The 57,671-nt window shown below is 51.1% G+C and carries 56 protein-coding genes (1 of these 56 running past the window's edge); 45 read left to right on the top strand and 11 right to left on the bottom strand.

All coding sequences use genetic code 11. From position 1 onward, the window contains the following. The 19 genes from E5161_RS04285 to E5161_RS04195 form a co-directional block, all read left to right on the top strand. Positions 1-117, top strand: partial view of a DUF3388 domain-containing protein gene (locus tag E5161_RS04285; RefSeq protein WP_136776488.1) — the final stretch only. It extends 654 nt beyond the left edge of the window; only the last 117 of its 771 coding nucleotides appear in the window; the start codon falls outside the window, past its left edge; it ends in the stop codon at positions 115-117. Positions 118-160: 43 nt separating this feature from the next. After that, complete coding sequence (locus E5161_RS04280) at positions 161-1,042, top strand: helix-turn-helix domain-containing protein (protein WP_136776487.1); 882 nt, start codon at positions 161-163, stop codon at positions 1,040-1,042. Positions 1,043-1,188: 146 nt separating this feature from the next. After that, positions 1,189-1,680, top strand: a complete 492-nt coding sequence (locus E5161_RS04275) for a YajQ family cyclic di-GMP-binding protein (protein WP_136776486.1) — start codon at positions 1,189-1,191, stop codon at positions 1,678-1,680. A gap of 152 nt (positions 1,681-1,832) precedes the next feature. After that, positions 1,833-3,161 carry a 30S ribosomal protein S12 methylthiotransferase RimO gene (gene rimO / locus E5161_RS04270; protein WP_136776485.1) on the top strand — a complete coding sequence of 443 codons (1,329 nt, stop codon included), beginning with the start codon at positions 1,833-1,835 and terminating at the stop codon, positions 3,159-3,161. After that, positions 3,158-3,814, top strand: a complete 657-nt coding sequence (gene pgsA / locus E5161_RS04265) for a CDP-diacylglycerol--glycerol-3-phosphate 3-phosphatidyltransferase (RefSeq protein WP_136776484.1) — start codon at positions 3,158-3,160, stop codon at positions 3,812-3,814. The genes rimO and pgsA overlap by 4 nt, the downstream gene beginning before the upstream one ends. Continuing rightward, positions 3,811-5,067, top strand: coding sequence for a competence/damage-inducible protein A (locus E5161_RS04260; protein ID WP_136776483.1), 1,257 nt, complete (start codon positions 3,811-3,813; stop codon positions 5,065-5,067). Before pgsA ends, E5161_RS04260 begins: the two co-directional genes overlap by 4 nt. Positions 5,068-5,394: 327 nt before the next feature. Beyond that, positions 5,395-6,444, top strand: a complete 1,050-nt coding sequence (recA, locus tag E5161_RS04255) for a recombinase RecA (protein ID WP_136776482.1) — start codon at positions 5,395-5,397, stop codon at positions 6,442-6,444. A gap of 58 nt (positions 6,445-6,502) precedes the next feature. Beyond that, on the top strand, positions 6,503-7,531 hold the full coding sequence (locus E5161_RS04250) for a regulatory protein RecX (protein ID WP_136776481.1): 1,029 nt from the start codon (positions 6,503-6,505) through the stop codon (positions 7,529-7,531). Between the two features lie 282 nt (positions 7,532-7,813). Beyond that, positions 7,814-9,355 carry a ribonuclease Y gene (gene rny, locus E5161_RS04245; protein ID WP_136776480.1) on the top strand — a complete coding sequence of 514 codons (1,542 nt, stop codon included), beginning with the start codon at positions 7,814-7,816 and terminating at the stop codon, positions 9,353-9,355. An 81-nt stretch (positions 9,356-9,436) separates the two neighbouring features. Next, positions 9,437-10,231: a TIGR00282 family metallophosphoesterase gene (locus tag E5161_RS04240; RefSeq protein ID WP_136776479.1), complete on the top strand. Its 795-nt coding sequence runs from the start codon at positions 9,437-9,439 to the stop codon at positions 10,229-10,231. A 170-nt stretch (positions 10,232-10,401) separates the two neighbouring features. Next, positions 10,402-10,665, top strand: coding sequence for a stage V sporulation protein S (locus E5161_RS04235; protein WP_136776478.1), 264 nt, complete (start codon positions 10,402-10,404; stop codon positions 10,663-10,665). Positions 10,666-10,805: 140 nt separating this feature from the next. Then, on the top strand, positions 10,806-11,744 hold the full coding sequence (locus E5161_RS04230) for a dipeptidase (protein WP_136776477.1): 939 nt from the start codon (positions 10,806-10,808) through the stop codon (positions 11,742-11,744). Between the two features lie 187 nt (positions 11,745-11,931). After that, a complete protein-coding gene (locus E5161_RS04225; RefSeq protein ID WP_136776476.1) occupies positions 11,932-13,668 on the top strand; it encodes a 2-oxoacid:acceptor oxidoreductase subunit alpha in 1,737 nt (578 codons plus the stop codon). A 2-nt stretch (positions 13,669-13,670) separates the two neighbouring features. After that, positions 13,671-14,537 carry a 2-oxoacid:ferredoxin oxidoreductase subunit beta gene (locus tag E5161_RS04220; RefSeq protein ID WP_136776475.1) on the top strand — a complete coding sequence of 289 codons (867 nt, stop codon included), beginning with the start codon at positions 13,671-13,673 and terminating at the stop codon, positions 14,535-14,537. A gap of 80 nt (positions 14,538-14,617) precedes the next feature. After that, positions 14,618-15,196 (top strand): phosphate propanoyltransferase, encoded by a 579-nt coding sequence (gene pduL, locus E5161_RS04215; protein ID WP_136776474.1) that lies wholly within the window; start codon positions 14,618-14,620, stop codon positions 15,194-15,196. A 116-nt stretch (positions 15,197-15,312) separates the two neighbouring features. Then, positions 15,313-15,837 carry an ankyrin repeat domain-containing protein gene (locus E5161_RS04210; RefSeq protein ID WP_136776473.1) on the top strand — a complete coding sequence of 175 codons (525 nt, stop codon included), beginning with the start codon at positions 15,313-15,315 and terminating at the stop codon, positions 15,835-15,837. After that, entirely contained in the window at positions 15,834-16,826 is a 993-nt protein-coding gene (locus tag E5161_RS04205) for an ABC transporter ATP-binding protein (RefSeq protein WP_136776472.1), read from the top strand. Before E5161_RS04210 ends, E5161_RS04205 begins: the two co-directional genes overlap by 4 nt. Positions 16,827-16,828: 2 nt before the next feature. Then, positions 16,829-17,626 carry an ABC transporter permease gene (locus E5161_RS04200; protein ID WP_136776471.1) on the top strand — a complete coding sequence of 266 codons (798 nt, stop codon included), beginning with the start codon at positions 16,829-16,831 and terminating at the stop codon, positions 17,624-17,626. A gap of 3 nt (positions 17,627-17,629) precedes the next feature. After that, positions 17,630-18,430: an ABC transporter permease gene (locus E5161_RS04195; protein WP_136776470.1), complete on the top strand. Its 801-nt coding sequence runs from the start codon at positions 17,630-17,632 to the stop codon at positions 18,428-18,430. Positions 18,431-18,445: 15 nt separating this feature from the next. Here E5161_RS04195 and E5161_RS04190 read toward each other — a convergent pair whose 3' ends face one another. Continuing rightward, entirely contained in the window at positions 18,446-18,853 is a 408-nt protein-coding gene (locus tag E5161_RS04190; RefSeq protein ID WP_136776469.1) for a YkgJ family cysteine cluster protein, read from the bottom strand. Positions 18,854-18,948: 95 nt separating this feature from the next. On the opposite strand from E5161_RS04190, the gene E5161_RS04185 reads away from it, so the two are divergent. The 10 genes from E5161_RS04185 to E5161_RS04140 all read left to right on the top strand — a co-directional run bounded on the left by E5161_RS04185 (position 18,949) and on the right by E5161_RS04140 (position 30,964). Next, complete coding sequence (locus tag E5161_RS04185) at positions 18,949-20,754, top strand: acyl-CoA dehydrogenase family protein (protein ID WP_136776468.1); 1,806 nt, start codon at positions 18,949-18,951, stop codon at positions 20,752-20,754. A gap of 134 nt (positions 20,755-20,888) precedes the next feature. Continuing rightward, the gene (locus E5161_RS04180; RefSeq protein ID WP_136776467.1) at positions 20,889-21,971 is read left to right on the top strand and encodes an HD-GYP domain-containing protein; all 1,083 of its coding nucleotides are present in this window, start codon (positions 20,889-20,891) and stop codon (positions 21,969-21,971) included. Between the two features lie 212 nt (positions 21,972-22,183). Then, entirely contained in the window at positions 22,184-23,449 is a 1,266-nt protein-coding gene (locus tag E5161_RS04175) for an FAD-binding protein (RefSeq protein WP_136776466.1), read from the top strand. Between the two features lie 18 nt (positions 23,450-23,467). Continuing rightward, the gene (locus E5161_RS04170; protein WP_136776465.1) at positions 23,468-23,971 is read left to right on the top strand and encodes a GNAT family N-acetyltransferase; all 504 of its coding nucleotides are present in this window, start codon (positions 23,468-23,470) and stop codon (positions 23,969-23,971) included. Positions 23,972-24,218: 247 nt separating this feature from the next. Further along, a complete protein-coding gene (locus E5161_RS04165) occupies positions 24,219-24,968 on the top strand; it encodes a glycosyltransferase family 2 protein (RefSeq protein ID WP_136776464.1) in 750 nt (249 codons plus the stop codon). A 24-nt stretch (positions 24,969-24,992) separates the two neighbouring features. Further along, complete coding sequence (locus E5161_RS04160) at positions 24,993-27,050, top strand: glycosyltransferase (RefSeq protein ID WP_136776463.1); 2,058 nt, start codon at positions 24,993-24,995, stop codon at positions 27,048-27,050. 95 nt (positions 27,051-27,145) lie between these two features. Then, the gene (locus E5161_RS04155) at positions 27,146-27,499 is read left to right on the top strand and encodes a hypothetical protein (protein WP_136776462.1); all 354 of its coding nucleotides are present in this window, start codon (positions 27,146-27,148) and stop codon (positions 27,497-27,499) included. Positions 27,500-27,518: 19 nt separating this feature from the next. After that, the gene (locus tag E5161_RS04150) at positions 27,519-28,994 is read left to right on the top strand and encodes a protein adenylyltransferase SelO (protein WP_136776461.1); all 1,476 of its coding nucleotides are present in this window, start codon (positions 27,519-27,521) and stop codon (positions 28,992-28,994) included. Between the two features lie 84 nt (positions 28,995-29,078). Then, positions 29,079-29,891 (top strand): pentapeptide repeat-containing protein, encoded by an 813-nt coding sequence (locus E5161_RS04145; RefSeq protein WP_136776460.1) that lies wholly within the window; start codon positions 29,079-29,081, stop codon positions 29,889-29,891. Between the two features lie 89 nt (positions 29,892-29,980). Beyond that, positions 29,981-30,964 (top strand): quinone oxidoreductase family protein, encoded by a 984-nt coding sequence (locus tag E5161_RS04140; protein ID WP_136776459.1) that lies wholly within the window; start codon positions 29,981-29,983, stop codon positions 30,962-30,964. Between the two features lie 29 nt (positions 30,965-30,993). Here the strand turns inward: E5161_RS04140 and E5161_RS04135 are convergent, their stop codons facing one another. Then, positions 30,994-31,956 (bottom strand): UDP-glucuronic acid decarboxylase family protein, encoded by a 963-nt coding sequence (locus E5161_RS04135; protein ID WP_136776458.1) that lies wholly within the window; start codon positions 31,954-31,956, stop codon positions 30,994-30,996. 238 nt (positions 31,957-32,194) lie between these two features. Between E5161_RS04135 and E5161_RS04130 the strand changes: the two genes are divergently transcribed. After that, complete coding sequence (locus tag E5161_RS04130) at positions 32,195-33,559, top strand: UDP-glucose dehydrogenase family protein (RefSeq protein WP_136776457.1); 1,365 nt, start codon at positions 32,195-32,197, stop codon at positions 33,557-33,559. Between the two features lie 43 nt (positions 33,560-33,602). On the opposite strand, the gene E5161_RS04125 is transcribed toward E5161_RS04130, so the two are convergent. The 4 genes from E5161_RS04125 to E5161_RS04110 are packed head-to-tail and all read right to left on the bottom strand — an operon-like array spanning position 33,603 to position 37,146. After that, positions 33,603-34,241 (bottom strand): HAD family hydrolase, encoded by a 639-nt coding sequence (locus E5161_RS04125; protein WP_136776456.1) that lies wholly within the window; start codon positions 34,239-34,241, stop codon positions 33,603-33,605. A gap of 1 nt (position 34,242) precedes the next feature. Further along, on the bottom strand, positions 34,243-35,214 hold the full coding sequence (locus tag E5161_RS04120; protein ID WP_136776455.1) for an ATP-grasp domain-containing protein: 972 nt from the start codon (positions 35,212-35,214) through the stop codon (positions 34,243-34,245). After that, positions 35,204-36,178 carry a CgeB family protein gene (locus E5161_RS04115; protein WP_136776454.1) on the bottom strand — a complete coding sequence of 325 codons (975 nt, stop codon included), beginning with the start codon at positions 36,176-36,178 and terminating at the stop codon, positions 35,204-35,206. Before E5161_RS04115 ends, E5161_RS04120 begins: the two co-directional genes overlap by 11 nt. Then, positions 36,175-37,146, bottom strand: coding sequence for an NAD-dependent epimerase/dehydratase family protein (locus tag E5161_RS04110; RefSeq protein ID WP_246042097.1), 972 nt, complete (start codon positions 37,144-37,146; stop codon positions 36,175-36,177). The genes E5161_RS04115 and E5161_RS04110 overlap by 4 nt, the downstream gene beginning before the upstream one ends. A gap of 165 nt (positions 37,147-37,311) precedes the next feature. Between E5161_RS04110 and E5161_RS04105 the strand changes: the two genes are divergently transcribed. Next, complete coding sequence (locus tag E5161_RS04105) at positions 37,312-39,078, top strand: hypothetical protein (protein ID WP_136776453.1); 1,767 nt, start codon at positions 37,312-37,314, stop codon at positions 39,076-39,078. On the opposite strand, the gene E5161_RS04100 is transcribed toward E5161_RS04105, so the two are convergent. From E5161_RS04100 to E5161_RS04090, 3 genes are read right to left on the bottom strand one after another with little or no spacing between them, the layout of a single operon-like run. Next, positions 39,010-40,083: a Gfo/Idh/MocA family protein gene (locus E5161_RS04100; RefSeq protein ID WP_136776452.1), complete on the bottom strand. Its 1,074-nt coding sequence runs from the start codon at positions 40,081-40,083 to the stop codon at positions 39,010-39,012. The two genes, E5161_RS04105 and E5161_RS04100, sit on opposite strands and share 69 nt — an antisense overlap. Continuing rightward, on the bottom strand, positions 40,080-41,189 hold the full coding sequence (locus E5161_RS04095) for a DegT/DnrJ/EryC1/StrS family aminotransferase (RefSeq protein WP_136776451.1): 1,110 nt from the start codon (positions 41,187-41,189) through the stop codon (positions 40,080-40,082). The genes E5161_RS04100 and E5161_RS04095 overlap by 4 nt, the downstream gene beginning before the upstream one ends. A gap of 14 nt (positions 41,190-41,203) precedes the next feature. Next, on the bottom strand, positions 41,204-42,469 hold the full coding sequence (locus tag E5161_RS04090) for a nucleotide sugar dehydrogenase (protein ID WP_342773811.1): 1,266 nt from the start codon (positions 42,467-42,469) through the stop codon (positions 41,204-41,206). 218 nt (positions 42,470-42,687) lie between these two features. Between E5161_RS04090 and miaB the strand changes: the two genes are divergently transcribed. From miaB to E5161_RS04075, 3 genes are all read left to right on the top strand, one after another. Beyond that, a complete protein-coding gene (gene miaB / locus E5161_RS04085; RefSeq protein WP_136776449.1) occupies positions 42,688-44,274 on the top strand; it encodes a tRNA (N6-isopentenyl adenosine(37)-C2)-methylthiotransferase MiaB in 1,587 nt (528 codons plus the stop codon). Positions 44,275-44,306: 32 nt separating this feature from the next. Then, positions 44,307-44,780 carry a YlbF/YmcA family competence regulator gene (locus E5161_RS04080; RefSeq protein ID WP_136776448.1) on the top strand — a complete coding sequence of 158 codons (474 nt, stop codon included), beginning with the start codon at positions 44,307-44,309 and terminating at the stop codon, positions 44,778-44,780. A gap of 126 nt (positions 44,781-44,906) precedes the next feature. Then, positions 44,907-46,073: an iron-containing alcohol dehydrogenase gene (locus tag E5161_RS04075; RefSeq protein WP_136776447.1), complete on the top strand. Its 1,167-nt coding sequence runs from the start codon at positions 44,907-44,909 to the stop codon at positions 46,071-46,073. 54 nt (positions 46,074-46,127) lie between these two features. Here E5161_RS04075 and E5161_RS04070 read toward each other — a convergent pair whose 3' ends face one another. Next, entirely contained in the window at positions 46,128-46,751 is a 624-nt protein-coding gene (locus tag E5161_RS04070) for a biotin transporter BioY (protein ID WP_136776446.1), read from the bottom strand. Between the two features lie 103 nt (positions 46,752-46,854). Between E5161_RS04070 and E5161_RS04065 the strand changes: the two genes are divergently transcribed. Continuing rightward, positions 46,855-47,718: an energy-coupling factor ABC transporter ATP-binding protein gene (locus E5161_RS04065; RefSeq protein ID WP_136776445.1), complete on the top strand. Its 864-nt coding sequence runs from the start codon at positions 46,855-46,857 to the stop codon at positions 47,716-47,718. Continuing rightward, positions 47,711-49,390, top strand: a complete 1,680-nt coding sequence (locus E5161_RS04060) for an ATP-binding cassette domain-containing protein (RefSeq protein ID WP_169306572.1) — start codon at positions 47,711-47,713, stop codon at positions 49,388-49,390. Before E5161_RS04065 ends, E5161_RS04060 begins: the two co-directional genes overlap by 8 nt. On the opposite strand, the gene E5161_RS04055 is transcribed toward E5161_RS04060, so the two are convergent. Next, entirely contained in the window at positions 49,340-50,560 is a 1,221-nt protein-coding gene (locus E5161_RS04055) for an MFS transporter (RefSeq protein WP_136776443.1), read from the bottom strand. The genes E5161_RS04060 and E5161_RS04055 overlap by 51 nt on opposite strands. A 283-nt stretch (positions 50,561-50,843) precedes the next feature. On the opposite strand from E5161_RS04055, the gene E5161_RS21335 reads away from it, so the two are divergent. From E5161_RS21335 to E5161_RS04010, 9 genes are all read left to right on the top strand, one after another. Further along, positions 50,844-51,056, top strand: a complete 213-nt coding sequence (locus E5161_RS21335; RefSeq protein WP_342773842.1) for a DUF6199 family natural product biosynthesis protein — start codon at positions 50,844-50,846, stop codon at positions 51,054-51,056. Positions 51,057-51,254: 198 nt separating this feature from the next. After that, positions 51,255-51,575, top strand: a complete 321-nt coding sequence (locus E5161_RS20680; protein ID WP_169306571.1) for a hypothetical protein — start codon at positions 51,255-51,257, stop codon at positions 51,573-51,575. 327 nt (positions 51,576-51,902) lie between these two features. Then, a complete protein-coding gene (locus tag E5161_RS04040) occupies positions 51,903-52,151 on the top strand; it encodes a tyrosine-type recombinase/integrase (protein WP_136776440.1) in 249 nt (82 codons plus the stop codon). Between the two features lie 187 nt (positions 52,152-52,338). Continuing rightward, positions 52,339-52,587: a DUF7660 family protein gene (locus E5161_RS04035; protein WP_136776439.1), complete on the top strand. Its 249-nt coding sequence runs from the start codon at positions 52,339-52,341 to the stop codon at positions 52,585-52,587. A 290-nt stretch (positions 52,588-52,877) separates the two neighbouring features. Further along, positions 52,878-53,699, top strand: a complete 822-nt coding sequence (locus E5161_RS04030) for a hypothetical protein (RefSeq protein ID WP_136776438.1) — start codon at positions 52,878-52,880, stop codon at positions 53,697-53,699. A 283-nt stretch (positions 53,700-53,982) separates the two neighbouring features. Further along, a complete protein-coding gene (locus tag E5161_RS04025) occupies positions 53,983-55,608 on the top strand; it encodes a reverse transcriptase domain-containing protein (RefSeq protein WP_246042121.1) in 1,626 nt (541 codons plus the stop codon). Between the two features lie 279 nt (positions 55,609-55,887). Then, positions 55,888-56,127, top strand: a complete 240-nt coding sequence (locus E5161_RS21055; protein ID WP_136776938.1) for a hypothetical protein — start codon at positions 55,888-55,890, stop codon at positions 56,125-56,127. 250 nt (positions 56,128-56,377) lie between these two features. Continuing rightward, on the top strand, positions 56,378-56,653 hold the full coding sequence (locus E5161_RS04015) for a hypothetical protein (protein ID WP_136776436.1): 276 nt from the start codon (positions 56,378-56,380) through the stop codon (positions 56,651-56,653). 251 nt (positions 56,654-56,904) lie between these two features. After that, positions 56,905-57,381, top strand: a complete 477-nt coding sequence (locus E5161_RS04010; protein WP_136776435.1) for an HIT family protein — start codon at positions 56,905-56,907, stop codon at positions 57,379-57,381. Positions 57,382-57,671 lie beyond the last annotated feature (290 nt).

Raw genomic sequence — 57,671 nt, 5'->3', positions numbered from 1 at the left:
AGAGAATCCCAGTACGATTACGACTTGTTCGACTGCATCGTCGAGCTTCGCAATAACCCCGACGAGGAAATCAGCTACGAAAATTTCACAACGGCGGGCTTTAACGATGAATTCTGACCTACATAAGGTTAACACCGAGAAATCTCCGGAGGTGACAGGCATGTCCGATTTGGGAGCCCTGCTTCGCAAAGCGCGTGAACAGAAAGGCTATACGCTGGACGACGTTCAAGAGGCCACGAAAATTCGCAAACGGTATCTGGAAGCGATCGAAACCGGCGATTACAGCGTGCTTCCAGGCTCTTTTTATGTCCGCGCCTTCGTCAAAACTTACGCGGAAACGGTCGGTCTTGACGCGGAAGAAGTGCTGCGGCTGTATCAGAAAGAACTTCCCAAGACATCAACGGATGCTCCGCCGCCGGTAGAACCGATGCTCAAGTCGAGCCGGCGAAGCAGCGGACAGCACAGCGATCGCTGGGGCAAAGTATCGGCTACGCTGCTCATGTGGCTGTTTCCGATCTTGATTGTAGCCGTCCTTTATGTGTATTTATCGAACAACAATGCAAGCAAAGGCCCGAAAGAACTCGATCCGAACAAAATTACGAACGAAACGGCGGTGCCGCCGAATTCCGCATCGCCTTCCGCTCCGCCGGCGTCTCCGAGTGGATCCGCGGCAAGTCCGTCCCCGAGCGCTTCCGTGTCGCCAAGCCCGTCTGCGGTGACGCTGACGCTAAGCCGTACCCGGGGAGGCGTCTCCTACTATGATGTGGGTCCCGCCGGCCCGCATCAGGTGCAGCTGGAAGTTACCGGCACCTGCTGGGTCGGTGTCTACGAGAAAGGGCCGAAAGGCAAGCAGCTGTACAGCAAAAGTTATCAAACGGCGGATGTACCTTCCACCATATCGTTCGATATGACAGGGCCGCTGTATATCTCGGTTGGCCGTGCGGACAACGCGAAGGTCATGGTGGACGGAACATTGGTGGATGACGGCGATAAAGCGGGAGCTGCGAGATTTCTGTTTACGCCGGCGGCTGCCGCGCAATAACGGTAAGATAAATGCAAGAACAGCCGGCCCTCTTCGGAGGGCCTTTGTTGTGCCCGCAGGAATCCGGCCAGACTGCAGGTTTTTGGCTGTTTGCCGGCCGTGTTATAATAAGGAAAAAAGCGGAATAAAGAAAGGAAGTCGGTAGCGTGGCGTCGGAATATTCTTTTGACATCGTATCCAAGGTCGATATGCAAGAGGTGAACAACGCGGTTCAGCAAGCGCTTAAGGAAATTGAGACGCGCTTCGATTTCAAGGGCAGCAAAAGCGATCTCAAATTGGAAGACGAGGCGATTGTGGCGCAGTCGGACGACGACTATAAACTGAAAAGCGTCATCGACATTCTGCAATCGAAGCTGATGAAACGCGGAGTTCCGATCCGCAACCTCGACTACGGCAAAATCGAACCTGCCTCAGGAGGAACGGTGCGCCAGACAATCAAACTCAAACAGGGAATTGACCAGGATAATGCGAAAAAGATCAATACGCTGATCCGCGATTCTAAGCTGAAAATCAAGAGTCAGATTCAGGGAGATCAAATCCGTGTAACGGGCAAAAGTAAAGACGATCTGCAGGATGCGATGTCGCTGCTTCGGGGAGCGGAGTTGCCGCTGGAGCTGCAATTTTCGAATTACCGGTAAGGGAACAGGCGGGATGATGACGAATTTTTACCATACGTTCGTCATGGGGATTTCCGGCTTTGTCGACGCGCCCCCGCGTCTTTTGACACTCGTTTAGGGTTGGATTATACTGTTGGAGACTAGAACGGACGAACGTTTGGGGGAAGTCACCGATGCCTGAGAAGGTTAGCGTCGTTACGCTCGGCTGCGAGAAAAATTTGGTCGACTCCGAGATTATGTCCGGCCTTGTTCATCAAAGAGGCTACACTCTCGTCGAGAAACCGGAAGATGCGACAGTCGTGATCGTCAATACATGCGGGTTCATCGATGCCGCCAAGGAAGAATCGGTGAACACCATTTTGAATTTAGCGGAACTGAAAGATACGGCCCGTTTGAAAGCTTTGATCGTATCCGGCTGCCTCACTCAAAGATATAAGAAGGAATTGATGGACGAAATGCCGGAAATCGACGGCATTGTCGGGACCGGTGATTTTCACAAAATTAACGAGATTATTGACGAGGCGTTGAACGGACGTAAACCTGTTTATGTCGGCAACCCCGTTTTTACGTATGAGGAGAAATTGCCGCGGCTGCTGTCCACGCCCCGGCATACCGCCTATGTGAAAATTGCGGAAGGCTGCGACAACGCGTGTACGTTCTGCAGCATTCCGATCATGCGCGGCAAATTCCGCAGCCGTTCGGTCGAATCGATCGTCGCGGAAACGGAAAGCCTCGCCGCACAAGGTGTGAAGGAAATCAGCCTGATCGCGCAGGATTCCACCAATTACGGCACCGATTTGTATGAAGGGTTCAAGCTGCCCGAGCTGCTGAACCGGGTGTCGCAGGTCGACGGAATCGAGTGGGTGAGGCTGCATTACGCTTATCCGGGCTTTTTCACCGACGATTTGATCGAGACGATCGCATCCAACCCGAAAATTTGCAAATATATCGACATGCCGTTGCAGCACAGCGAGGACGCGATTTTGAAGCGAATGCGGCGCCCAGGACGTCAGCGGGACATCCGGGAGCTGATCGGCAAAATTCGCGCAAGCATACCGGATGTGGCGGTGAGGACTTCTATGATTGTCGGGTTTCCGGGCGAGACGGAAGAGGATTTTGCGAAATTGTGCGATTTCGTTCGTGAAATGAAATTCGACCGGTTGGGCGTATTCACCTATTCACAGGAAGAAGACACGCCGGCCAGCCGTCTGCCGGATCAGCTGGCGGATGAAGTGAAACAAGCGAGAGCCGCCATGCTGATGGAAGTTCAGCGGCAGGTATCGCAGGAGAACGCGGCGAAATATGTCGGGCGTACGCTGGATGTTTTGGTCGAAAGATACGACGGCCGGAGCGACGTGTTCGTTGGAAGAAGCCAGTTTGACGCGCCGGAAGTGGACGGGGAAGTTTACATTACCGGCTGCCGCGCGGAAATCGGCGATATTCGCCGGGTGCGCATCACGCATGCGTACGAATATGATTTAACGGGGGAGGCGATCGCATGAATTTGGCGAACCGGATTACCCTCGCGCGTATTTTCATCGTTCCGATCATTACGTTCGTGCTGCTCGTCCGATTGGATTTGGGCGTGCTCACGATCGGCGAGTACTCCATCTCCTACAACCAGGTGGTCGCGGTGCTGCTGTTCATTATCGCGGCGAGCACCGACGGGCTGGACGGCTACATTGCCCGTAAACGCAAAATCGTGACGAATCTCGGCAAACTGCTCGATCCGCTGGCGGATAAGCTGCTGGTGGCAGCCGTTCTGATTTCGCTTGTGGAGATGGGCAAGCTGGGCGCGTGGGTCGCCATCATCATCATCAGCCGCGAGTGGGCCGTCACCGGCCTGCGACAGGTGGCTTTGCTGGAAGGAGCGGTATTGGCCGCCAGCAACTGGGGCAAATGGAAAACGGCGATTCAGATTGCGATGATTATCGTGCTGCTGATCAACAACTTCCCGTTCAACTTCATCGATCTGCGCATCGATTTGATCGCGGTGTGGGCGGCCGTACTGATTACCGTTTACTCCGGTGTCGACTATTTCGTGAAAAATAAAAATTTGATTCCGGTATCGGATCCGGCGCCGGGAACTCCCGGCACACCGAACTCCGGTCCGAAGTCGGACCCGGCTAAGAAAGAGGTGCGCCGGAACGCATGAGTGTAAGAGCGGAAATCGTGTCCGTGGGCACGGAGCTCCTGCTCGGTCAAATCGTAAACACCAATGCCCAGTTTCTGTCGCAAGGTTTGGCGGAATTGGGCATTGATGTTTATTACCAGACTGTAGTGGGCGACAATATGGAGCGGCTTTTGTCCGCCATCGAACTGGCGCGAAGCCGGGCGGACCTGATCGTGTTCACGGGCGGTCTCGGACCGACGCTGGACGATTTGACGCGTGACGCGGTGGCGGCATATTTAGGACGAGGGATCGAGATTCACGAGCCGACGCTGCGGAAGATCGAGGAGATGTTCGCGGGGCGCGGCGCATTCATCGAGAGCAACCGCCGGCAGGCGATGCTGGTGGAAGGCGCCGTTCCGCTGCGCAACACGACGGGATTGGCCGTCGGCAACGCGCTGTCGGCGGACGGCACGCATTATTTGCTGCTGCCGGGGCCGCCGCGCGAGATGAAGCCGATGTTCGACAATGACGCGACGAAGTGGCTTAAAGGATTGATGGGTGAGTCCGCGTCTTTGCATTCGGTGATGCTGAGATTCGCCGGGATCGGAGAGTCGGCGCTGGAAGATTTGCTGATCGATTTGATCCGTGAGCAGACGGATCCCACGATCGCTCCTTACGCCAAGGAAGGCGAAGTGGCGGTAAGAGTGTCCACCAAAGCCGACAGTATCGAAGAGGCGGCTCGGAAAATGGAGGGGACGCTGACGGAAATCCGCAGGCGGACCGACCGGTTCTTATACGCGGAAGAGGATATTTCGCTAGAGACGGCGGTGATGCGGCTGATGATGCAGCAGCGGCGGACGTTTTCGCTGGCCGAGAGCTGTACCGGCGGCATGGTCGCGGAGATGGTGACGAGTGTGCCGGGCAGCGCAGACGTTTTTATGGGCGGCGTCGTGAGTTATACGAACGGCGTGAAAATGGGGCTGCTCGGCGTTCCGCGCGAGCTGCTCGAGGGTGAAGGCGCGCCCGGTGCGGTGAGCGGGGAGACGGCCGCGGCGATGGCGGAAGGCGTGCGGTCGGCGGCCGATTCGGATTTCGGCGTGGCCGTGACCGGCGTTGCGGGTCCCGCGCAGTCGGAGGGCAAGCCGGTCGGCCTCGTCTATGTCGGGCTCGCCGAACGAGACCGTCCGACGACGGTGGAGAAGCTGCAGCTCTCCGGCGACCGGGAGGGCATCCGCATCCGAGCCTCCAAGCGCGCGTTGTATCGCCTGTGGCTGGCGCTTACGGGCCGGGAATAATTCATTTTGGAAGACCTGCCGGGGGCAGGTCTTTTATTTGTGTTAGTCAGTCAGATTGACTATGGGGCGCGGATGGTGGAGAGAGCATGGTAACTTTGATGTACGAAATTCGTCACAATTGCGAGAATAAACTTCCTGGTATAGGGTTGTCAAACCCGTCCGGTATATGATAAAGTTTTTGTTGAAAGTTGCGGAAGAACCGTAGCGAAGAATACTTTGCTGCGGTTCTTTTTTGCGGAAGAATCGAACAAATGTTCTCAAAATGCTTGGCAAACGCTAGAAAAACCGCTATGATGAATATATTAAGAGGATAAGGATGTGGGTGTGTTGTCCGATCGTCGCGCCGCATTAGACATGGCATTGCGCCAGATTGAGAAGCAGTTCGGCAAAGGTTCCATCATGAAGCTTGGAGAGAACGCGCAATTGCAGGTAGAGACCGTGTCCAGCGGCTCTATCGCATTGGATATTGCGCTTGGCATCGGCGGATTCCCGCGCGGAAGAATCATTGAAGTATACGGACCGGAATCGTCCGGTAAGACGACTGTCGCATTGCACGCCATTGCCGAAGTGCAGCGTGCGGGCGGACAAGCGGCCTTCATCGACGCCGAGCATGCGCTCGATCCGTTGTACGCCAGCAAGCTTGGCGTCAATATCGATGAGCTGCTCTTGTCCCAGCCGGATACGGGGGAGCAGGCGCTCGAGATCGCTGAAGCGCTGGTACGAAGCGGCGCGGTAGACATCATCGTCGTCGACTCCGTCGCGGCGCTGGTGCCGAAGGCCGAGATCGAAGGCGATATGGGCGATTCGTTCGTCGGTCTTCAAGCGCGCCTCATGTCTCAAGCGATGCGGAAGCTTTCCGGGGCGATCAGCAAGTCGAAGGCCATCGCGATCTTCATCAACCAGCTGCGCGAGAAGGTCGGCGTCATGTTCGGCAACCCGGAGACGACGCCGGGCGGACGTGCGCTGAAGTTCTACGCCAGTGTGCGTCTGGACGTGCGCCGCATAGAATCGCTGAAGCAGGGCAATGACGTCGTAGGCAACCGCACCCGTATTAAGGTTGTGAAGAATAAGGTCGCTCCCCCGTTCAAGCAAGCGGAAGTGGATATTATGTACGGTGAAGGCATCTCGAAGGCAGGCAGCCTGGTCGATATCGGAGTCGAACACGACATCGTCCAAAAGAGCGGAGCCTGGTTCTCCTATAACGGCGAGCGTCTGGGGCAAGGCCGCGAGAATGCGAAGCAATTCCTGAAGGATAATGCCGAGTTGGCAGGGCAGATCGAGAAACAGATTCGTGAAGCGTCGCTGACTGCGGCAGCCAACGCGAAAGCGGCGACATTCTCCTCGGACGACGATGAGGAAGAACCCGATTTCGAATAAGGTTTAGGAATAGCGGCAGCTGTTGCCGCTATTTTGCTTATAAAGGAGGACGGCATCTGTGGCCAATCTAACCGGAAGCGGAGCGGGCGGACGCCGCAGCGGCTACCGCAAATCAGAGGCCGGGAAAAAGGGCGGCCAACGCCAGGCGGGCGCTGGCCGAGTGTCTGCTGATCGTCAGACAAATCCGACGGACGGCTCCCATTTCATCAAGGTCGTAACCGAGGCAGAAGTGGTGGCGGTTGAAGCGCATCCGAAACATCCTGCCATGTATCGAGTAGCCATTCGGCTTTTTGGGGAGAGCCTTGATGATACCGAAATCGTGCAGACAGAATCCTCTTCCGGCAACACCGATGATGTGCCCGGCGATTGGAACGCGGAGGTGGACGCGTTAATCGCCGGAGCGGCGGGTGCCGCGTCTGCCGGCAGCGCGGAGACGGTGATTACCGTTCATGAGGATACGCTCGTGTCGCTGCGCCTTTTGAAAGGACGCCGCATTTCGGCGGAAGAATGGGAGGCGCTCCGCCACGAAGAAGAGCGCGAGGATGCCTACCGGTCGGCTCTCGCGATTTTGGAGAGAAAAGCGAGAACGAGCCGGGAGCTGTCGGAAGCGCTCAAGCGCAAAGGATATTCGCCGGATATAATTAACAGCTGTCTGGAGCGGCTGCGTGAACGCCGCATGCTGGACGATTCTTCCTACGCCAAGCGTTTTGCCGAGCAGCGGGTGACCGGACAGCGTAAAGGCAGCCGCTTAATCCGGCAAGAGCTGTTGCAGCGAGGCATTACGAAAGCGGATGCCGAGCTCGCACTGGGCGAGTTGGACGAACATGCCGAACGCGAAGCGGCATTTGCCCTGGCACGAAAAAAATGGCCGCAGCTGAAAGGCGAACTTCGGGAACGAAAGCACAAGCTGACCGCTTTCCTGTTAAGGCGAGGCTACCCGAACGGCATCGTGAAACAAGCGCTTGATCACGCATCCACTGGGGCCTCACAATCTGGGGATCCGGATTTCGATGAAGCGCTTGAGTTTGAGGGGATGGACGACGGCAATCCGGGATGGGACGGGACCGACCCGAACGAGTTCGGCTAAACAACTCCGAGGCGTTTACCGAATCCGCACGATACCGAAAACGGCTGCGCCCTTCGTTCGCTTTGCTTGACAATCCATTTTGGCTAAAGCTAAAATGATTCTGTAATCCATCTTCCTATTCCGAACCCTTTTTCCTTCCAAAAAGCGATTCGGAACCCTTTATTTCGACCCTTTTTTTTATGCTTTGCCAACAAGAAAGTAAACGGTTTGGAGACCGGCAAGCAACAATTTCATAAGGTATCCCAGGCGTTGGCCTTGGTGATGCAACGAGGAGGTGAGACCATGGACACCATCTATTGGGTCTTGATCGTTCTCGTTGTTGGCGCGCTATTCTTTGGGATCGGTTATATCGTTCGCAAGTCCATTGCGGAAGCGAAAATTTCCAGTGCCAATGAAGAAGCACGCAGAATTGTCGAAAGCGCCAAGAAAGATTCCGAAGCGATTCGGAAAGAAACGGTGCTGGAAGCCAAAGACGAGGTGCATAAGCTCCGTAACGAAGCGGAACGCGATGTTCGCGAACGCAGAAACGAAATTCAACGCCAGGAAAGACGGCTTCTCCAAAAAGAAGAGTCGCTGGATCGTAAGCTCGAAGCGTTGGAACGCAAAGAGGAGCAGGTTGCCAACAAGGAGAAACGAGTCGAAGAAACCCAAGAAGAAATCGAACAATTGTACAAACGCCAGGTGGCGGAACTCGAACGGATTTCCAACCTGTCGACGGAGGAAGCGAAGCAGCTGATTCTTTCGACGGTCGAGCAAGAAGTCCGGGTCGAAACCGCACAACTGATCAAGGACATTGAGCAAGAAGCGAAACAGGAAGCCGACAAACGTGCGCGCGACATCATCTCTCTGGCGATTCAGCGGTGCGCCGCGGATCACGTGGCCGAAACGACCGTATCGGTCGTCACGCTGCCGAATGAGGAGATGAAAGGCCGTATCATCGGCCGTGAAGGCCGGAACATCCGGGCACTGGAGACGTTGACGGGGATCGACCTCATCATCGACGACACGCCGGAGGCGGTTATCCTGTCGGGCTTCGATCCGATCCGGCGCGAAATTGCGAGGACCTCTCTGGAGAAACTGGTGGCGGACGGAAGGATTCACCCGGCCCGCATCGAAGAGATGGTGGAGAAATCCCGCAAGGAAGTGGACGAGAGGATTCGGGAGTACGGCGAACAGGCAACTTTCGAAGTCGGCGTACACGGTTTGCATCCGGATCTGATCAAAATTTTGGGTCGTTTGAAGTTCCGGACGAGCTATGGCCAAAATGTGCTGAAACATTCGATGGAAGTGGCGTATTTGACCGGGCTGATGGCTGCGGAGCTGGGAGAAGACATTTCGCTCGCCAAACGCGCCGGCTTGCTGCACGACATCGGCAAGGCGCTCGACCACGAAGTGGAAGGCTCGCATGTCGAGATCGGCGTGGAATTGGCGAAGAAGTACAAGGAACACCCGGTCGTCATCAACAGCATCCACTCCCACCACGGAGATGTGGAAGCGACTTCCGTCATCGCGATGCTCGTCGGCGCAGCCGACGCGCTGAGCGCCGCCCGTCCGGGTGCGCGCCGCGAGACGCTCGAGACGTACATCAAACGGCTCGAGAAGCTGGAGGCCATCTCGGAATCGTTCGAAGGCGTCGAGAAGTCTTACGCCATTCAAGCGGGCCGCGAGGTTCGCGTAATGGTCCAGCCCGAGAGAGTGGACGACACCGAAGCGTTCCGTCTGGCACGCGACATCACGAAGAAGATCGAGAGCGAGTTGGATTATCCGGGACACATCAAGGTCACGGTAATTCGCGAAACGCGCGCGGTCGAATACGCGAAATAATTTGGGAAATCTACGGGAATGCTGAAAAGTGGCTGCGGCATAAGCAGCCACTTTTCCTTTTAGAGGAAGGGGTTTTGCAACATGCGTGTCGTATTTATCGGGGATATCGTAGGCAACTTGGGACGGGAAACCGTCAAAAGGCTGTTGCCTTGGCTGCGTGAAAAGTACCGGCCGGACATCGTGATCGCCAATGGCGAAAACGCGGCAGGCGGACGAGGCATTAACGCCGCCATTACCCGTGAACTGTTCGAGTGGGGCGTGCACGGCATCACCATGGGGAACCACACATGGGACAACCGGGAAATTTTCGAATTCATCGACGATGAGCCGCGGCTCGTTCGTCCTGCCAACTTGCCGCCGGGGACACCGGGCAATGGCGCCATGATCGTTAAAGTGGGAAGCAAGGAGCTCGGCGTCGTGAACTTGATCGGCCGTACGTTCCTTCCTCCGACGGATGATCCGTTTCGTGCGGCGGACGAGCTGCTGACGGAGCTCCGCAAACAAACCAAAAACATTTTGGTGGATTTCCACGCCGAAGCGACAAGCGAAAAAATCGCCATGGGCTGGTATTTGGACGGCCGGGCGTCCCTCGTGGTGGGTACGCATACGCATGTGCAAACGAACGATAACCGTATATTACCGGAAGGAACCGCTTATGTGACGGACGCCGGCATGACCGGCCCTCGGGACGGTGTACTGGGCATGGAAAAGGAAAGTGTGATTCGCAGATTTACCACAGGCTTGCCGTCGCGGTTCACCGTAGCGGAAGGCAAGTGGGTGCTGAGCGGCGTGTTTGTGGAAATCGACGATGCGACCGGAAAAGCGCGCAGCGTTCAACTTATTCGGGTTGACGAGGACTCTTGGATCGCAGTTTAATCAAATCTTCAAATTTCTGCAAATTCATTGCCTTACGCCTCCCGGGAAAGAAGGAATTTTCACCCCCCTCACCGAATAAGTATCCGTTAGTGAGCCAATCCTTTGTTTCCCGTTGCAGCCGAGAAGTCATGCGCTCATGACGGCGGTTGTCCCAAGAGGAGGTACTGGTCATGGTTGAAGTATTGAAGGTTTCCGCAAAATCCAATCCAAACTCGGTTGCAGGCGCATTGGCCGGCGTACTTCGCGAACGCGGAGGTGCCGAACTTCAGGCAATTGGAGCCGGCGCCTTGAATCAGGCGATCAAAGCCGTCGCGATAGCACGCGGGTTTGTGGCACCAAGCGGGGTGGATCTGATCTGCATCCCGGCTTTTACGGATATTGTGATAGACGGGGAGGATCGGACGGCGATCAAGCTGATCGTAGAACCCCGATAACGACAGCAATTATGCAAGGTACATTGTTGACCTGTTAGCGATTGAAACGCCTCGGACTGCGGCGAAAGCTGCCTATCCGAGGCTCAAACGCCGGACAGGTTTTTTTGTGTGGTTTTGACAGGCAAAAGGAGGGAATAAAGATGGATGTGGCGGATCTTCATTGTGACGTGATTTATAAAATGATGGAGCACCCTGGACTCAGCCTGCTCAATCCGGACGATCGGCTGCTGGATGTGACGGTTGAAAGGTTGAGGCAAGGCGGCGTTACGCTTCAAGTGTTCGCTTTATTTCTTCCGCAAGCGCTTCCCAGAACGCCGGAAAACATGCTCCGGGCAGTTGAACTCTATTTCAGCGGCGTGCTGGCGCATCCGGATCTGATGCCGGTGCTTCGTTCCCAGGAAGTCGATGCTGCTGGGAAGATGGGGAAAATCGGAGCCCTATTATCGATCGAAGGCGTGGATGGATTGCAGGGGCATTTTTGGATGCTGCGGCTGCTTCATCGGATGGGCGTCCGGCTGCTCGGTCCGACCTGGAACCATGCCAATTGGGCGTGCGACGGAGCCGGAGAGCCGCGGGGAGGCGGATTGACGAAAGCCGGCCGTCAGCTGGTGCAGGAGTGCGAGAGGCTCGGCATCCTGATCGATGTGTCGCATTTGTCGGACAACGGATTTTGGGATGTCGCGGAAACGGCAAACAGACCGTTTTTTGCTTCCCATTCCAATGTCAGAGCCCTTAGGACTCATTCCCGTAATCTGACCGACGATCAGGTCCGGGCATTAATTGCGGTTGGCGGCATCATTGGGGTGACCTTCGTCCCTTGGTTTTTGACCGATCCGGAACCCGCTTCTATTCAACATATTTTGCGTCATGTGGACCATATTTGCGCACTGGGCGGTGAGCGGCATATCGCGTTCGGGTCGGATTTCGACGGTGCCGAGCGGTATGCACAAGGTGTCGAACACCCGGGCCAATATCCCAGGCTGACGGAGGCCCTCCTGAAACGATATCCGGAGAACATGGTTCGCGGATTTATGAGCGGGAACGCCAAACGGTTTTTCGTAAAAAATCTACAAAACTGAACTTTCGGTCTGACATCTATCTCACCACGGCATCAATTCCATCGAAAAGAACTATCTTTCCTTTTACCCCGGAAGTATTGCTATTTAAGAGATTGAATCATAATATTTATATGTCAAATGAAAATTTTTTATAAAACAGGAATTTGTAAAATTTGTCGAACCAAGAGATTAAGAGGAGATGGGCACTGTGATCAGTCAACTGTCATGGAAAATTGGCGGCCAGCAGGGTGAAGGCGTGGAAAGTACCGACCGGATCTTCTCCACGGCGTTGAACCGTCTGGGCTACTACCTGTACGGGTACCGTCATTTTTCCTCGCGGATTAAAGGCGGACACACGAACAACAAAATCCGCATCAGCACTAATCCGATCCGCGCGATTTCTGACGATTTGGATATTTTGGTCGCATTCGACCAGGAAACCATCGACCTGAACGCGGGCGAATTGCGTCCCGGCGGCGTCGTGGTAGCGGACGCCAAGTTCTCGCCTGTGATTCCGGAAGGAATCCAAGCGCGTCTGTTCGCGGTTCCGATTACGGCGATCGCTGAAGAATTGGGCACTTCCCTGATGAAGAACATGGTAGCATCCGGCGCGTCTTGGGCATTGCTTGGGCTGCCGCTCGAAGTGTTCAACAAAGCGGTGGAAGAAGAATTCGGACGCAAAGGTCCCGCGATCGTCGAGAAGAACGTCGAAGCGGTCAAACGCGGAGCGGAATTTGTGCTGGAGCAAGCCGGCGGGCCGCTGGAAGAGTTCAAGCTCGAACCGGCCGACGGCACACAGAAGTTGTTCATGATCGGCAACGAAGCGATGGGCCTCGGCGCCATTGCGGCAGGCTGCCGGCTGATGTCCGCCTATCCGATCACCCCTGCCTCTGAGATTATGGAATATTTGATCAAAAAACTGCCGAAATTCGGCGGTACGGTCGTACAAACCGAGGATGAAATCGCCGCCGTTACGATGGCGATCGGCGCAAACTATGCCGGCGTGCGCACGATGACCGCATCGGCAGGCCCGGGATTGTCGCTGATGATGGAAGCGATCGGACTTTCGGGTATGACCGAAACTCCGCTCGTGATCGTCGACACGCAGCGCGGCGGACCTTCGACCGGTTTGCCGACGAAACAAGAGCAATCGGATATTAACGCGCTCATCTACGGAACGCACGGCGAAATTCCGAAAGTGGTCGTCGCGCCGAGCACCATCGAAGAGTGCTTCTACGATATGGTCGAAGGCTTTAACGTAGCGGAAGAATATCAAGTGCCGGTCATCATCGCGACGGACCTGCAGTTGTCGCTTGGCAAGCAGTCTTGCGAACCGCTTGATATCGAATCGGTCCGTATCAACCGCGGCAAGCTCGTGACCGAAGAGCTGCCACAGTTGGAAGAACACCGCATGTTCAAGCGTTACGAGTTTACGGAAGACGGCGTATCGCCGCGCGTCCTGCCGGGCATGAAGAACGGCATCCACCACGTAACCGGCGTTGAGCACGACCAGGAAGGCCGTCCTTCCGAGAGCTCGATTAACCGGCAAAAAATGATGGATAAGCGTATGCAGAAAATGGACAGCATCCGCGTGAAAGATGCCGTGAAAGTGAATGCCGTGGATCCTTCGGCCGAAGTGCTGATTGTGGCGATGGGCTCCACCGGCGGAACGATCGAAGAAGCGCGCGCCCGTCTGAGCAAAGACGGAATTGCCATTAACCATATCACGGTTCGTCAAATGCATCCGTTCCCGAGCGAATTGATCGAGCCGCATTTGAAAGCGGCGAAGACGGTAGTGGTTCTCGAGAACAACGCAACCGGCCAGCTGGCTAACTTGATCAAGCAAAACGTCGGTTACCATGATAAAATTCGTAACTTCCTGAAATACGATGGAACGCCGTTCCTGCCTTCGGAAGTCTACAAAGCCTGTAAGGAGCTGAACTAACAATGGCGACATTCAAAGAATTTCGCAACAACATCAAGCCGAACTGGTGCCCGGGCTGCGGCGACTTCTCCGTACAGGCGGCGATCCAACGCGCTGCTGCGAACGTTGGTCTTGAACCGGAACAGCTTGCAGTTATTTCAGGTATCGGCTGCTCGGGCCGGATCTCCGGCTATATCAATGCATACGGCCTTCACGGTATCCACGGCCGCGCGCTTCCGATCGCGCAAGGCGTGAAGCTCGCCAACCGCGAGCTCACGGTTATCGCTTCGGGCGGTGACGGCGATGGCTTTGCGATCGGTATGGGACACACCGTGCATGCGATCCGTCGTAACCTGGACGTGACTTACATCGTCATGGACAACCAAATTTACGGCCTGACCAAAGGTCAAACTTCTCCGCGCAGTGCGGAGGGCTTCAAAACGAAGTCGACGCCGGAAGGTTCGATCGAGTCTACGCTTTCGCCGCTTGAAATCGCCTTGTCCGCAGGCGCGACGTTCGTGGCGCAATCGTTCTCGAGTGACTTGAAGCAGCTGACGGCGCTGATCGAGGAAGGCATCAAGCACAAAGGCTTCTCCCTCATCAACGTGTTCAGCCCGTGCGTGACCTTCAATAAAGTGAACACGTACGACTGGTTCAAAGAAAACATCGTGAACCTGGAGCAGTTCCCGGAATACGATCCGTCGAACCGTGTAGCGGCCATGAACAAAATCATGGAAACGCACGGCATGCTTACCGGCTTGATTTATCAGGACAAAGTCCGTAAATCGTATGAAGATTTGGCGGTCGGGTTTAAAGAACAAGGTCTTGCGAATCAGAAGCTGGACCTCAGCCGCGAAGATTTCGACAAGCTGCTGGCGGAATTCAAATAATCGACATGACTTGAGAGGCGTACGGGCTTTGTCCCGTACGCCTCTTGCGCTATACTGGAGAAAAAAGGCGGTGGCGTTACATGGGCGAAACCAAACGAGTGCCGGTCGGCGTATCGGCCAGACACCTTCATTTAACGCAAGAGCATGTTGAAATTTTGTTCGGCGCAGGCGCCAAGCTGACCGAATTCAGGCCGCTGTCGCAGCCCGGACAATTTGCCGCGAACGAGACGGTGGAAGTTCACGGACCGAAAGGTTCTTTCCCGAAAGTGCGCATTCTGGGACCGGTGCGGCGGGCGACGCAGCTGGAAGTGTCGCGTACCGATGCGTTTGCACTGGGCGCGAAGCCGCCGGTGCGGGAGTCCGGCAATATTGCCGGTACACCGGGTTTCCGGATCGTCGGCCCTGCAGGTGAAGTGACAGTGGAGCAGGGGATGATCGTTGCAGCGCGTCATATTCATTTTCATACGTCCGATGCGGGAAAATGGGGAATCTCGGACAAGCAGCTCCTCAAAGTGAGGGTCGGGGGTGAGCGCGGGGTCATGTTCGAAAATGTGATCGCCCGCGTCTCGGACCAGTATGCATTGGACATGCATATCGACACCGATGAAGGCAACGCTGCAGGTGTCAGTACAGGCGAGTATGCCGAGATTGTGGAATGACATAACGAATTACGCGGAAAGAGGAGCACGTTGGTGCGTCCTCTTTTTTTCATTGTTGAATATCCAAATTGTAGTAAAATGAATTTATCTTATACAGAATAGGGGAGGCTGCCTTTATGACCTTAAGCCAACTGATAGGAGATGTATTTAAGCTTGCAGAATCAGGAGATGCGCAGAGGTTGAAAGATATCCTGCACACGAACCCCGCACTCGCAAACCAAGAAAACGAACAGGGATTGACACTGCTGGGATATGCGGCTCATTTTGGTCATCCGGATGTTGTTCAGGTTCTATTAGATTATGGAGCTGAGGTCAACGCAGTCTCACATTCTAAACTCGACTTTATTCCTTCCAATACAGCACTTCATGCCGCAATCGCAGGCGAGCGCAATATCGAGGTCATTCAATTGTTGCTGCAGCATCATGCCGACACGAGCATTTTCGATACGAACGGACACACCAGCCTACATACCGCAGCGTTCCATGAGGATAATGCGGAGATTATTCATTTATTGATCAAGTATGGAGCGAATGTAAACGCCAAGCCGGAAGGCGGCAAGACGGCGCGAACCGTCGCGGAAGAACGGGGAAATCACAAAGTTGCCGAACTTCTTCGTTCTTATGAGGGGGAGCGCAATTGATTTCCGTTCGCCACCTAACGAAGGAATTCAAGCGAGTGAAGCGCAAGGAGGGCTTTTTGTCGGGCGTTCGGAATTTGTTCAGTGCCGAGTACACGATCAAACGAGCCGTAGACGATATTTCCTTCGAAGTGCGGGAAGGCGAAATTGTCGGCTATATCGGTCCGAACGGCGCCGGTAAGTCTACCTCAATCAAAATGCTGTCAGGCATTCTGGTTCCGACCAGCGGACATCTGGAAGTGAACGGCATCGTTCCTTATAAAGACCGCAAGGCGAATGCCAGGCAGATCGGAGCGGTGTTCGGCCAAAAAACGCAGCTGTGGTGGGATGTTCCGGTCATTGAGAGCTTGCGGCTGCTCAAAGATATTTACAAGGTTTCGGATCGGCAGTACAAACGCAATTTGGAGATTTTCAACGATCTGCTCGAACTGGACACGTTCTGTCAAACACCGGTGCGCCAATTAAGCCTGGGGCAGCGGATGCGCGCTGATCTCGCGGCCGCGCTGCAGCACGATCCGAAAATTTTATTTCTGGACGAACCCACCATTGGGGTAGACATTGTGGCCAAGGAAAAGCTTCGAACCTTCATCCGTGAAATCAACCGGGAGTTCAAGGTTACGGTTCTCCTCACGACGCATGACATGTGGGATATTGAGAAGCTTTGTTCCCGCATGCTGATTATTGATCACGGCCAAGTGATCTACGACGGAAGTGTGGAACAAATCCGGGACACGTACGGCGGAAGCCGGACGCTGGTCGTGGAGCTGGAAGAAGAGGTGGCGGATTTCTCCGTCCCCCGTGCGGAGCTGGTGAAATCGGAAGGCCGCAAGAAGTGGTTCCGGTTTAACCGGTTGGAAGCTTCACCTTCCGATCTGATTACACAAATCGGAGGCCGTTATCCGATCGTGGACCTTACCGTGGAAGAGCCCGAAATCGAGCAGCTCGTACGGAGCATTTATCAAGGCCAAGGGCGCAGAACCGAGGTGATGTGAGGATGCGGCTGTTCTGGTCCTTTACGCGGCAGTCTTTTCACAGCAGTGCCATTTACCGGTTCGATTTCTGGCTTCAGCTTTTTTCTGTATTTCTGATGATGTATAGCGTGTTTTGGATTTGGACCATTCTTTATCATCAAAGGCCCGGAGCATTCGGTATATCGCTCGAACAAATGATCACTTACGGCGTGCTCGGCATGGCGCTAGATACCATTTTTCACCCCGGACGCGGTCCTCAAATGTACATCGCGCAACAAATCCGCTCCGGAGCGATCGACACCGATCTCATGAAGCCCCTCGATTTCCATTTACATATGCTGGCCAGACATTTTGGAGAAACGCTGTTCCGCTTCAGCACGCTGGCGCTTCCTTCTTTGATCATCGGATATTTGTTTCTAGATCTGCAGCTGCCGGCTGGTTGGGCGCAAGGCTTACTGTTTGTGATCAGCCTCTTGTTGGGGTTTATGGTGCTGTTTTCTCTGAATTTTTTGCTGGGATTGCTCGCCGTCGTCACGCTCGATATCCGCAGCATTACGTGGGCATATAACGGAATTGTCCGATTTTTCGCCGGTCAAATGGTGCCGCTCTGGGTATTTCCGGGTTTCATCGGCGCTTTAGCCGCTGTGCTTCCTTTTAAAAGTATTTTTTACATCCCGTTGTCCATCTACATCGGCAGGCTGAGCGGCAGTGAAGCTTGGCAAGCCATCGGCTTTCAGCTCGTGTGGATATGCGTGTTGATTCCGCTCGGCCGACTGGCTTGGGGCAGAATCCATTCCCGGCTCGTTGTTCAGGGAGGGTAAACATTGGATACTTTGCGGATATATCTCAAACTGATCGGAATCTCGATGCGCAGCCGGCTTCAGTATAGAGCGGATTTCGTCACGGGCATCATCAGCGTCATTGTTCTCAACGCCGTGAATCTCACGCTGATCGGCATTCTTGTGAACCGCTTCGTGCATTTGAACGGTTGGGGACTGTGGGAAATGGTGTTTCTATATAGTTTTTGGGTCATGAGCCATAGTCTGTACAGCCTGTTATTTTGGCATTTCAATACGATGGAGGATCATATCGTTCAAGGCACGTTCGATCAATTTCTTCTCCGTCCGATCGGAACGTTGGTTCAATTTTTGGGCAGAGAAATTCAGTATATTGGCATCGGGGATGTTATCGTCGGGGCGACCGGGTTGACACTCGCGTATTCGCATCTGCATCTGGATTGGGGAATTTACGAGTACACGTGGCTGGTTGTGTCCGTGCTGTCGGGTACGTTAGTTGAAACCGCGATTGCCTGGATCATCTCAAGTTTGTCTTTCTGGACGACACGCTCGATGTCGGCCTTCTTCGTAATGATGAGACTGAACGCATTGACCCAGCAATATCCGATCGATATATTCGGCACCTGGTTCCGCGTCGTTGTCACCGGGCTCATTCCCGTCGCTTTCATCAACTATTACCCGTCACTTCTGCTGCTCGGCAAAACGGAACAAGCGGGCAGTTGGGGCTGGCTGGGCATGATGTCTCCGGTGGTAGCCGTGCTGCTGCTAGGAATTGCCTTGCTGGTCTGGAATCGCGCGTTAAGGAGGTATTCGAGTACAGGAAGTTGACGCAGGTTCATCGCGTTACCGAAGCACGAGACTTTCCCACGTTATGTCCTGTCCTAACACACCGACCGCCTGCAAATCTTCCGGTGATCTCACACCAAGCTCGGTCATAAATTTTTTCTGCCCCTCCGCAAACGGCAAAATTTCGATATGCGTATTGTAGGGGCATTGCATTTGTTCCATATACCCAAACAAGCGGCATATCCAAGGTCGTGCCTCATACACGGCGCATCGCTTGTTCTCCACATCAACCAGCGGGCAGGCGCCATCTTTGCGCTTCTGCGCCTGCAGACGGTCGATTTGTTCTTGCGGCATCGCGCGTATTGCTCCCTCTATCGCTTGCATTTCTTTTGCGGTTACCGGAACGTTGGCACAGCATTCAATGCAATTGTCGCACAGGAAGGGCTTACTGTTTGGGGGTGCCATACTGACGTTCCTCCGGTGATTGAAAGTGGAATGCTCCTAGTATGGCTATGGCGCATTTTTCATAACCTGATTTTACCGAAGGAGGGGCGGACAGGATGAGAAATATACAGGATGAAATTAATGAACGAAAGTATTCGGACAATATCCCGCATCCGAGAAACCGGGGACAAGACAACTTTTTTACTGCCGACCCCAATCTGGCCTACCACGTACAACGGTTCCTTCCGCCTCATATGCAGGAGTGGGCGTTGAAGCAATTATCGGGGTTTGGCGCGCAGGTTGCGGGGCCGATCGATGAGCGGGCTGCCTTTACGGATGCGGAGGGAAAACCACAGCTCCGTAAATATAACCGCTTAGGTGAAGATATCTCAGAGATTGTAACGAATGAAGGCTATAAAAAAACGGTGGCCGAAGTATATGGAGCCGGAATCGTCGGTCACCTCTACCATCCCGTCAGCGAACTGGGAACCACGGTTCCTTATATGTACTCCTACTTCATGGGTTACTTGTTGAGCCAAACAGAAGCGGGTTTTTATTGCCCTGTTACCCTTACCCTGTCAGCAGCTTACTTAGTCCATGTCTTCGGAGATGAATGGCTGAAGAAAACGTATCTTACCGGTTTGACATCCCTTCAGTATGAAACCCTCTACGAAGGCGCTACCTGGTTGACGGAGAGACAGGGAGGATCTGATGTAGGGGCTAACCGGACGACAGCTGAAAAGGTAGAAGCGGAAGAAAATGTGTACCGTTTGACGGGCGAAAAATTTTTCGCGAGCAACGCGGGGGCGATGGTGGCAACAGTTCTGGCACGCGTGGATGACCGGAAACAGGGAACGAAAGGACTCGGATTGTTCCTCGTCCCTTGGATGAAACCGGATGGTGAAAGGAACCGGATCTTCGTCAGAAGGCTGAAAGACAAATTGGGAGTGAATGCCGTTCCGTCCGCAGAAGTGATCTTGGAAGGTGCGGAGGGCTATTTGATCGGAAAAGCTGAAAACGGATTCAAATATATGGCCGATGCCCTGAATATATCCCGGATTTGTAACGCTGTCGCTTCCATTGGCATTATGCGAAGGGCCTATCATGAAGCTATCTATTATGCCGAGAACCGAACGGCTTTTGGTGTCGGTCTTACCGAATATCCCATGGTCCGTGAAATGCTGATTTCGCTGCTGACGGATGTGGAAGTAAGCGCGAGCGCTGTATTCCATCTGATCGAGTATTTTGACAAAGTCATGAGAGGTACGGCTCTCCCGGAAGAGCGGGTAATGTCCAGGGTTTTGACCCCAATTCTAAAATATCGGACAGGGGAAGAGGCAGTCGAAGCGGCTCATACAGCCATAGAGATTCATGGCGGCAATGGCTATATTGAAGATTACGTCACCCCTAGACTGCTGCGGGATGCACAGGTCACCACGGTATGGGAAGGAACCTCCAACATACTAGCCTTAGACTTGCTTCGCGTGATGGAGAAAGAGAAGGGGCACGAAGTTTTTATTCGTGAGGTACAGGTTCTGACCAGCGGTTTCACGCATCCGTTATCGAAGCCCTTTGCGGATCACATCAACAAGGAATTGAGCATTTTGGAAGGGAACATTGCCTATCTGCTTGAGCAGCCCAAGGATTACATCACGTATAAACTCAAGTCGATTGCGGATCACATGGCGGATATCTATTCTCTATGTTGTATTGTAAGAGAAGCGGAGGATCAAGCTCGTAACGACGGAAACGCCCGAAAATATATTGTGGCGGAGCTTTATCGAAAAAAACACTTCGAATGGGATAAGAACCGCGGAATCAAAGGAGATTCCCTCCTGGATGTTCAATTTTTTTCACAACTGATCTCATACAGCCCGATTACTGAACAGCAAGTCGCCGTCTATTCGACATTTTATGACTAAATATTACTATAAAATCCTATTTACTTGATTCAGTAGAGTTGCTAACATTACAAGATAATACCTATGTCATCGCTTGGATTTCTTTGGAAGACCCCGAATACCTAATTCGTTCTGCCCACGTGGGAGTGAGTTTTTTGAAAAAAATGCATATGCGCTCGGTGAAACCCGGCGATATATTGAGCAGACCGATCTGGACGGCTAACGGTTCCTTCCTGCTCGGAGTCGGGATGAAATTGAACGAACGGTATATTGAAAAGCTGCTGAGACTCGGAACTGAATACGTATATGTTGACGATCAATTAACATCGGATATTATCCCGGAAGATTCTATTCAGGACGAGACCCGGAAAATGGCGGTTCAAACCGTCTATAAAACGATGGCCGAACTGAAGGCTGCTCCTTTAATCCAGCGGAGAGTATCCCTGCCGAATTTGGGGAAAGAATACCGGCAAATTATCGGCGATATTCTCTTGGATTTAACCCGAAACAAAGCTTTAATGTTCAATCTCACTTCCATCAATGTCAAGGATGAGTATTTGTTTCAACATGCGGTCAATGTTGCGGTTCTGGCGGGAATCGTCGGCATCGCCAAAGGCTATAATCGGACTCAATTGACCGAATTGGGCATCGGAGCGCTTTTATACGATATTGGGATGACAGGTTTACCGGACGAATTTTGGCAGAATCCTTCCCGTTTAACGCCGGAACAGATGATCCTCATGCAAAAGCATACAGAAGAAGGCTTTGAAATACTGCGTAAACAGCCAGACATTCCTCTGTTGTCCGCGCATTGTGCGCTGCAGCATCATGAAAGATTCGACGGGTCCGGGTATCCGAGGGGACTCAAAGGCAAAGAGATTCACGAATATGCGCAAATTGTGGCCATCGCAGATGTTTATAATGCCTTAACTTCCCCTAGAACGTATAGAAAAGCTTATTCGGCTAGCGAAGCCGTCGAGTTTTTGTTTGCCAGCGGAAATCAATGGTTCGATATTGATTTAATCAAGGTTTTTTGCAATCATATTGCGATCTATCCGGTGGCTGCCACCGTGTTGTTAAATACCGGACAAGTGGGCGTCGTCTCCGCGGTCAATCAGGAGTCCTCACACCGGCCGTTTATCCGGATTGTTCAGGAACCGGATGGGAATCCGCCAGGCACCGCCTATGAGCTCAACCTGAGCAAACAATTGAATGTCACGATTTTGAAGGAACTTTAACAGCTGCGTAATTGACATATGAAGTCGCCGAAAATGGCATATATAAGCCGGCTCAAATGACGGAGCCGGCTTATTTCCAGTGTTTACCTAGGACAATACGGCGAGTTATATTATTAATGTCGTGAGGTGAAGCGTTGGGAATTTCGAACGAACTGATGCGGGAGCGGCTAGGGGAACGGATTCTAAAATAAATTTTAGAGGAGTGTGTGGATGTGGAAAATGATCGGAATTGGGCGGGCAACTACCCATATAGCTCCACGGAACTCCACATTCCTGAAACCTTGGAGCAAATACAGGAGCTGGTAGCCCGCAATAATCGAGTAAAAGTACTGGGCACGCGTCATTCGTTTAACGGAATCGCCGATACTGTCGGAATCCATCTCTCGCTTCAGAAGCTTAACCATGTGATCAGCTTAGATCGTACGAGCCGCAAAGTAACGGTCGAGGCCGGAATCCGATATGGCGAGCTGTGCCAATATCTTCACCAGAACGGCTATGCCTTGCACAATTTAGCCTCGTTGCCCCACATTACCGTGGCAGGTGCATGTTCCACCGCAACGCACGGTTCCGGCGATCTGAACGGCAACCTGGCTACAGCGGTTGATTCCCTGGAAGTGGTCCAAGCGGATGGGGAGACGGTGGTATTCTCCCGTGAACAACAAGACGGGGTCATCGACGGAGCCGTCGTTGGACTTGGAGGCTGGGGGATCGTTACGAAAATGACGCTAAATGTCTCACCGGCTTTTCAAATGAGTCAGTCCGTATATGAGAACTTGCCGCTGGTGCAGCTGAAAGAACAGTTGGACGATATTTTCTCCAGCGCTTACAGCGTCAGTCTGTTCACCGATTGGAAGGAGGAGAGGTTCAATCAAGTTTGGGTGAAGAAAAAAATAACCGATTCAGCATCCGTTCAGGCGAAACCTGACTTCTTTGGCGCAAATCGAGCAACCGAGCGTCTGCATCCTGTACCCGGTTATCCGTCGGACAATTGCTCGGAGCAGTTGGGCATTCCTGGACCATGGCACGAACGGCTTCCGCATTTTCGCATGAACTTCATGCCAAGCGCCGGAGACGAGCTGCAAAGCGAATATTTGGTGGCGCGTCAAGATGCTTATGAGGCTTTGTGTGCGATTGGCCGGATACGCGATTACATATGGCCCCATCTTTATATTTCTGAGGTACGCACGATTGCGCAAGACAACCTATGGATGAGTCCTCAATATAAGCGAGAGTCGGTTGCGATCCACTTTACGTGGAAAGCGGATTGGGGGGCAGTCCAACAAGTGTTGCCCCTTATCGAAAAACAGCTTGAGCCCTTCCATGCACGTCCGCACTGGGGGAAGCTGTTTACGATGCAGCCGGACAGACTGCAGTCGCTCTACGAGAAATTACCCGAGTTTCGAGAACTGCTCCTTCGCTATGATCCACAAGGAAAGTTCCGCAATGCATTTTTGAGTAAATATATTGTGCAGAACTAATATTCGGAGGTGATGCCCATGAACATTCGAGTGTTGGACGAGCCCGATGCCAGGTTATATAGAGAACTGCGATTAAGTGCTTTAAGAAACAATCCTGAAGCGTTTGGATCGACGTACGAGAGAGAAGCAGCATTTTCACTGGAAACGATAATTGAACGAATAAAACCGACTGACGACAAGTTCGTGCTTGGGGCTTTTGACGATTTGGGTGCGCTGGTCGGAATTGTTGCTTTTGTCCGAGAGAGCGGTCTGAAAGATGCTCATAAAGGCAATGTTTACGGGATGTATGTTACACCGCAAAAGACAGGGCAAGGTCTAGGGAAATCTCTCATGGTTGAGCTGATCCGAAAAGCGCGAAGTATTGATGGTTTGGAGCAAATCAAGTTAGCGGTCGTGTCAGACAATGTTTTCGCACAGAAGCTGTACGAATCCTTAGGATTCACGGTATATGGCGTGGAACCTAACGCTTTGAAATTCAACGGAAATTACTTTGATGAGGATCTTATGATTCTTAAACTATAATTTAACGAGTAGAGGCTGCCGAGATCTCATCATCTTGGCAGCTTCTCATTTATGAACCAGATCTTTGTACACGCAGCCTATGCTGGCCGGCCGATTCAATCCGTATGATCGACCAGTTGGTACTTGCCCGACACACTGAATTAAGGCGATTACCATACTTTAAATGCCGTTACTTTCCAAACCGAGATTAATACGATAACGAGAGATTGAACATTGAACTCCAAAGAGGGGAGGATATCCCGAGTCCGTGAATCGTTTATCACGTTCGAATGTCTCCATCATCATACCCGCGCATAGCGAAAGCCGAACCCTCTTCAGAATCATTCGCGAAGCCAAACAAGTACAACCCGGATCCGAAATCATCGTCGTGTGCGAAGCCGCCAAAGATCACACCGCCCGAATCGCAAAGAAAGCGGGAGCTTCAAAGGTCGTAAGAAGCAATACGCTATTAAGGCTCAATGAGGGTCGTTCCTTGGGGGCCAAGCATGCGAGCGGCGATATTCTTCTTTTTATGGATGCCGATGTTATGATCCCTTCTGAACTGCTGAGGCAGTATGTACGGAAAGCCGAAGAAGGTTGGGATCTCGTGTTAAATCCCTATTCGGGCATTTCCCCAAAACATCCGGCCAATATAGCGAAGCATTTGCTTAATCATATGCTGGGCAGACCCGATTTGTCAGGCAGCTCTTTGATAACCGTCCCCCATGCCTTAAGCAGACACGCTTTGAAAGTGATCGGGCGAATCCATTTGTCCGTTCCTCCGCTGGCCCAAGCCGTTGCCGTAGCGAACAGGCTGCCGGTTACAACATCCGGATTTTTTCGTCCCGTGAAAATGAATAAACGAAAGCCCGTTTCTGCTGAAAATGTAAAAGAAATCATCCTGGGCGACCATGCCGAAGCCGTTTCCTACCTCGTTTCACAACGTGGGCTCAGGGCGGGAATGACCGACTTTGGAAGATGCAGGGAGGCTATAACTTTACCTGTGCAATTACTTTAACGGAAGCGGTGAAAAGGGGCGAAGATGAAGAAACAATCAACCGTCCGTAAAAAAAGGCAAGTGACTCCATTGAAAACAACGCGGAAGAAACCAAACAAACCGCTCGCTTCTCCTCGTATTCATGAGAGTATCCCGTTAGACAGTTATATGGGTCAAGCTCTTTTGTCTCGCAACAAACAATCTTTATCCGTCGTTATCACGGTGCACAATGAAGAAGCGTACATGAGGAAAATCATAGATGTGGCGCTGCAGCTCAAGCCGAAAGAAACGATTGTCGTGGAGAACGGATCGACGGACAGGACATTGGAAATTTGCAAAGAATACCCGGTCCGTTGTTGTTCCTATTCCAATCGGCTGGGTCACGATGTCGGGCGGGCCATCGGGGCCAAAGCTGCGACAGGAGAGGTGCTGCTTTTCCTGGACGGCGATTTTCCGATCGATCCGTCCTTGCTGCTCCCCTTTGTAAAGTCTTGCTATGATGGAGCGGACGTGGCACTTAACCATTTGGATCCGTTCTATAAAAACGCAACCGTCATTGATTACGCCAGCATGGCGAAGTTTTATCTGAATGATTTATTGTTAAGACCCGATCTTGGCTTCTGTTCGTTAACAGCGATTCCCCATGCGATGACGAAAAAAGCGGCGCTCGCTATCGGCATAGAGAACTTGGCGGTTCCTCCCAAGGCCCATGCGATTGCCGTATATAAAGGACTGAGAGTGGATAAGTCCGCAACAGTCGACGTGTTTCATATGAACAAGCTCCGTTCCTATCATCAAGAGATTGGGGAGATGATACTCGGCGATCATATCGAAGCGATACAATGGCTGCAAGAGCGTACATCCAGCCGGGTATCTTTAGCGGGTCTCCATCAAACACGGTCCCAAACTTCTAAGCGCGGCTTGAAAATCGTGCATGCGATGTCAAACGTTCCTGCTGCGTATCCTCTACCCCCTTTTAATCAAGGCGGAACGGAAAAGGTTTTCTACGATCTGACGGAAGAGCTTGTCCACCGGGGACATGACGTTTATGTGTTTGCTCCAAAAGGCAGCACTTGCAGTGCCAAAGTCATCGAATATCCGCCGGACCTGAACGAGAAAGATATCGGGAGCTTTGTAGCGAGCAGACTTCCTTCTTCAATCGAAGTGATCAACGATTTCACTTTTACTTCATCCGTTAAGCGGCTGAAGTTACCGGTCCCTACAGTCAGCACTCATCAATGCCCGTTAGGGTGGTCCACAAGTAAATCGATTTATCCCAGTAAAAGAATGTGGGATACCGTCGGCAAACAACGAGGTTACATTGTTTATAATGGAATTCATCCCGACGATTATGAATATGACGAAAAGAAGAAAGACTACCTCCTCTTCATCGGAAGAATCGTAAGAGAGAAAGGCGTCCTCGAGGCGATACGAGTCGCGGAGACCACGAATCACAGGTTGATCATTGCCGGACCGATCAAGGATTCCAAGCTGTTCGCGGAAGAAATCAAACCGGTTCTCAAACGCAGTGCAAATATCGAATATGTGGGTGCCGTAGGCGGAAAGACGAAACAAGAGCTGTTTAAAAACGCCAAGTGCGTATTGTTCCCTATTACATGGGAAGAACCTTTCGGGTTAGTCATGATTGAAGCGTTGATGACGGGAACGCCGGTATTGGCTTTTCCTCAAGGCTCCGTTCCGGAAGTGTTGGCCGGCTTTCCGCAATTGATTTGCCATAACATTGAAGAAATGATGCAGAAAGTGACAGCTGCCGCTTTTCCTTCCGCTGCACAACTCCGGCATTATGCGACGGATCGATTCTCCAGACAAACGATGGCTGAGCAGTATGTCAAAATATACGAAAACATCCGGAAAAGCAGCAGGAAAAGCAGCAGGAAAAGCAGCAGGACAAGAACATCGAAAAAATCGGCACCGGCAAAGCCGTTGAAGACGCGGCAGAGAAAAATGACTCGAAAAGTTACTCGAAAAAGTACTCGAAAAAATACATCGCTCAAAAGGAAAATGAAAAAATCTTCGATCACCACAACACGCAGGATGCGGAACAGGCGCTCAAGTACAAAAGCAAAAGTGAAAAAGAAGTAGAAGGCGTATCCTGAACCGCTCATTCAATGAGCGGTTTATTTTGCATACCCCCTATGAAATGTGGGAAAATATTGTCATCGAAGGGGGGCATACATGTGACAGAACTGAAATCACTCGAACAAGAAGCGGACAACTTGCTCAGCGGCATCTTCGAAGGCGATCCCGTAAGCCAAGAATTTACGCATCAATTAAAAACGGTGATCATGGCTTACTTAGAGGATGACTCCTTGGTCGAGGTGAATGTAGAGAACAGAGACGATGACTCGATCACCTGTTCCGTGCTTTCCAAAGACGGAATCCATAAATTTCACTACGAGTCGGAAGAAGAATGGGGCGGCATGTTTTTCGGGCGTGACGAAGTGGAACATGCTTTTTATGCCTTGAATGAGCTGGAACAAGAAACGGAAGTATACACGGAAGCGCAAACCGGCACCAACCCTGAGGAATGATGAGGGGAAAGGAGATAGGATGACGGACAACAAAGCGGTAACCGAAACGGGATGGAACTTCGACAACAGTTACGGTCGTTTGCCGGAATTCTTTTTTACGAGGCAGAATCCAACCCCTGTGCGATCTCCGAAGTTAATCGTGCTGAACGATGCGCTGGCCGCGTCCTTGGGTCTGAACGTCGAAGCACTGCAAGACGAGGGTGGCGTATCGGAGCTCGCGGGAAACCGGATTCCCGAAGGCGCCTCGCCTCTTGCCCAAGCTTATGCGGGGCATCAATTCGGGCATTTTACGATGTTGGGTGACGGCCGGGCGATCCTGCTGGGCGAACAGAAGACGCCCAAAGGCGAGCGGGTGGACATTCAGCTGAAAGGCTCGGGCAGAACGCCGTACTCCCGCGGCGGCGACGGCCGGGCAGCCCTGGGACCGATGCTGCGCGAATACATCATCAGCGAAGCGATGCATGCGCTTGGTATTCCCACAACTCGGAGCCTTGCGGTGGTCACAACCGGCGAGCGTATTATCCGGGAAACCGAGCTGCCTGGTGCCGTTCTGAGCCGCGCGGCGGCCAGTCATATCCGTGTCGGTACGTTCCAATTTGCTGCAAACTGGGGAACCAAGGAAGATCTCCGGATTTTAGCTGACTACACCATTCGCAGGCATTATCCCGATATAATGGCGGTTGATAACCGCTATCTTGCGCTGCTTCAGGAAGTCATCAAGCGTCAAGCCGCGCTGATTGCCAAATGGCAGCTCGTCGGTTTTATTCACGGAGTCATGAACACCGACAACATGGCCATCAGCGGAGAAACGATCGATTATGGTCCATGCGCCTTCATGGATGCTTATGATCCCGCCACGGTGTTCAGCTCCATTGATACCTACGGCCGCTACGCGTATGGCAATCAGCCTCCAATCGCGGCATGGAATTTGGCGAGATTCGCGGAAACCTTGCTGCCGCTGCTGCATGCCGACGAGAAGGAGGCGGTCGAACTCGCTCAAGATGCCGTATCCCATTTTGCTGAGCTCTATCACCGCAATTGGCTCGCGGGGATGAGGGCAAAGCTGGGGATTTTCAATGAAGAGCCGGAGGATGAATCGCTGATCGCAGATCTCTTCAAAATGATGGAGATGTCACACGCGGATTACACCCATACCTTCCGTGCATTCACGTTGGAACAGACGGAGGATACGGTCCTGTCGGACATCCCGGAATTCGCAAAGTGGCGGCAGTTGTGGCAGTCGAGACTGGACAGGCAGCAGGAATCAAGGTCCTCTTCGCATGAATTGATGCGGAACAGCAATCCCGCGGTAATCCCTCGCAACCATCGGGTAGAAGAAGCGCTGGAAGCTGCGGTGAATCAGGGTGACCTAGGCGTGATGCGGCGGCTTCTTCAAGCTCTTGCGAATCCGTACGCACACTCCCCCGATCAAGAGGAGTACTGTGCGCCGCCGGCACCTTCGTCCCGGCCTTACCGGACTTTTTGCGGCACATGAACGAATTTTCCCATGATCGAGGAGCCGAAGGGCTCCTTTTTCGCTATAATCAATTTTAGTTCATTATTAGAGGAAGTGTAATTATTGTCTAAATTCGCCGCCGACTGCGACAAATGCTTTGGCTTATGCTGTGTCGCTTTGCCTTTTGCCAAATCTGCCGATTTCGCTTTCGATAAAGATGGAGGAACACCTTGTCGGAACTTGCGGGCGGATAATCGCTGCGGCATCCATCAAAATTTGAGAAACAGCGGTTTTCGAGGCTGTACCGTCTATGAATGCTTTGGAGCCGGTCAAAAGGTTTCCCAAGTCACCTACAATGGCGAACATTGGCGGGAAAACCCTTCGATCGCGAAGGAAATGTTTGATGTGCTCCCTATCATGCAGCAGCTTCACGAGATGCTTTGCTTCTTAGAGGAAGCACTTCGTTTAAAAGAAGCCCAGCCTATCCATAAAGAGTTACAGCAAGCTGCGGCGGAAACGGAACGACTTACGAATCTAAGCCCCAAAGACTTGTTAGACCTCCATGTACCTGCCCATAGAGCATGGGTGAATGAATTGCTTCTGAAAACGAGCGAACGGGTGCGTGCGAATGTTAAGAAAGACCATGATAAACAGAGTAAAGCGATGAGAGGAAAGGACCTGATAGGTGCAAAATTAAGAGGCGCTGATCTTCGAGGGGCCAATTTGAGAGGAGTATTCCTGATTGCCGCCGATCTCCGGGATGCGGATTTGAGAATGGCCGACCTTATTGGCGCGGACCTCAGAGACGCTGATTTGAGAGGTGCCGACCTGAGAGGAAGTATTTTTCTGACGCAAGCACAAATCAATTCGGCTAACGGCAATATTCACACCCAATTGCCGCCTTCCGTAAGCTTTCCAAAACATTGGTTACATTAAGCTAAGTTGAGGAAGCTCATCAACGATCGTATGTTGATTGAAATAGAGGCAACGGCTGTTGATAAGATATAACAGGAGGCGCAATGGCAATGAAAGCTTTAGTTTTTGACCGTTTCGGCGGTCCTGAGGTGCTGGAGTATCGTGACATCCCTGAGCCGCAGCCTGCTGCCGGCACGGTCATGGTGCGGATGAAGGCCATCGGGCTCAATTTTGCCGATATTTATCGGCGCAGGGGCAACTATCATCTGGCGGGGAAGCCGCCTTACATACTGGGTTATGAGGGAGCCGGCGTCATTGAGCACGTCGGGCAGGGCGTGGAGGGGCTGCGAGCAGGCGACCGCATCGCATTCGCCGATGCGCCTTTCGCGAATGCCGAGCTCGTCTCCGTGCCTGCGGAGCGGGCGATTCCGCTGCCGGACGATATCCCCTTCGAGCAAGCGGCGTCCGTGCTGCTCCAAGGCTTGACCGCACATTATCTCATCCATGACAGTTATCCCGTGCAAGCGGGTGACGAAGTGCTCGTGCATGCCGCCGCCGGAGGTGTCGGTCAGTTGTTGACGCAGCTATGCAAAACGAAAGGCGCTCGCGTTCTTGGTCTTACTTCATCCGCCCCCAAGCGGGACAAGGCGCTGCTTGCCGGCGCCGACGAAGTGCTCCTGTATGGAAACGGCGGCGACTCCCCGCTTTGGGCAAAGGCCGCACGCGATTGGTCGTCCGACGGACAAGGCATGAATGTGGCGTATGACTCTGTTGGCTCCACGTTGATGGACAGTTTCTCCGCAGTCCGCATCCAAGGGACTGTCGTGTTCTACGGTATGGCCGGGGGAGATCCTCCGCACGTGGATCCGAGGATGCTCATGGACACCTCCAAAACGTTGACCGGAGGCGACTTGTGGAACCATATCACCACGCGTCAAGACCGGATACAACGAAGCGGATTTCTGTTCAATGAGCTTCGTCAAGGCCGTCTGCGGGTGGAGACGGCAGCGGCTTTCCCGCTAAGCGAAGGCGGGCAAGCCCATCGTCTGCTCGAAAGCCGCGCCAGTACCGGCAAAATTTTGTTGATTCCGTAGCACGCTCACATCAAAACATGACCCGACAGCTAAGGCTGCCGGGTTTTTCTTTGTCGATATTGGGCGATGGTCTGGCGTAAACCTTCCTCCAGATGGATTTCGGGCTCCCAGCCGAGTAGTTTCTTTGCTTTGCGAATATCGGGGCGGCGCCGTATGGGATCATCTTGAGGAAGCGGATGAAAGGTGATTTTGCTTTTGGAAGCTGACAAAATCTTGACGAGCCACGCCACTTGCAAAATGGTGTACTCTTTATCGTTCCCGATATTGATAATTTCCCCGGTGGCCCGATCGCTCTCCATCATGAGCCGCAATCCCCGTATCGTGTCGTCCACATAACAAAACGATCTCGTCTGCGATCCGTCTCCATATACCGTGATGTCTTGGTTTTCCAACGCTTGGGTGACGAAGTTCGAGATGACCCTGCCGTCATCATTGCGCAAACCGGCCGAGTAGGTGTTGAAAATTCGCGCTACCTTAACGGGAACTTGGAACTGCCGCCAATATTCGAAGCAATATACCTCTCCCAACCGTTTCGCCTCATCATAGCAAGCGCGAGGCCCCCATGTGTTCACGTTCCCCCGATATCCTTCGTGCTGGGGATGAACCAACGGGTCTCCATAGGCTTCGCTCGTGCTGGAATAGACCAGCTTCGCCAGATTTTTCAAAGCCAGCTTCAGCATGTTTTGGGTTCCGTTCGTATTGACGGATATCGTGTCGAAAGGGTGGGCTTGATAAAATTTCGGAGACGCCGGGGAGGCCAGATGATAGATTTCTTGAACGTCCTTCAACTCGTCGAGATCCAAGAGACGGGCATCGGAAATATCGCCCGTTATGAACGTAAGATCCGGACAATCGGCAAGCGCGGCCAAATGATCCGGTTTTCCCGTAGAGAAATTATCGATCCCGAAGACCTCATGTCCCTCGGAAACCAGGGCTTTGGCCAGATGGGAACCCAAAAAACCGGCTGCTCCCGTGATGAGAATCCTCGTCAATGGCGTTCCTCCTGTCGGTCAGGAATACTCTCAGCATATGTCTGCCGCTGCTGATACTCACTGGTCGAATGAACCAACAAGATGAAAAAACGTCATGTGCCGGTGATCGGCTACTCCAATGTTCCCAAATCTGCAAGGAGCAGGTTCATCTAACTAGTCCCTCCTCTTGAAGCGCGCATAGGATAACGAATCATACGGAAACGCGAAGGGGCGCTCAGGAAGAAAAGGGGGAGGTATTATGAACGTGGCCTGTATAGGCGCAGGCTATGTCGGCAGTGTAACCGCGGCTGCATTAGCTGTGCTGGGACATGCCGTAACCATCATCGATATCGATGAAATGAAATTGGATAACATTCGCAACGGGAAAAGCCCGATTTATGAACCGGGCTTGGAGGAACTGATCCGTAAAACGGCGGGCCAAACATTGTCCGTGGACACCCAATACGAGAGTGTAGGGGGAGCGGATGTCGTGTTTATTTGTGTGGGAACGCCCTCTAAGGCAGACATGAGCGCCGATTTGACCTTCGTCAAAGCTGCGGCTGCCCGAATCGGAAAGCACTTGAACCCAGAGCGCTATACACTGATTGTGATGAAGTCCACCGTACCGGTGGGAACCACGGACATGGTCACTTCCATTTTGGAAGAAGTATCCGGGCTGCAGGCCGGTCTTCAATTTGAGACGGTTAGCAACCCGGAGTTTCTCCGGGAAGGTTACGCGGTCGAAGATGTATTTTACCCGGATCGCATTGTTGTGGGTTCAGAAAGCGTGAAAGCGGAAGCCGTCATGAAAGCTTTATATCTTTCTATGCTGACAAGGGATGTGTACGAGAGTTTGAGAGAACTGCTGCCGCCGGTACCCGAAGGAAGACCCGAGCCGGTGTGGCTCCGGACAACGCCGACAAGCGCAGAGTTGATCAAATATGCATCCAATGCTTTCCTCGCGGTGAAGATCAGTTATATCAATGAAATGGCGAGGTTATGCGACCGATTAGGGTCCGATATCACAGAAGTGGCGGCGGGGATGGGGCTCGACAGCCGGATCGGCAACAAATTTCTGCAGGTGTCGAGCGGCTGGAGCGGCAGTTGTTTTCCGAAAGATACGGCGGAGCTGCTCGCAACCGCACGCAAATACGACTGCGATCTGCAAATCGTGACGGCGGCGGTACGAGCAAACCATGAAATGCACATATACTGTGTAAAAAAGGTTCAATCCAAGCTGAAAAGCCTGCAAGGAAAAAGGATCGGCGTTCTCGGCCTCACGTTTAAACCGAACACGGACGATGCCAGGAAAAGCCAGGCCGAAGTGATCATTCGCGAGCTCTGTGAGCTCGGAAGTCATGTCAAAGCTCACGACCCCCACGGTGCCGCCATGTTTCGGTCTTTAAATCCCGATCTGCCGGTTGAATACTGTGACGAGCCGGAACGATTGGCCGACAAAGCGGATGCGCTGATCCTTTTGACACACTGGGACTGCTACCTGACTTTGGATTGGGCTAATCTGATCCGCAAAATGCGCACACCCTACGTTTTGGATACAAGAAATGCGCTTCATCGAGACGAAATGCTGAGTTTTGGGTACGATTATGAGGGATTGGGCATTTGATCCGGTGAACGCAGCGAAGGGCAGTCATATGACTGCCCTTTGCTTATAAGTAGGATAAGATGTCATCATATTGCTGCAGTTTAATGGCATGGCCATGACGTGCGGCATATTCAAAGCTTCTTAATCCGGTTTGCACGTGAAAGGATCGGAGCCCCAGCATCGAGCCGCAGCCTATATCCGTCTCGCTGTCGCCGACGATGAGATCGCCGCGGTCTGCCCGATTTTTAAGTGCCTCCCATTTCGGGTTTCTTTCCCGGGAAGGCGATACCCAGTCAATTCGCTCGAATGGGGCCATCATATTCAATTCCTGTAACTGACGCCTGGCAGCTTCGTGATCCCTTCTCACCGAAATCAGGTTCAGGCGATAGGCAGGTTTGAGCCGGGCGGCGAAAGCATGCAGCTGGCCTATGGGCTCATCCCATTGCAGCAGTGCTTGACTCTCTAATCTTTCCCTTTTCCATACTTGATAGGAAGGAACAAGTTCATGGGCGGCGAGCGGTTGATCTTTCGTGGCATGTTGAATAATGGCTTCGTCCTGAACCCAGCGCCATTTGAGCCGCTTGTAATCGTCCAAGCTGATGAAGGGGAGATGCACGCTGTCAAAAAAAGTACGCATGATGGTATAGTATCGGAACCAAACGTCAAGCAATGTTCCGTCGAGGTCGATATAGATGACGGGCATGTCAATTCTCCCGGACGATCAGTTCGTCATAGAACCGATACATCATTAAGCGTTCCGGAGTTTTGCCGGCAACTTGAACGTTCTGATTCAGCATTAACCGGATCATCAGATTCGGGATATCGTAGCCGGCGGCAATCGTAAGAGGCAGTCCGCCTGAGGCGAACCTTGTGTTGAAATCCGTTAAGAACAGGCGATTTTCCCGATCCCGAATATATTGAAAGTTAACTGGGCCTACGATGGTGAGATGCGATTCCATTTTGCTCAAAATGGCACGTAAAGGCTCTTCAGAGGCTGCTTGTTTCGTGACGACGACGGCGCCGCCATTCGTTTTGACTCTCTCTCGAACGTTGTGCACCACAAGCCGGCCGGACGGATCAAACAAGCAATCCACCGTAAATTCCTTCCCCTCGATAAAATCCGTCATCACAAATTCCCTCAGTTTCGTCGACCAGTATCGATAGTCGACCTCATCGTTGAGGATGTGAAATTCGCGGCTGCCGCTGCTCTCGGAACCTTTGATCACCACCGGATAAAGCAACGGTTCTCCGTCTGTGTACACTTGCGGGACGGAAACTCCGATACTGTCCATGAACGCGTACATTTTCTCCTTGTTGTGCAGCAACTCGTGCGTCTGCAAGTCGCAGACGAGCAGTTTCGAACCGAGTTGTTCAAGCTTCTTTTTGTATGCCGCATAAAAAGGGGTGTCATAAGAGGTGACAGGGAGAATGATATCGATCCGCTCCTTCCGGATGATATCGTAGATCGCATTCTCATATTGGGGATCGCCGCTCTTCGGGATATGGTAAAAAACAGGCGAGATGTGTTTGGCGATGGAATCGGCATTGCTGTCCGCGGCCACGATCCGGTAAACGTAATGCTCGATCGGATGACGGGATAAATGGCGAATTAAAAACGTGCCCGATACGCCGCCCGCAGAAGGAATCAATATATTTAGCGTCTGTTTACCACCCATAGTAACGGTTCACTTCGGCTTCGATAAGCGGCCATATCCGCGGTATATTCGTCTGATAAGTAGCTTCCGTCTGCGCGAATTCAAGACCCCGTCCGGCAATTTCCTTCCGTTTGTCCTCGTGCTGTAAATAATAACGGATTTTCTCGATCGTCTCCTCGGGCGAATCGGACACTTCGCAGTTGATGCCGGGTTTCAAACGCTCTCGAACCCTCGGAGTATCCGAAGTCAGCAGGAACCCCCCAGCTGCCAGAATGTCGTAAGTCCGGCTGCTGAGCTGGTCTTCCACGGTCTGCACGCTGATATTGATCTTAGCGGAACTATGGACTTTAGGCGTCTCGCAATAGGGAAGCGACCCGTACAGCATTCGAGGATTGGCGGTAATGCCAATATGCCGGGGAAGCTCATTGTGCCAATCGTTCCCTCGGATCCGCGTGTCGAATGGGGCGCCGAAAAGCGGATAAACGAGGTCGGCGAGGCTTTTGCGCCGAAAGACATCGTGAATGAATTGCCCGTTGACGACAACCGAGACATCGCACGCATACGCGGGGACAGGCTTTACGGGCCGCTGGAAGGAAGGGTTGCTTCCTACGTCGAGGAACACGGCGGGAATGCCCATTTGTTCATAATTCGGAAGACAACGCTCGCTGCGGGTCATGACGAAATGCGTCGGTACGGTTTGCACATAAAGGGAAGACCACCAGCCGTAATGCAGCCAATCTTCCTCGGCGAAATATAAGTGAAACAGATTATGTTTGCGCAGAATCGCCGAGACGGTTTCCACTTTATCTTGAAGTAAGTCCCATCCCATCCCGTACGTCATATGGGGCTTGAAATATTGAACGGCTTCATCGATCCGCTTCTCGTTCGGTTCATTAATATGAAGAACATGATGGCCGATTTCTTCAAGCGCCCAACCCACATTCATGCGATGATGCTCGGCTTCCATCAAGGCAAGTATTCTCATGGCTTTCGATCCTCTCCGGAGTGTGATGGTTTCAACCAGGCGTAAGTTTTGGACAAACCTTCTTCCAGCGTGTGCTTGGGCACCCAATTCAAATCCCGGCGAATGAGGCGGGTATCCACAGACCGGTGTTGAATGTGATCAATTGGGCGTTTGGGCCAATAAACGATCGGATAATCGGGCTGACCCGCGATGGAGGCGATTATTGCGGCAAGCTCGAGAATCGATGTCTCGATGCCGGTTCCGATATTGTACAGTTTCCCTAAGCTATTCGGGGAAACGGCAGCCAGGAGGATGGCATCCAGAGCATCTTCGATATAAGTGAAATCACGCGTCTGAAAACCGTCTCCGATGATCGGAAGAGGCTGGTTCTTCTCCATGCTTTCAAAAAATTTCGCGACGACGCCGCAATAGGGGTTGTCAGCCACCTGTCCTGGCCCGAACACGTTGGACAATCTGACCATTGTAACGGGCAGGCCATAACTCCGGGCGTATACGTCAAAATAGTGTTCGGCCGCGAATTTGCTCGCCGAGTAAGGCGTTGTAATTTGATATTCGGACTCTGGCGTGGGGCGAATTTCGGCGTTACCGTAAATCGATGCGGTGGATGTGTACACGATTCTTTGAAGAGAGGGACATAAGGAGCGGGCTTTTTCAAGCAGTACGAACGCGCCGTACAAATTCGTATGAAAGTCTTCTTTTATATCGATTACGGATAAACTCAAGCTTCTGCAAGCTAAATGGAAAATCCAGTCCACTCGCGGCAATATGTCATTCAATAAATCTTCCTGCTCATAGCTTTGCTGGATGAACGTGACTTTGCCGGAAGAGAGGACCGCATCGCGTCGTCCCGCCGAAAGATTGTCAATCACAAAGACATGCTCGGCCATAGGCTCGATCCTCTTGACCAATTGGGAGCCGACAAAGCCGGCTCCCCCCGTAATCAGGACGTTCCTGAAAACCATATCCATCTCATTCCCTTCATGGCGCCCCTTCCCATTGTATGATCATTTGAAAATATATGGTTGTACGCGAACCTATGTGACAAATAGGTACTTGCTCAATGTGCAATGTACCCCGTCGGACATATACTGGATATTCGAACGTGCCAATTCGAAAATAAGGAGATGAAGCGCTTGAAGATCCTAAGAGCCTATGAAGCCGGCAATGCACAGGCTCACTTGATATCTCGCGGACTATTCAAGGCCAATCAAGAGATGAAAGTTTGGGACGAGAAGCCTCCCCAGGATTTTCAGCCATTTGACATTTTCCATGTTCACGGAGCTTCGGCTGCTGCGTCACGGTTAAACGATTGGTTATTGAATAGAGACCATGCTAGAGCCGCTCCTCTTATCCAGTATGAGACGGCGGAGATCCGTTCCCGTCATGCAGCCACCCGTTCCAATTTCTATGCCTATTTGGCTGACGATTACCAAGAGGAAGACCCGAACTTACTTGCACAATTATCGTCTGTTTTCCCGGCCTGCATAGTAAACAACGCGGAAGCAGCCGAATATGCGGCGAAGTACCACCAGAGAGTGTATATCGTTCCTTGTGCCATCCATCCGGAGAACCTTGGAGAGATCGCCGATGGGGACTCGGATGTTTCCGGCAACCCAGTGGTCATCGTTCATTTCGTAAAGGAATCGAATGGAAGCGAATATGTCGAAAAAGCGATTTCCCGCCTGCGGCAAGAGGGTTACGAGATTCAATACGAACCGTCAGAAGGTCTCGACCATACCGATGCTGTCGCTTTAATGAAACGAGCGGACATCGTGATCGATCAGTTGCTGCATGGTACTTACGGCATTATATCCGCGCAAGCCATGGCATTGGGCAAAGTCGTATTGTCGCACATTCGGGAGGATTTAAAACCGAAAATGGATCCCGACCTACCCGTAATCTCCGCAAATCCCGCCACCCTGTACCGAGAATTAATCCCTTTGATTCATAATATAGAGTGGCGGCAGCATTTGAGGGATGCAGGTCGTAAGTACGCCGAAAAAAATCATTTTGTCGATGCGGTGACCGCTAAGTTATTGAGAGTATACCGTGCCGAACTGGGATGGGATCCGGATTGGGAACCGGTATCGGAACCGCAAGTGGAACTGCAACCTGAACCTCAGATGGAACCGCAATTAGCACAACAGTGGGAACCACAAATGGAACCTCAACCGGAACCTCATATGGAAATGAAAGTAGAACCGCAAGTGGAACATCATGTGGAACTGCCGGTGGAAACGTATATGGAACCGCATGTGGAACCGCAAATGGAACCGCCAGTGGATACGGAACTGGTCGTTTCGGGAGATGTCCTGCATCCACCATGGAATGTTCAGCCGTATGAAGCGAATCCGCCTCAACCGCTTGCTGCGAATGTTTTAACGGATCTGCCGGTCATGAAAATCCCCAAACAAGCGTCTCGTTCCACCCAAAACCGAGTCATTTACCCCAGCAGGTACTATTCCAAAAAATGGTCAAGGCGGAAATCGGCTTCTTATTTCTCGTTCGACCTCTCCAAACTTTCGAAGTCCGTCTCGGTAAAGAGTGCGGTTATGATCCTGCCCGTCCGGATGCATAACTATCGGCGGAAAATATCCATTAACCGGATTAAGCGGGCTTGGAGCACCAAATACGCGAAAACGAAACTTCCGGCCGTTTATCCCAAATCGATTCGCCGGTTGTCCATCCGACGGTTCTGCCGTTCGGCCCGGTTGAATTTCACGAAGTTAGTTAGACGGTGGCATCAGCGTCAAATCGTCAACTATGGCTTAAGGACCAATCAGAAATTGCCAAGACGGCCTCGTCTGCTGGTTACCTATCGGAAAGTGAAATCAAGGCTTCATTTGAAGCGTGCAAAACTCGTGAATCGGAAGGCTTTTAGGTTCCGCCGTAACGGCTGACAAATAGAGGGCAAAAATCGTCTCCAACGTCCGCCGGCCTTCCGATAACCCGATCAATGCCGCTTCCGCTGCGGGATTCCCTTGGCAAGCCTCAATCAAGGTTCGATACATCTCAACGTGTTCACTGTGATCCAGCAGAATCTTCCTTGCCTCTTCCTCGGCAAATGGCTGATCTTCTATATACCAACGGTCGATTTGATCCAGCTTGGGTCCTCCGATACTGATCACTCCCTTGTCTCCGAGCACAAACAGGGATTGTTCGAGATTGTTGGGCAGCGTGATCGAGTTCGCCTCAATCATGGCCTTGGCTCCGCTCGGGAAGGTCAAGATACCGACCGCGGCATCCTCGGTTTCTTTGAAGGGGTAATGGGAAAATAATTCACCATAGACCCGCTTCGGGCTGCCCAGGTACCAGAGCAGCAAATCGATAGCATGAATTCCTTGATTCAGCAGCATTCCTCCGTCATGCTGCCACGTTCCTCTCCAGCCGGAGGATTGATAATAGCTGAGAGGGCGGTGGATACGCAGCTTCACAGACGCGTTCAGAATGCTGCCCAATGCGCCGCCTTTTACAAGCTCGTTAATCTTCATCATTAAAGGGCGATATCGAAGCTGATGACAGACCTGCACTTTTAATTTCCGCTCGTCGGCGAGCCGGATCATTTCATCCGCTTCCCGCAAGGACAGGGCAATGGGTTTCTCGATTACGACATGTTTGTCGGCCATCAGCGCTTCAATCGCGATCTGCGCATGCAAACCGGATATCGTCGCCACCACGACGGCATCGATCGACGGGTCGGCAAGCAGCTGCTTATAATCTGTGAAACGAATGATTTCATGCTTCTCGCTGCTTGCTGATCGCCATAATAAGGACATTTGTTCCATACGTTCCGCGCTCACATCACATACCGCCGCCAATTTCGCGCCCGGACAGGCCGCAATAGACGTGACATGCTTCGCAGCTATCGCTCCACAACCGATCAGCGCCAACGATAGGGGTCTCATGGGTTCGCACTCCTGAAGCTCGTCAAGACGGAAACGATGTGATCCTGTTCGGATACCCTTAAGAAAGGATGCAAAGGAATCGCAAACAGCTGCCTGGAGAGCTGTTCGGCAGCAGGAAAATCTCCCGGCCGGTAGCCCAAATGCCGATAAGCGTTTTGCAGATGGAGCGGACAGGGGTAATAAACGCCCGTCTGTACTCCGGATTGACGCAGCGCGTCTTGAAGAGATTCCCTTTCCTCCGAACCGAGGCAGTACAAATGATACACGCTGCGGGAACCTTCCCTTTCTACGGGCAATTGAAGATAGGGGAGGTGCCCCAGTGATTGACGATACCGTTCCGCGAGCATTCTCCTTTGTTCATTCCAACGATCGATATGATTCATGGCCGACAGGAGAATAAGGGCGTGAAGCTCGTCCAGCCGCGAATTATAGCCGATCAAATCGTGATAATACTTCTTGGGACTCCCATGATGCCGCAGTTTGCGAATTTTCGCGGCGATATCCGGATCCGGGGTCACGACCATGCCGCCGTCACCCATCGTCCCCAAATTTTTGGTCGGAAAGAAGGAGAAACAAGCCGCGTGACCGAAACTGCCGGCAGGTCTGCCGTTGAACTGTGCGCCAAAAGCCTGGCAAGCATCTTCGATGACAATGAGACCGTGTTTTTGTGCGATTGACCCGATACCGTCCATATCAGCCGGCTGGCCGAACAGATGAACGGGAAGTATCGCTTTCGTACGCGAGGTAATGCAAGCTTCAATCTTATCGGGATCTATATTGTAAGTAGCAGGATTTACATCGACGAATACCGGTTTGGCTCCTCTGCGGGAGATCGCCTCCGCCGTCGCAAAAAAGCTGAACGGGGTGGTGATCACTTCATCACCCTCGCCGATTCCGAAAGCTTCGAGCGCAAGCACGAGAGCGTCTGTCCCATTTCCAACGCCTATTGCGCAGGGCACCCCTAATTTCTCAGCTATTTTTTTCTCTAATAATGCGACTCTCTCGCCCATGACATAAGAGCCGCTTCCGATAAAATGACCCAATTGCTCCATCAGTTCATTTTTCAAAAATTGAAACTGCCGGCCCGGATCCGCAAGTAATATCAAAGCTTCTTCCCCCTTTAGAGAGAGATGATGTTTTCCCGAACGGCATACTTGGCAATGACGTTCTTGGTATCCAAGATGAGGGACGCATGTGCCGCGACAAGGTCATAGGGAACGTTCGAATGGTCCGCCAGGATTAAGACGCAGTCAAAAGACTTTACGTTCGATTCGGTAAGCGCAATATAGGGAACACTGGCGCCGCCGATCGTGAGCTCTTGTACATAGGGATCGAAAAAGGATACTTTGGAACCATTTTGCTGAAGGATCGAAATGACTTTTAAGGCGGCGGATTCACGGATGTCATTCACATCTTTTTTATAGGTTACGCCGATGACGAGTATGCTGCTGTCGCCTAATTCAACCGGTCGCAATATTTCTGCTAATCTCTCTACGGTATAAGCAGGCATTTGCTGATTCACTTGGTGGCTAAGTTCAATAAAGGGCAGGTTATGATGATGCTCTTTCGCTTTCCACAGCAAATATAACGGATCGACCGGAATGCAATGGCCGCCGATCCCGGCTCCCGGATAATAGGGCGTAAATCCGAACGGCTTGGTGCCGGCTGCGTCGATGACTTCCCACAAACTGATATCCAATTCCCTTGCAAGCGGGAGCAGGCTGTTCATGAGCGAAATATTGACGAATCTTTGGGAATTTTCGAGCAGCTTGGTCATTTCAGCCGTTCGCAAGGAGGAGACGACGATGACCTCATGAAATACCGATCCATACACTTGTTTGGCATAATCCGTGCATTCCCGGGTGAATCCGCCGAGAATTTTAGGAATTTCTTCTAACCTCCATGGGGTACCGGGGTTAATTCTTTCGGGAGAGTAGGCCAAAAATAAATCGCGGCCTACTTTCATGCCGGTAGATTCCAATAAAGGCTTCAAGACCTCTTCGCAAGTTCCCGGGTAGGTGGAGCTCTCCAACACAATCAGTTGTCCTCGGCGCAAATACGGCACAATGCCTCGGACTGCGCTTTGGAGGTAGCTCAAGTCGGGGCTGTCGTGTTCATCAAGCGGAGTAGGAACGCAAATGACGATCACGTCGGCTTGGGATACGGCGTCGTAGCTGCTTCCTGCATGAAAACGGTTCGTATCCGTCAACCGACTGATGTCGGAATTCGTAAAATCGGATAAATACGAAACCCCATTTTGCAATAGGGAGATCTTACGTTCATCGACATCGACCCCGTATACTTCATGTCCGTTGTCTGCAAATAACCGGGCGAGAGGCATTCCGACATATCCCAGACCGATTATGCTAATTCTGTAAAGGGGCAAAGCAGACAACCTCCATTAGCAAATGACGTGTTGCTAGCTTACGCGCAAAGCGATAATTTGTCCTAGTTCATTTCATTAATTTCGGCCGTTTTAATGAACATGCCTCATATAGAACAGTAGAAGGTTTTGTGCTGTTTTCGCCGTAATCCTTAATGGCTATACTGGGCGAGGGTATGATATAATTTTCGGGAATGCCTTGTTGAAAGGATGTGAGACGTATGAGCAAAGAATCGAAGGATTATTCGAAATACTTTGACTTCTCCGACGCCAAGGTCATGAAGCGGGAAGACGGCAAAACGACCTATCGGTTCAAGGGAAGAGAAATTACGATAAATTCCGCGCCTGATTATCAGGATGAGAAAAAGCGCGGCAAACAGGATATTCAAGTATTGTCTTTCGAACACCCGGAAACGGAAAAGGTTATGGAATCGTTTCGGGAAATCAACCAAACCAAGCAGCGCTATTATGCGATCTATACGTACGGCTGCCAAATGAACGAACATGATACCGAAGTGATGCGCGGTATGTTTGAGAAGATGGGCTACGTCTCAACGGACGATCGGATACAGGCGGATGTCATTCTGTTCAATACGTGTGCGATTCGCGAGAATGCGGAAGATAAAGTGTTCGGCGAGCTCGGCCACATGAAGACGCTGAAGCAGCAAAAGCCGGACCTTATTCTCGGCGTATGCGGATGCATGTCTCAGGAAGCTTCGGTCGTGAACAAGATCATGAGGAAGCATCCGCATGTGGATTTGATTTTCGGAACGCACAATATTCACCGGCTGCCGTTCCTGCTGCAGGAAGCGCATTTCGGCAAAGAAATGGTCATCGAGGTGTGGTCCAAGGAAGGCGACATTATCGAGAACATGCCGACTAAGCGAGAAGGGCTGATCGCATGGGTCAACATCATGTACGGCTGCGACAAATTCTGCACGTACTGCATTGTGCCTTACACGCGGGGCAAAGAACGGAGCCGGATGCCGGAGGACGTGCTTGCAGAGGTTCGCGAACTGGCGCGGCAGGGCTTCAAAGAAATTACACTGCTCGGACAGAACGTGAATGCGTACGGCAAGGACTTTACAGATCGAAACTACCGTTTCGGCGACCTGATGGACGACATCCGCAAAATCGACATTCCGCGTGTTCGCTTTACAACTTCCCATCCCCGGGATTTTGACGATCACCTGATCGAAGTGCTGGCCAAGGGCGGTAATTTGGTGGAGCACATTCATCTGCCGGTGCAGTCGGGCAGCACGGAAATATTGAAGCGGATGAGCCGGAAATATTCGCGCGAGCTGTTCTTGGAATTGGTACGCAAAATTCGCGCTGCCATTCCGGATGCCGTGTTGACGACCGACATTATTGTAGGTTTCCCCGGCGAGACGGAGGAACAGTTCGAGGATACGATGTCGCTCGTGCGCGAAGTCAAGTTCGCGTCGGCGTACACGTTCATCTACTCGCCCCGGGAAGGGACGCCGGCCGCCGAGATGGCGGACGATGTCCCGTTCGAAGTGAAGCAGCAACGCCTGCAACGGCTTAACGCGCTGATCGCGGAGCTGTCGCTTGAGAGCAACAAGCTGGTGGACGGTCAGACCGTGGAAGTGCTGGTTGAAGGCGAGAGCAAATCCCGCGCCGGCGTATTGTCCGGACGGACGCGCTCGAACAAGCTTATTCATTTCCAAGGACCGGCGGAGTGGATCGGACAGTTCGTCCAAGTGCGGGTGACGGAGCCGCGTACTTGGTATATCACCGCGGAAGCCGTCGTCGGCCCGGCGGTGCAGGCTTCGGCCAACGCAGGTTAAGGAAGCTTATAGTTTATCGGAGGGATTTACGAATGACGGCACACGCACACGATCACGACCATGAACACGAACACGGAGGGGATGCCGTTCCCGTGTTCGATAACCGTGAATTGATCCTCCGTGAGGATATTTTGGCCCACACCAAAGAACTGGCGCAGCTGATTACGACTGCGGAAGAAGTGGTGATGTACCAGCACGCGGAGAAGCTGATTCAGTCGCACAAAAACGTGCAGGGACTGATTGCTCAGATCAAGAAAAAACAAAAAGAGCTGGTCGCGTTCCAGACGACATTCAACAACCAGGCGATGGTGGAGAAGATCGAGAAGGAAATCGATGCTCTGCAGGACGAGCTGGACGGCATGCCGATCGTACAGCAGTTCCAGCAAAGCCAATCAGACGTGAACTACTTGCTGCAGTCCATCGTCTCGGTGATCCGCGACACGGTGGCCGAGAAACTGGATATGGAAGCCGCAGCGCCGCCGGAAGCTCCGGAGCAATGCGATTAAGTTTCATGTGTCGGAGTGAACCGCCGCGCCTCGTGCGCGGCTTTTTCATATTGGCTTCAAGTTGTTTCCGGATTTTGGCTCATGATATGATACGGGAAGTCGTATGGAAAGAAGGAGTGGAATCGCGTGAAACCTTTTATTTATGAGAATCCGACGAGGCTGTATTTTGGAGAAGGCCAAATTCGTCATTTGATCACGGAAACCAAGCGTCTCGGGAACAAGGTATTGCTTCTCTACGGCGGCGGAAGCATTAAGCGTAACGGCGTGTATGACGCGGTGATGAACGCCTTGAAGGAAGCCGGAGCGGAAGTGTTGGAGCTGTCCGGCGTAGATCCCAATCCACGAATTTCCACGGTTCGTCGAGGCGCGCAGATGTGCAACGAGCATAACATCGACTGGGTGCTGGCGGTTGGAGGCGGCAGCGTTATCGACTGCGCCAAAGCGATTGCGGCGGCTGCCGTATTCGACGGAGATTTCTGGGATGTGGTGAGCCACAAGCGTTCCGCGCAGGGAGCGCTGCCGATCGGAACCGTGCTTACGCTGGCTGCCACCGGTTCCGAAATGAATGCCGGATCCGTTATTACGAACGAAGAGACGCAGGAGAAAATGGGTTGGAGCGCGAGTCCGCATACGTTTCCGAAATTTTCGATTTTGGATCCGGCGTACACGGTCAGCGTTCCGAAAGAACATACGGTGTACGGCATCGTGGATATGATGTCGCACGTGTTCGAACAATATTTTCATCACGACGAGATGGCTCCGGTACAGGACGGATTCTGCGAATCCATATTGCGGGCCATCGTTCAAACGGCGCCCAAGCTGGTCGAGGATCTGGAAAATGTCGAGCTTCGCGGCATCATCATGTACTGCGGAACGATGGCGCTGAACGGCTTGTTGTCGATGGGCGTAACCGGCGATTGGGCGAACCACGATATGGAACACGCAGTGTCGGCCGTATATGACATTCCACATGGCGGCGGATTGGCGATCTTGTTCCCGCATTGGATGGACGTGGCGGTGGAGAAGCATCCGGAACGGTTCGCTCAGCTGGCTGAAAATGTTTTCGGGATCAAGCCCGAAGGGCGAAGCGCTCTGGAGGTCGGCAAAGAAGGGATTCAAGCGCTGCGGGATTTCTGGCGCTCCATCGGCGCTCCGACACGGCTGTCCGATTACAACATCGATGATTCGCGTCTGATCCTGATGGCGGGGAAAGCAACGACGTTCGGCCCTCGCGGCCGGTTCATCACGCTTACGCTCGAGGATATCGCGGACATTTATACACGCGCGCTGTAAGCAAGAAAGGGGCTCCCGCGGGGAGCCCCTTTGATTTGGTGATGTGGAACTCGATTATTTGGATGGCCGAATGGCAGGGAGCACCGGACGCAAAGCCGCGATGACCAGCGTGGCCGCAACCGCTTTGATCGTGTCGCCGAGCAGAAATTTGACCATGCCGAATTCCACCGCGCCTTGGAAATCCAGCTTCTCGGAGACGTGTGCCAGCCATGGAACGCCGGTGACGTAGACGAGCATGACCCCGAAAACGAACACGGCGAGCAGCAGCAGAACGATCCGTACCGGATTCAGTCTGGAGCGGCCGGTGAACAGCCGATCGCTTGCCCAGCCGACGAGGAAAGCGGCAACCGGGAACATCCATATGTAACCGCCTGTCGGGCCGAATACTTGTGCAAATCCGCCCGCACCGTTCATGAGCGGCAGGCCGAGTGTCGTCAGGGCGACGACGATGAAAATGCTCCAAAATCCGTAAGCGGCGCCAAGAAAACCTCCCGCCAGCATGACAGCGAACGTCTGCAGCGAGAAGGGGACGGTGAAACCGAGATTTACTTTCACGAAGCTTCCGGTGATGAACAGGGCGCTGAACAGCGCGGTGAAGACGATGCCCCGAATCCATTGGCTGGATGCTGCCGCGGACGATTGCGGCGAGGGGGAGGAAACTGGGGATTGCGTTGACATTGTCAGATCTCCTTTCAAATGTTAACCTAGATATCGAACTGTGGTTAACAATTCATACGGATTGTAGCACGAGAAAGTCGGGATTGGGAAGAGGGATTTTTCGATGGCCGCGAACGCAGACCCTGTGCGGGATCCGTTGTTGCTGGACGGCGTTTCGGTGGCAGTGACGAATGAAGCCGGAGATCTTGCTGCGCTGTTGGACAACGTGGACCTGTCATTGAATCCAGGTGAATGGCTCAATGTCGTCGGCGTCAACGGAAGCGGAAAAACAACGCTGGCCAGAATATTGGCGGGCTTATATGTGGAAGGCAGCGCTGGAAGCTTATCACGGGGATTCGCCGGGGAGTCGGCTTCTCCGATTGTCTTGCAGCGGCCCGAAGCGCAGCTGTTCGGCGAAACGCCGCGGGAAGAAGTGCTGTTCGCCTTGGAGTGGCGACAGGTTCCTTCGCACGAGATCGCCGGGCGTACAGAAGAAACGCTGCGTATGACCGGTTTGTTGGAGTTGGCGGATGTACGCTGGGAGGGTTTATCGGGCGGACAGCGTCAGCTCGCCGCGGTGGCCGCGGCAGCGGCTTGCAGCGCCCCGTTGATCGTGTTCGATGAGGCCGCTTCCATGCTGGATGAAACGAACCGGGCTGTTGTTCTTGGACTGGCGCGTGAGTTGCATCAACAAGGAACGGCCATCGTCTGGGTCACCCAGCGGCTGGATGAATTAATGCCGGGAGACCGGGTCATCGCGATGGCGGATGGCCGGGTGATCTATGATGGGCTCGTTCGTGCGTTTTTTTATGGCGATGAGGAGAATCCGGATGGCTTGACCCCTTGTGAATCCTGCGGTTTGCGGCTGCCGTATATGTCGGCGTTGGCGCTTCAATGGAAGAGAGCGGGCCGGTGGTCCGGCTTGCTGCCTGTGACGCAGCAAGAATGGCGAGAGGTGTGGGGGAATGCGGAGCGAAGCCATGTCTGACAGGCGGTTGGTACTTCACATAAGCGGCATGCGACTTCGAAGAGGATCCGGCGAAGATGTTGAACAACTTGGCGAAGTGGAGCTGTTACCCGGCACATTGACTTTGGTCATGGGGCCGAACGGCGCCGGAAAAACGACGTTGCTCGAGAAGCTGGCCGGATTGCGGGATCCCGAGGATTTGTCGGTGTGTTATGGGCGTGAGCCGCTTTGGCTGAGGAGAAAGCTTTGGCGGGGATCGCGATTAAATCGCGCGGCGCTTCTTAGCTATGGATATGCACCGCAAAATCCGGAGCATGCCTTGTTTGCCCGAAAAGTCCAAGAAGAGCTCGCCTATTCGCTTCGACCTTATGCAGATCAGGCTGCGGATCAAGGCAAGGCGATGGAAAGAGCGCTTGCCGCGGTTGGTTTTGACGGTTCTTGGTTGGCTAGGGACCCAGCTCGCATGAGTGGTGGGGAACGCCGCCGTACGGCGCTGGCTTCCTTGTTCGTCACCCCCGCTCCTTGGCTGCTGTTGGATGAGCCAACAGCCGGGCTGGATCGGGAAGGACACGAGCGGGTCGGGGCACATTTGGTCGATTTGAAAAAAGAAGGACGGGGAATTGTCCTCATCTCCCACGATTCCGAATGGGCGCTGCCGCTCGCCAATCAGGTGCTCCTTGTGTACATGAACGGCGAAATCCGAAGCTGCAAGCCGGAGGAATTGGTCGCGCATCCGGAATGGTTGGAGGAAGCCGGGATGCAGGTACCCGGATGGCTGTGGCCGGTGAGAGAGGCATATTGTGCAGGCGTGTCTCTGCACAAGTTGTGGAATCCGGCGGAAGCTGCTGAGGTCATGGCTGGAATTCCTAGTGTTTATTTTCCAGGAAATAGGGAGCTTGCGGATCGAGAAGAGCGGCTTAGTGTAAACCCTTCATTTTCGGAACGGGCCCGTCGACATTCCGCACACCGCTTAACCCGATTCGACCCGCGGGCGGTTTGGCTCGGTTACGCACTGGTGTCGGCCGGATTATTCTCTTTGTCTAACTGGATCAGCTTGGCTGTAGGCGCAGTCATTGTGCTGTCCTTGCTGTGGGCCGGTCACGTCTCGCTGGCGAGATGGCGCGGGGTGATTGGCAGCTTCGTGTATTTCATGCTGTTCATGTCCGGCTTTGCTGCAGTGGCTAAGACGGGCGATGGCCGGTGGTGGGACACAGAAGCTTTCGTCGGAACGTTGTTTCCTTTAACGCGCACTTTATTGGTCATGTTGATCGGATTGGGCTTGCCGCTGGTCATGACGCCTCTTTCGCTAAGGAGATCGTTGGAACAGCTCGTGTCATGGAGGGGAAGAACCTCAAGCTTTTGGCAAAGGTTCCTGCTCACCGTCACGTTATTGATCCGGTTTGTCCCTGAGTTATTGGTGGAATGGGAACGGTTCAAGCGGATTTTCCTGGCACGAGGCAAAGAAACGGCAAAAACGCCGCTCGTCCTCTTCAGGAGGCTTCGCGGCGTCAGTCTGCCATTACTTCTGGCTTTGTTCCGGCTCGGAGATGATGTGGCGATCGCTTTGGAAAGCCGAGGTGTGCGCAAGGACGTTCACCCGACCCGCGGGACAAGGCTTATGTGGAAATGGGCGGACACTTGCTTAGTTGCTGGCGCGGCTTTCATAGCGGGAGTGTTCTTGTTGTACGGCTGACGGCCGCCGAGAAAAGACGGCGGCCAGCATGGCTGCGACGATTCCGAGGGCGGCGCCGAACAGGAACCCGGCTTTCAGACCACCCATCGCATTCAGCGCGCCTGCCAAATACGGACCCAGGAACATTCCAACCGAGTACACGGATTGGAACAAGCCCATGGCGGAAGCTCGAAGACTTCCAGGGAAGCCTTGGATCGCCATTCCGAGCAGAAGCGGAAAATAAAGAGCTTGCGCGGCGCCATTAAAGCCCTGCGTAACCGCCAACCATCCGAGGGACTGGCAATACGGCATTAATGCGGTACAAACACCGGCGAGGAGGAATCCCATGATTAGCAGCGGTTTCGTTCCGAACCGTGAAGCGAGAATTCGGCCGGAGATCAGCGACACGATGGCGTGCGGGATCATGAACGAGGCCACGATGCCGGTGAGCTGCGCTTCATTGGCGCCCAATTTCACCGCGTAAAGAGGCGTGAAACCGAACATCGTGATGAACAGAATGGCATGCGCCAACACGGAAAGCGAAGATACTTTCCATAGGGTGGCGGAGCGGAATATAGCTTTAAGGTCAAGGCGGGACTCGTGGGTAGAAGCTGCGGCCGAATCGGTTTTCGGTTCATGGACAAGCAGAACGACCAGAATCCCGATGACAGCAAGTACAATCCCTGTGCGAAAAGCCGTATCCCATCCCCCGACTTCCGTCAGCCAACCGCTGCCCAACATGCCCGCCAATTGCCCGGACACGGTAAGGAAGCTGAGCGTCCCCATCGCTTGGCTTGTTTTATTTTGAGGATAATAGGAAGCATACAGGACGGAGAAAGGTACCCAGGCGGAAGCGCAAAGTCCGGCCAACAATCTTCCACCCAGCGGGCCGCCCCATGTCCCGGGCAACAGGAACAATACGCAGCTGAGCGCACCCGCCAACAACCCCGCAATGAGAAAAGGCTTGCGTCTCCGCATCGCGTCCGAATACAAGCCGAGCGGCAGTCTCACCACAATTTGCGTAATGCCGTAGCTTCCGATAATGAAGCCGATCCAGCCGACTGACAATCCCCTGCTTTCTAGATACGGACTCAGAATCGGCACGTAAATGTACATGGAAGCCCAATACAGTATCGTCGCCGCGCTAAGCAGCATAAGCCGGGTTCGTTGGCTGCCGTGATTTATTTTCATGGGATAGATCCTCTCATTTTCGCTGATATCACCTACTCTAGCGGAAGCCTCAAGGAAAGAAAAGACTCTCCATTTCCGGAATTGCATTTGTCTGATAAGATGAGAGTTAACATAGATAACACAGCACGAATTCCCGCACAGAGGACGCTTTGCTCCAGAGATGGACGATCCGAGAGTGCGGGATTTTTTGTTTGCGGAATGCTAACTGGGTAACCATCGGGGATCATTGAAACTGGGAGAATCGTAGCCCCCTGGGGAGAAAAGATTGCCAAGTTTAAATTGGATGGAGAGTGAGCTTATGATATTTTTAGCTGTTGTATTGGTTCTCGTGGGTGTCCTTATGTTAATCCGACCTAATATGATATGGACCATAACGGAGAGCTGGAAATCGAGTGACGCTACTGAGCCATCAAGTCTGTATGTATTTTCGACGCGATTTGGTGGAGTGATGGTCACTCTAGCCGGTATTGCTGGTATCGTGGCTTACTCGCTCTAGTAAAGCATGTTTGCATGTTTTACTCTAGCTGAAGCCCAAGGGAAAGAATAGGATTTTGACGAACCTGTGATATCGGTGATATGATTCGGCTATACGCTCCGAAAGCATCGAGGCTGATTTTGTCTCTTTATGAGACGAATGAGGTCTCTTTTTTATTTCCAGAATAAGGGTTGTCTGATAAGATGGGGGAGAATGATCATGCTCGTACGGTTGGCCAAACGCGATGAGCAGTGGCTTTCATTACAATTTCCATACAAGAAGGAATGGGTCGATTCAGCCCGCAGGTTTAAAGGAAGCCGATGGATTCCGAAAGAGAAAGTATGGGTTTTTTCTTATACCTTGTCGAATGTTCAATTGTTTCTCGAGCTGTTTTCTATCCAGAACACTCAGGTGGATGAAGCTTTGCTCGCCGAGTGTGATTGGTTGCGAGAATGGATTTCGGTTCACGCTGAAGGAACAGGCGAACGCGCAAAGGAATTGGGTAAACCGCTATTGTCATCGGCTGCTCTCAGAGAATAAATCGCATGCCTATGTGAATCAAGCGATCAGCGCCATCAAGTTTTATATGAAGTATGTTTCGAGGCAGCACACTGATGGCTTGGAATATGTACGGCCTAACGTAATGTCGGCTTCCGAAGTGCTTTGTCTCTTGGACGCTATTCGGAATATCAAGCACCGGGCGATTATGTACATCGCCTATTCTTCCGGACTGCGAGTAGGCGAAGTGGTTCGGTTGAAAATGACGGACTTTGATGTAGAACGATGAAAAAATATCGCCCCGGCAGTGGTTGGCTGTTCCCAGGACAGAATGGCGAGGGTCATTTGACAGAGCGGACCGTATAAAAAGTGTTCGAAAAAGCGGCGGCTGACGCAGGAATAGTAAAGGACATTAGCGTTCATTCTTTGCGACACTCTTTCGCCACGCATTTGCTGGAAGGCGGGACGGATCTACGCTATATCCAAGAGTTGCTGGGGCATCAGAGTTCCAAAACGACGGAGCGCTACACCCACGTGGCAGTAAAAGATGTGCGCCGCATCACCAGCCCCTTGGATCGGCTTCTGTCAGGCAGGGACGATGTGGGAGAGCAAAAGTAGCAACCACGCAAATACCAGTCTATTCATGGTTATTCGCGAACTTCTGAAATACCGCGGGATCCATGATGTTCACGAACTTCGCAAATAAGACGTTATGTGTAATTCCTGCAGTGCATCAAAGATCATACTTCATTTTTTGTTTAGTCGCGGTTCTCGCGACTTTATGTAAGGGAAGGAGAAACCTCAAATGAAAAAGACATTGTTTGAATTAGTGAATGATGTTACTGATGAAATTACTTTTTTGAATTTTATTAATGAATTACATAAAGATAGATTAGAGAATAGTGATTGGGAGAACAACTCAATAGAATCATTTCTCGAAGCAATTCATGATTGGGGAAAGGCATCAATAAATGGGCTTGAGTTCTATGAAAAACCTGATAATTCGTGGAAGAGATGTGCTCAAATATTATACATGGGAAAGATATATGAATAGCCATGAGAGATAAATTAATCAATAAGGATTATTTTGATTGTATTTCACTGAAGGCAGGAACTACACATAACACAGTATTCACGCATCGGGCCATTCGGCCCTCGGTCCGCCCGTAGGATTTCGGAGGAAGCTGAATCAGGCGGACAACCCTGCGAGGCTAAGTGGCGAAGCCACCCAGCGACTTCGTCGCCTTAAGCCTCTCGGGTTCGTGAATACAAGAACGTTATGCGCAATACAAACCAATTCCATGGTAAAATATTGCTATCTAATTTATCAACAGGTGAGATTAAATGAAACGATTATATTATTCATCAAGGAATAAGAAGAAAACAATTGATGTTTTCCAGATGTATCTACAATTGCAGAGTCTTTTTGCATACTTCAGAAATAAGGACTTTTTTGTTGAACGACTGAATATCACTTCAGAATTTTTTCCTGATGAAGTTAATCATAAAGCAATGTTTGAAATCAAATTCATGCCATTCCCAATTACAAAGTGGGATGAACATGAAGTTACTGAAGAAAATATATTTGACACAATCGAGTTTCTTTATATTCACGTATCCAAACCTGGTGAAAAAGGATGGTTTACTTCTGATTCAGGATATAATTATCTGGATTATGTTGGATATGATGAAGAGGCCGGGAAAGAAGAGTTTAGAGACGCGGTTAATTTAATAATTAATGATTATGGTCAAGGCTTTGAACTGACTCACTTCGGTGAGATATTAGCAAAGGGAAAGCATGGATTAGAGGAAATTTTAGAAGCTGATGTTCCAGAATATGATCTCTCTAACATCGATGAAAAAGTAAAGAATGCAATAAAGAAATGGAAGAATCGACATTTAAGTTTAAGTGAGCGCAAGCAAGCAGTTATCGAACTTGCAGATGTTTTCGAATGGTTAAAGAAAACTGAGAAATTATCAGAAGCTCTTGATAGCAAGGATGAACGTGTACTCTTTGAAATAGCTAACAACTTCAGCTTAAGACATCACAACCCAAATCAAAAACAAAATTATGATACGAATATATGGTATTCATGGATGTTTCATTTTTATTTAGCTACTTACCATGCAGTTATCAGAACATTGAAAAAGAAGAATTTAGTTTAATCGGGATGGTTTGTACTGCGCATAACACTGTATTCACGCTGCGGGGCTTACGCCCCTTGGTTGTCAGAAGTATAATCATGGAAGATGGTTCTGACAACACACGACCCGGCCTAAGATAGGAGCTATCTAAGGCCGGGTCGCGTCGTGAATACGATAGACGTTAGATGAAATTCCATAAAAACATTACTAAGTATCAAATAAAACAATCTTGAAGGTATTTGTCAGAAACTGTTGAATAAAAGAATTAACAAATTCTTTAATCAACAAGGTGGAGTAAACTTTGGTGCTTGATATAAATGATTTTAAGACAGGTATTGATAAGAAGTTCTGGGATCATCTCACTAAGGAAATGAGTTTTCAAGATATTGTTAATTATAAAGATATTAAAAAGGATGAATTCATAAATGAATTAGGGAGAGAAATAAATAACTTCGAATATAACTTTATGAAGCCGTATTACTTCTTCTCCCCAAAGTCTCTAGGCATTCTGCGAAAAATTAAATTATATTCTCTTGGAGATACGAGCGTTTATTATTACTGTGTGAAAAAATTACAAAAAGAACTTTCAGAAGAAATAAAAAAAAATAAATTTGTATATGGCGGTTTTAGATTTACGCCAGAACTTCGTTTGCGAGAAGAAGATTTGAATAAACTACGAATTAATTATGAGTATGAAAACGGGCTGTCGGTAAACAATTTCCGAAAAGAGTGGAGCGAATATCAAAAGCTAGCAAAAAGGTTATCTGAAAAGAATTTTGATTATTACATTCATATCGATATTGCACATTTCTATGATGATATAAACTTAGATATTCTTGAAAACAAGGTCAGAAACGTAGTTATTGGGAAATCAAAAATAATTGATTTATTATTTAACTTCTTGAGATTTTCAGACAAACGCGATCTTGGTTACACTCCTTCAAATGTGGGTATTCCGCAAGAAGAAGTTGGTGAAATGTCTCGTCTGCTTTCAAATTTTTATCTCTCAAGTTTTGATTCTGAAATAACCAACTATTTAGAAAAGTATTTCAGTAATAACGAATCTTTTACCTATACAAGATATGCGGACGATATGTGGTTTTGTTTTCTAGGAAGTTATGACGATGGGTTGAGAATTGTACAAAAAGTATCATTTGAGTTAAGCAAATTAAAATTGCATATAAGTGAGAGTAAATTAAAGTTCTTTGATGTACAAGAATTCACCGACCACTGGAAGTTCAATGAATGGGAGATTATGTTTTCGAAGAAAGAAGACCTTCCTTTTTTGTTTGAGATGTATCTCGATCTTCATGAAAAACAGCATGGACGATGGTTTTCACTTGCATTTTATATTCTTCAGATCATCACTTCTAAAGATAAGAGTTTTGTAGATATTTTTTTTAATCTTGAGAATTCGAGAGCTTTCTTAGATTCAATTGTAAAAAATCCAAAGTTTATTTTTAGATTAAAAAAAGACAAGTTGAAGTTTTTTAAAAAGTTGATTTTAACTTATCCCGAATTAAGAAATGATCTAATTGAATACCTAAAGAGTAAAGGTAGCATCTATCCAAATGTAGAATACTTCATTTTGGATTTACTATCAGGTATTTCGCAGAATGACGAAGACATAGATTTCTTTGTGAGATGGTATTTCGAATCATTCCAACGTGAATATCAGTGGTATTCACGATGTATTTGCATGAACTATTTAATAGATCACTCTGATTACCTTGAGAAACATCGTAAAGAGTCACTGGGAAAAATACTCTCTCATATAGAAAAAGCTAACAAGCACTTTACCAAGCTGGAGCGAAGGTATACAATGGCCTTTCTTTCTAATTTACGCAATGATAAGGGCGGAAAAATAATAAAAAAATACTTCAACTCCCCAGACGACTTCGTATTTGTTAATTTTTTAAGACAAGATTAATTGGGATGGTTCATGGAAGATGGAACTTCATCTAACATTGCATTCACGCTGCGGGCCTTACGGCCCTTGGTTGTCAGATGCAGTTTCAAAGAAGTAACTCAGACAACACACGACCCGGCCTAAGATAAGTGCTATCTAAGGCCGGGTCGCGTCGTGAATACAAGAGACGTTAAGTGAAATCAGTGCAAGTTCCAAATCAATTTTTCAGCAAGATCATAAACTAAATAGATTCATCAAACTTCTTTTTGATTTCACTATCATACGATTGGAAGTGTTCCTATCAGTAACATAGATAAACGAAATAGACTAAGTGAAGAAGTCTTCACTTATAAAATAACGAAAAACAATAAAGTATTTATTTATTGGAAGGGAAAGCAAGTCACAACACTATCTGGAAAAGAAAGTGATAAATTTCTTCAAAGAATTTTGAATAAAGATCATAAAGAAATCCAACTAGTATTGGCTAAGATCACTGGGAATTTTAAACACGGTAATGAAAAAGATAATAAATCGGAATGACATTTGAGGGGATTCCAAGAAGGCACTGACATCACTTAACACCGCATTCACGCGTCGCAGCCTTTCGGCTGCTCGGTCCGCCCGAGGCTATTTCAAGGAGCTGGATCAGGCGGACAACCCTGCGAACCTAACCGCGTCGCGGCCGCCCCGTTGGGGCTTAAGGTTCTCGGGTTCGTGAATACAAGAGACGTTATGTGAAATTATTGCAATATTTTTCGAACCGAGTACACCTTGAGGAGATGAGAAAGACTTGAAGAAGATAGTTGCAGGAGGAATCATCTTATTTTGTGGAATTATTTTATACCTAGGGATACATATTCCGGCAGCATATCACGCCTCCAAATTAGGAAGTTGGAGCACTCCGCCAGGACGACTTGGAACTGCTTTGAATGAAATGGGTGGAGCAACAGCTACATATTATTCAGTAATCATGATAATTGGCGGAATGATTTTGCTAGTTTGGGGTTGCTTTGATGACGAGATAACAAGTGCCTTAAAGAAGTTAAGGAAGTTCATAAATTCGTAAATCAAGGAAATGACAGCTGATATCTAAGCATATTCAATGAAGGCAATAACTTCACATAACACCGTATTCACGCATCGCAGCCTGTTGGCTGCTTGGTCCGCTCGAAGCATTTCCAAGGAAGTGGATCAGCGGACAACCCTGCGAACCTAACCGCGTCGCGGCCGGTCACTTCGTGACCTTAAGGTTCTCGGGTTCGTGAATACGAGAGACGTTATACGAAACCCTCTAAGAACTTTGAATGGAGGTTTCTTATGGAAGATTGTTTAATTTGTGAGCGAATCAAGTTGATTAATCGAGGGCTAAATCCCTATTTCGTTGCAGAACTTAAGACAGGGTATGTTGTAATTGGTGATCATCAATATTTCCACGGATATACCTTATTTTTATGTAAAGAACATAAACACGAATTGCATTTTCTAGATTCTAATTTTAAACAGAAATTCCTATTAGAAATGAGTGAAGTTGCTGAAGCTGTATATTACGCTTTTAAACCACATAAATTAAATTATGAATTGTTAGGTAATGGTGATGCCCATTTACACTGGCATTTATTCCCTAGGAGACTTGATGAATTTAACCCTCGATCACCTGTTTGGTGGACAGATCGGAATATAATGTATTCTGATGAAGTAAAGCCAAATAATGAAGAACTTAGATTACTTAAACTAAAATTATTTGAAGAACTTAATAAAATACATAAAGAAATCGTAAGTGTAGGCAGTTTCTAGAAGAGAGGGCTTCGTATAACACCGTATTCACGCGTCGCAGCCTTGCGGCTGCTCGGTCCGCCCGAGGCATTTCAAGGAAGCTGATCCAGGCGGACAACCCTGCGAACCTAACCGCGTCGCGGCCGCCCCGTTGGGGCTTAAGGTTCTCGGGTTCGTGAATACAAAAAACGTTATCTGAAACTGCTGAAATCATTTTTGAAAATCTAATCCAAAAGAGATTTAAGGGAGTGATGACGTGCCCACTATTCAGTCAGAAATAATAATCAGTGGGAACTGTCAGTCGCTTTATG

The sequence above is a fragment of the Cohnella pontilimi genome (assembly GCF_005049045.1).
Lineage (GTDB): Bacteria > Bacillota > Bacilli > Paenibacillales > Paenibacillaceae > Cohnella > Cohnella pontilimi.
This window is presented reverse-complemented; position numbering and strand designations above follow the sequence as displayed.

Coding starts and splice junctions, on each gene's coding strand:
- E5161_RS04280 (WP_136776487.1), top strand. CDS start 161: ATGTCCGATTTGGGAGCCCTGCTTCGCAAAGCGCGTGAACAGAAAGGC.
- rimO (WP_136776485.1), top strand. CDS start 1,833: ATGCCTGAGAAGGTTAGCGTCGTTACGCTCGGCTGCGAGAAAAATTTG.
- pgsA (WP_136776484.1), top strand. CDS start 3,158: ATGAATTTGGCGAACCGGATTACCCTCGCGCGTATTTTCATCGTTCCG.
- E5161_RS04260 (WP_136776483.1), top strand. CDS start 3,811: ATGAGTGTAAGAGCGGAAATCGTGTCCGTGGGCACGGAGCTCCTGCTC.
- rny (WP_136776480.1), top strand. CDS start 7,814: ATGGACACCATCTATTGGGTCTTGATCGTTCTCGTTGTTGGCGCGCTA.
- E5161_RS04240 (WP_136776479.1), top strand. CDS start 9,437: ATGCGTGTCGTATTTATCGGGGATATCGTAGGCAACTTGGGACGGGAA.
- E5161_RS04235 (WP_136776478.1), top strand. CDS start 10,402: ATGGTTGAAGTATTGAAGGTTTCCGCAAAATCCAATCCAAACTCGGTT.
- E5161_RS04230 (WP_136776477.1), top strand. CDS start 10,806: ATGGATGTGGCGGATCTTCATTGTGACGTGATTTATAAAATGATGGAG.
- E5161_RS04220 (WP_136776475.1), top strand. CDS start 13,671: ATGGCGACATTCAAAGAATTTCGCAACAACATCAAGCCGAACTGGTGC.
- pduL (WP_136776474.1), top strand. CDS start 14,618: ATGGGCGAAACCAAACGAGTGCCGGTCGGCGTATCGGCCAGACACCTT.
- E5161_RS04210 (WP_136776473.1), top strand. CDS start 15,313: ATGACCTTAAGCCAACTGATAGGAGATGTATTTAAGCTTGCAGAATCA.
- E5161_RS04200 (WP_136776471.1), top strand. CDS start 16,829: ATGCGGCTGTTCTGGTCCTTTACGCGGCAGTCTTTTCACAGCAGTGCC.
- E5161_RS04190 (WP_136776469.1), bottom strand. CDS start 18,853: ATGGCACCCCCAAACAGTAAGCCCTTCCTGTGCGACAATTGCATTGAA.
- E5161_RS04185 (WP_136776468.1), top strand. CDS start 18,949: ATGAGAAATATACAGGATGAAATTAATGAACGAAAGTATTCGGACAAT.
- E5161_RS04170 (WP_136776465.1), top strand. CDS start 23,468: ATGAACATTCGAGTGTTGGACGAGCCCGATGCCAGGTTATATAGAGAA.
- E5161_RS04160 (WP_136776463.1), top strand. CDS start 24,993: ATGAAGAAACAATCAACCGTCCGTAAAAAAAGGCAAGTGACTCCATTG.
- E5161_RS04150 (WP_136776461.1), top strand. CDS start 27,519: ATGACGGACAACAAAGCGGTAACCGAAACGGGATGGAACTTCGACAAC.
- E5161_RS04140 (WP_136776459.1), top strand. CDS start 29,981: ATGAAAGCTTTAGTTTTTGACCGTTTCGGCGGTCCTGAGGTGCTGGAG.
- E5161_RS04130 (WP_136776457.1), top strand. CDS start 32,195: ATGAACGTGGCCTGTATAGGCGCAGGCTATGTCGGCAGTGTAACCGCG.
- E5161_RS04125 (WP_136776456.1), bottom strand. CDS start 34,241: ATGCCCGTCATCTATATCGACCTCGACGGAACATTGCTTGACGTTTGG.
- E5161_RS04120 (WP_136776455.1), bottom strand. CDS start 35,214: ATGGGTGGTAAACAGACGCTAAATATATTGATTCCTTCTGCGGGCGGC.
- E5161_RS04115 (WP_136776454.1), bottom strand. CDS start 36,178: ATGAGAATACTTGCCTTGATGGAAGCCGAGCATCATCGCATGAATGTG.
- E5161_RS04110 (WP_246042097.1), bottom strand. CDS start 37,146: ATGGATATGGTTTTCAGGAACGTCCTGATTACGGGGGGAGCCGGCTTT.
- E5161_RS04100 (WP_136776452.1), bottom strand. CDS start 40,083: ATGAGACCCCTATCGTTGGCGCTGATCGGTTGTGGAGCGATAGCTGCG.
- miaB (WP_136776449.1), top strand. CDS start 42,688: ATGAGCAAAGAATCGAAGGATTATTCGAAATACTTTGACTTCTCCGAC.
- E5161_RS04080 (WP_136776448.1), top strand. CDS start 44,307: ATGACGGCACACGCACACGATCACGACCATGAACACGAACACGGAGGG.
- E5161_RS04070 (WP_136776446.1), bottom strand. CDS start 46,751: ATGTCAACGCAATCCCCAGTTTCCTCCCCCTCGCCGCAATCGTCCGCG.
- E5161_RS04065 (WP_136776445.1), top strand. CDS start 46,855: ATGGCCGCGAACGCAGACCCTGTGCGGGATCCGTTGTTGCTGGACGGC.
- E5161_RS04060 (WP_169306572.1), top strand. CDS start 47,711: ATGTCTGACAGGCGGTTGGTACTTCACATAAGCGGCATGCGACTTCGA.
- E5161_RS04055 (WP_136776443.1), bottom strand. CDS start 50,560: ATGAAAATAAATCACGGCAGCCAACGAACCCGGCTTATGCTGCTTAGC.
- E5161_RS21335 (WP_342773842.1), top strand. CDS start 50,844: ATGGAGAGTGAGCTTATGATATTTTTAGCTGTTGTATTGGTTCTCGTG.
- E5161_RS20680 (WP_169306571.1), top strand. CDS start 51,255: ATGCTCGTACGGTTGGCCAAACGCGATGAGCAGTGGCTTTCATTACAA.
- E5161_RS04035 (WP_136776439.1), top strand. CDS start 52,339: ATGAAAAAGACATTGTTTGAATTAGTGAATGATGTTACTGATGAAATT.
- E5161_RS04030 (WP_136776438.1), top strand. CDS start 52,878: ATGAAACGATTATATTATTCATCAAGGAATAAGAAGAAAACAATTGAT.
- E5161_RS04010 (WP_136776435.1), top strand. CDS start 56,905: ATGGAAGATTGTTTAATTTGTGAGCGAATCAAGTTGATTAATCGAGGG.